This window comes from Streptomyces sp. NPDC059003, assembly GCF_042740445.1.
Lineage (GTDB): Bacteria > Actinomycetota > Actinomycetes > Streptomycetales > Streptomycetaceae > Streptomyces.
Genome location: NZ_JBHYJH010000029.1, coordinates 1 through 57,671, shown reverse-complemented (window position 1 = coordinate 57,671; position 57,671 = coordinate 1). Strand labels below are relative to the sequence as shown.

General features: G+C 72.7%; 40 protein-coding genes and 1 pseudogene (1 of these 41 running past the window's edge). 17 read left to right on the top strand and 24 right to left on the bottom strand.

Going from position 1 to position 57,671, the window contains the following annotated elements:
* A protein-coding gene (locus ACFWZ5_RS14010; protein ID WP_384796719.1) for an NACHT domain-containing protein crosses the window boundary here: on the top strand, positions 1-1,281 show its 3' portion. It extends 1,092 nt beyond the left edge of the window; only the last 1,281 of its 2,373 coding nucleotides appear in the window; its start codon lies off the left edge, out of view; the stop codon is at positions 1,279-1,281.
* Here ACFWZ5_RS14010 and ACFWZ5_RS14005 read toward each other — a convergent pair.
* Positions 1,278-1,466 carry a DUF397 domain-containing protein gene (locus ACFWZ5_RS14005; protein ID WP_384796716.1) on the bottom strand — a complete coding sequence of 63 codons (189 nt, stop codon included), beginning with the start codon at positions 1,464-1,466 and terminating at the stop codon, positions 1,278-1,280. The genes ACFWZ5_RS14010 and ACFWZ5_RS14005 overlap by 4 nt on opposite strands.
* Positions 1,467-1,486: 20 nt before the next feature.
* Positions 1,487-2,347 carry a helix-turn-helix domain-containing protein gene (locus ACFWZ5_RS14000; RefSeq protein WP_384796713.1) on the bottom strand — a complete coding sequence of 287 codons (861 nt, stop codon included), beginning with the start codon at positions 2,345-2,347 and terminating at the stop codon, positions 1,487-1,489.
* Between the two features lie 176 nt (positions 2,348-2,523).
* Here ACFWZ5_RS14000 and ACFWZ5_RS13995 point away from each other — a divergent pair, with 176 nt between their 5' ends.
* Positions 2,524-2,976: an ATP-binding protein gene (locus ACFWZ5_RS13995; protein ID WP_384796710.1), complete on the top strand. Its 453-nt coding sequence runs from the start codon at positions 2,524-2,526 to the stop codon at positions 2,974-2,976.
* On the opposite strand, the gene ACFWZ5_RS13990 is transcribed toward ACFWZ5_RS13995, so the two are convergent.
* The 3 genes from ACFWZ5_RS13990 to ACFWZ5_RS13980 all read right to left on the bottom strand — a co-directional run bounded on the left by ACFWZ5_RS13990 (position 2,973) and on the right by ACFWZ5_RS13980 (position 5,964).
* Entirely contained in the window at positions 2,973-4,106 is a 1,134-nt protein-coding gene (locus tag ACFWZ5_RS13990; RefSeq protein WP_384796707.1) for a hypothetical protein, read from the bottom strand. The two genes, ACFWZ5_RS13995 and ACFWZ5_RS13990, sit on opposite strands and share 4 nt — an antisense overlap.
* 2 nt (positions 4,107-4,108) lie before the next feature.
* Positions 4,109-5,182 carry a hypothetical protein gene (locus ACFWZ5_RS13985; RefSeq protein ID WP_384796704.1) on the bottom strand — a complete coding sequence of 358 codons (1,074 nt, stop codon included), beginning with the start codon at positions 5,180-5,182 and terminating at the stop codon, positions 4,109-4,111.
* Positions 5,183-5,277: 95 nt separating this feature from the next.
* On the bottom strand, positions 5,278-5,964 hold the full coding sequence (locus ACFWZ5_RS13980; RefSeq protein WP_384796701.1) for a TetR/AcrR family transcriptional regulator: 687 nt from the start codon (positions 5,962-5,964) through the stop codon (positions 5,278-5,280).
* A 124-nt stretch (positions 5,965-6,088) separates the two neighbouring features.
* Here ACFWZ5_RS13980 and ACFWZ5_RS13975 point away from each other — a divergent pair, with 124 nt between their 5' ends.
* Both ACFWZ5_RS13975 and ACFWZ5_RS13970 read left to right on the top strand, forming a co-directional pair.
* Entirely contained in the window at positions 6,089-7,774 is a 1,686-nt protein-coding gene (locus ACFWZ5_RS13975; protein WP_384796698.1) for an MFS transporter, read from the top strand.
* 105 nt (positions 7,775-7,879) lie between these two features.
* Positions 7,880-8,104, top strand: a complete 225-nt coding sequence (locus ACFWZ5_RS13970; RefSeq protein WP_384796695.1) for a hypothetical protein — start codon at positions 7,880-7,882, stop codon at positions 8,102-8,104.
* A 9-nt stretch (positions 8,105-8,113) separates the two neighbouring features.
* Here the strand turns inward: ACFWZ5_RS13970 and ACFWZ5_RS13965 are convergent, their stop codons facing one another.
* Positions 8,114-8,707 (bottom strand): RICIN domain-containing protein, encoded by a 594-nt coding sequence (locus ACFWZ5_RS13965; protein ID WP_384796692.1) that lies wholly within the window; start codon positions 8,705-8,707, stop codon positions 8,114-8,116.
* A gap of 245 nt (positions 8,708-8,952) precedes the next feature.
* Here ACFWZ5_RS13965 and ACFWZ5_RS13960 point away from each other — a divergent pair, with 245 nt between their 5' ends.
* Complete coding sequence (locus tag ACFWZ5_RS13960; protein ID WP_384796689.1) at positions 8,953-10,482, top strand: AAA family ATPase; 1,530 nt, start codon at positions 8,953-8,955, stop codon at positions 10,480-10,482.
* A 6-nt stretch (positions 10,483-10,488) separates the two neighbouring features.
* On the opposite strand, the gene ACFWZ5_RS13955 is transcribed toward ACFWZ5_RS13960, so the two are convergent.
* The 4 genes from ACFWZ5_RS13955 to ACFWZ5_RS13940 are packed head-to-tail and all read right to left on the bottom strand — an operon-like array spanning position 10,489 to position 13,696.
* The gene (locus ACFWZ5_RS13955; protein ID WP_384796686.1) at positions 10,489-12,261 is read right to left on the bottom strand and encodes a WD40 repeat domain-containing serine/threonine protein kinase; all 1,773 of its coding nucleotides are present in this window, start codon (positions 12,259-12,261) and stop codon (positions 10,489-10,491) included.
* A 54-nt stretch (positions 12,262-12,315) separates the two neighbouring features.
* Positions 12,316-12,831, bottom strand: coding sequence for a DUF5360 family protein (locus tag ACFWZ5_RS13950; RefSeq protein WP_384796683.1), 516 nt, complete (start codon positions 12,829-12,831; stop codon positions 12,316-12,318).
* Positions 12,831-13,157 (bottom strand): DMT family transporter, encoded by a 327-nt coding sequence (locus ACFWZ5_RS13945; protein ID WP_384796680.1) that lies wholly within the window; start codon positions 13,155-13,157, stop codon positions 12,831-12,833. Before ACFWZ5_RS13945 ends, ACFWZ5_RS13950 begins: the two co-directional genes overlap by 1 nt.
* A complete protein-coding gene (locus tag ACFWZ5_RS13940) occupies positions 13,157-13,696 on the bottom strand; it encodes a TetR/AcrR family transcriptional regulator (RefSeq protein ID WP_384796677.1) in 540 nt (179 codons plus the stop codon). Before ACFWZ5_RS13940 ends, ACFWZ5_RS13945 begins: the two co-directional genes overlap by 1 nt.
* A gap of 649 nt (positions 13,697-14,345) precedes the next feature.
* Here ACFWZ5_RS13940 and ACFWZ5_RS13935 point away from each other — a divergent pair.
* From ACFWZ5_RS13935 to ACFWZ5_RS13900, 8 genes are all read left to right on the top strand, one after another.
* Positions 14,346-15,566, top strand: coding sequence for an aminotransferase class I/II-fold pyridoxal phosphate-dependent enzyme (locus tag ACFWZ5_RS13935; RefSeq protein WP_384796674.1), 1,221 nt, complete (start codon positions 14,346-14,348; stop codon positions 15,564-15,566).
* Positions 15,567-16,068: 502 nt separating this feature from the next.
* Positions 16,069-16,995, top strand: coding sequence for a class I SAM-dependent methyltransferase (locus ACFWZ5_RS13930; RefSeq protein ID WP_384796671.1), 927 nt, complete (start codon positions 16,069-16,071; stop codon positions 16,993-16,995).
* Positions 16,992-19,631, top strand: coding sequence for an MMPL family transporter (locus tag ACFWZ5_RS13925; RefSeq protein ID WP_384796668.1), 2,640 nt, complete (start codon positions 16,992-16,994; stop codon positions 19,629-19,631). Before ACFWZ5_RS13930 ends, ACFWZ5_RS13925 begins: the two co-directional genes overlap by 4 nt.
* Positions 19,632-19,636: 5 nt before the next feature.
* Positions 19,637-20,365 carry a CPBP family intramembrane glutamic endopeptidase gene (locus tag ACFWZ5_RS13920; RefSeq protein WP_384796665.1) on the top strand — a complete coding sequence of 243 codons (729 nt, stop codon included), beginning with the start codon at positions 19,637-19,639 and terminating at the stop codon, positions 20,363-20,365.
* A 128-nt stretch (positions 20,366-20,493) separates the two neighbouring features.
* Positions 20,494-21,447: a carbohydrate kinase family protein gene (locus ACFWZ5_RS13915; RefSeq protein WP_384796662.1), complete on the top strand. Its 954-nt coding sequence runs from the start codon at positions 20,494-20,496 to the stop codon at positions 21,445-21,447.
* A gap of 73 nt (positions 21,448-21,520) precedes the next feature.
* Complete coding sequence (locus ACFWZ5_RS13910; protein ID WP_384796659.1) at positions 21,521-21,946, top strand: MerR family transcriptional regulator; 426 nt, start codon at positions 21,521-21,523, stop codon at positions 21,944-21,946.
* Positions 21,943-22,287, top strand: a complete 345-nt coding sequence (locus tag ACFWZ5_RS13905; RefSeq protein ID WP_384796656.1) for a thioredoxin family protein — start codon at positions 21,943-21,945, stop codon at positions 22,285-22,287. Before ACFWZ5_RS13910 ends, ACFWZ5_RS13905 begins: the two co-directional genes overlap by 4 nt.
* Positions 22,288-22,488: 201 nt before the next feature.
* Positions 22,489-24,744: a HelD family protein gene (locus ACFWZ5_RS13900; RefSeq protein WP_384890735.1), complete on the top strand. Its 2,256-nt coding sequence runs from the start codon at positions 22,489-22,491 to the stop codon at positions 24,742-24,744.
* 216 nt (positions 24,745-24,960) lie between these two features.
* Here ACFWZ5_RS13900 and glgB read toward each other — a convergent pair whose 3' ends face one another.
* The 6 genes from glgB to ACFWZ5_RS13870 form a co-directional block, all read right to left on the bottom strand.
* Positions 24,961-27,141 carry a 1,4-alpha-glucan branching enzyme gene (glgB, locus tag ACFWZ5_RS13895; RefSeq protein WP_384803541.1) on the bottom strand — a complete coding sequence of 727 codons (2,181 nt, stop codon included), beginning with the start codon at positions 27,139-27,141 and terminating at the stop codon, positions 24,961-24,963.
* A gap of 269 nt (positions 27,142-27,410) precedes the next feature.
* Positions 27,411-28,838: a maltokinase gene (locus tag ACFWZ5_RS13890; protein WP_384803535.1), complete on the bottom strand. Its 1,428-nt coding sequence runs from the start codon at positions 28,836-28,838 to the stop codon at positions 27,411-27,413.
* 144 nt (positions 28,839-28,982) lie between these two features.
* Complete coding sequence (gene treS, locus ACFWZ5_RS13885) at positions 28,983-30,716, bottom strand: maltose alpha-D-glucosyltransferase (RefSeq protein ID WP_384803532.1); 1,734 nt, start codon at positions 30,714-30,716, stop codon at positions 28,983-28,985.
* The gene (locus ACFWZ5_RS13880) at positions 30,713-32,782 is read right to left on the bottom strand and encodes a maltotransferase domain-containing protein (RefSeq protein WP_384803529.1); all 2,070 of its coding nucleotides are present in this window, start codon (positions 32,780-32,782) and stop codon (positions 30,713-30,715) included. The genes treS and ACFWZ5_RS13880 overlap by 4 nt, the downstream gene beginning before the upstream one ends.
* Positions 32,783-33,120: 338 nt before the next feature.
* A complete protein-coding gene (locus ACFWZ5_RS13875) occupies positions 33,121-34,296 on the bottom strand; it encodes a S8 family peptidase (RefSeq protein WP_384803525.1) in 1,176 nt (391 codons plus the stop codon).
* 318 nt (positions 34,297-34,614) lie between these two features.
* Entirely contained in the window at positions 34,615-35,823 is a 1,209-nt protein-coding gene (locus ACFWZ5_RS13870; protein ID WP_384798239.1) for a S8 family peptidase, read from the bottom strand.
* Positions 35,824-36,234: 411 nt separating this feature from the next.
* Here ACFWZ5_RS13870 and ACFWZ5_RS13865 point away from each other — a divergent pair, with 411 nt between their 5' ends.
* Together ACFWZ5_RS13865 and ACFWZ5_RS13860 are read left to right on the top strand one after the other, a co-directional pair.
* Complete coding sequence (locus ACFWZ5_RS13865) at positions 36,235-36,696, top strand: nuclear transport factor 2 family protein (protein ID WP_384798236.1); 462 nt, start codon at positions 36,235-36,237, stop codon at positions 36,694-36,696.
* A 285-nt stretch (positions 36,697-36,981) separates the two neighbouring features.
* Entirely contained in the window at positions 36,982-37,494 is a 513-nt protein-coding gene (locus ACFWZ5_RS13860) for a hemerythrin domain-containing protein (protein ID WP_384798233.1), read from the top strand.
* A gap of 6 nt (positions 37,495-37,500) precedes the next feature.
* Here the strand turns inward: ACFWZ5_RS13860 and ACFWZ5_RS13855 are convergent, their stop codons facing one another.
* Complete coding sequence (locus ACFWZ5_RS13855) at positions 37,501-39,936, bottom strand: PQQ-binding-like beta-propeller repeat protein (RefSeq protein WP_384798230.1); 2,436 nt, start codon at positions 39,934-39,936, stop codon at positions 37,501-37,503.
* A gap of 84 nt (positions 39,937-40,020) precedes the next feature.
* Complete coding sequence (locus ACFWZ5_RS13850; RefSeq protein WP_384890732.1) at positions 40,021-42,723, bottom strand: protein kinase; 2,703 nt, start codon at positions 42,721-42,723, stop codon at positions 40,021-40,023.
* Between the two features lie 213 nt (positions 42,724-42,936).
* Between ACFWZ5_RS13850 and glgP the strand changes: the two genes are divergently transcribed.
* Positions 42,937-45,570 (top strand): alpha-glucan family phosphorylase, encoded by a 2,634-nt coding sequence (gene glgP, locus ACFWZ5_RS13845; protein ID WP_384798224.1) that lies wholly within the window; start codon positions 42,937-42,939, stop codon positions 45,568-45,570.
* Between the two features lie 167 nt (positions 45,571-45,737).
* Here glgP and ACFWZ5_RS13840 read toward each other — a convergent pair whose 3' ends face one another.
* The 5 genes from ACFWZ5_RS13840 to ACFWZ5_RS13820 form a co-directional block, all read right to left on the bottom strand.
* Positions 45,738-47,381: a M4 family metallopeptidase gene (locus ACFWZ5_RS13840; protein WP_384798221.1), complete on the bottom strand. Its 1,644-nt coding sequence runs from the start codon at positions 47,379-47,381 to the stop codon at positions 45,738-45,740.
* A gap of 302 nt (positions 47,382-47,683) precedes the next feature.
* A complete protein-coding gene (locus ACFWZ5_RS13835) occupies positions 47,684-49,354 on the bottom strand; it encodes a M4 family metallopeptidase (protein WP_384798218.1) in 1,671 nt (556 codons plus the stop codon).
* A gap of 269 nt (positions 49,355-49,623) precedes the next feature.
* Positions 49,624-51,612 carry an SMI1/KNR4 family protein gene (locus tag ACFWZ5_RS13830; protein WP_384798215.1) on the bottom strand — a complete coding sequence of 663 codons (1,989 nt, stop codon included), beginning with the start codon at positions 51,610-51,612 and terminating at the stop codon, positions 49,624-49,626.
* A gap of 77 nt (positions 51,613-51,689) precedes the next feature.
* Positions 51,690-53,609, bottom strand: a complete 1,920-nt coding sequence (locus ACFWZ5_RS13825) for an ABC transporter ATP-binding protein (RefSeq protein ID WP_384798212.1) — start codon at positions 53,607-53,609, stop codon at positions 51,690-51,692.
* The gene (locus tag ACFWZ5_RS13820; RefSeq protein ID WP_384798209.1) at positions 53,606-55,495 is read right to left on the bottom strand and encodes an ABC transporter ATP-binding protein; all 1,890 of its coding nucleotides are present in this window, start codon (positions 55,493-55,495) and stop codon (positions 53,606-53,608) included. The genes ACFWZ5_RS13825 and ACFWZ5_RS13820 overlap by 4 nt, the downstream gene beginning before the upstream one ends.
* A gap of 197 nt (positions 55,496-55,692) precedes the next feature.
* Between ACFWZ5_RS13820 and ACFWZ5_RS13815 the strand changes: the two are divergent.
* A pseudogene (locus ACFWZ5_RS13815) lies at positions 55,693-55,902 on the top strand (response regulator transcription factor); the annotation flags it as partial.
* A gap of 79 nt (positions 55,903-55,981) precedes the next feature.
* On the opposite strand, the gene ACFWZ5_RS13810 reads toward ACFWZ5_RS13815, so the two are convergent.
* Entirely contained in the window at positions 55,982-57,370 is a 1,389-nt protein-coding gene (locus ACFWZ5_RS13810) for a carbohydrate-binding protein (protein ID WP_384798206.1), read from the bottom strand.
* Positions 57,371-57,671 lie beyond the last annotated feature (301 nt).

Sequence of the window (57,671 nt, the reverse complement as noted above, 5' to 3'; positions counted from 1 at the left end):
CTCGCGCGCTACGTTCCGGCGGCCACGCGGTCCGCCAACGCGGCGGTGCGGCAGGCGCGGAAGAGTCTCTCCGGTGGTCGGTCGGTGTGGGGGAGGGAGCGGGAGTACGAGGCGGATTCCGTGCGGCGGTGGCTGGGGCGGATGGCCGGGGCGGCGGAGCGCGGGGGCGTGACGCTCGGGCGGGTGGTCGGGGGGAGGGTGACCGGGGTCGTCTCGGTGGTGGCCGTCGCGTCGGCCGTCGTCGCCGCTCTGTGCGTCGTGCCCATGGTGCGCGGGCTCGTGCCCGAGGGTTGGTGGGTCCGGCATGGGGGCCTGTTTGAGCCGCTGTCGGTGGTGGGGCCGGTGGCACTGGGCGCGGCCTTCCTGTCATGGGCGTTGCTGTGCGAGGACTCTCCCCTCGGGTCGTCGGAGCGGGTGCGCCAGCCGCGCCCGCGGTGGCCGGAACAGCTGCGCAAGGTCCTGCGATGGGGCGTGCTGCTCACGGCGATCACGGGGCTCCTCGTGCTCGGCGCCGCGGCCCGGTTCAGCGACGCGTACGCGGCGGTGTCACCGGAGACCTGGTACGTGTTCGGGATCGTGGCGGCGCTGGGCGGGGGCTTGGCCTACGCCGTGGACGAGCCCTTCGACGTGTACACCAGCGGACGCGGCCTGTTCGGTTGCGTGGCGCTACCCGTGCCGATCTGGGCGGCGGCCTGGACCGCTGAGGAGACCGGTGCCGGGGTGTGGAACGTCGGCCTGGTCGTGCTCCTCGCCGTTGCCGTGGTGCTGTGGCGCCGTGGCGTCCTGACGGCATTCGCGCTGCTGGGCGGGCTCTTGGCGGCCGGAGTCGGCGCGTCGCGCGGCAGCCTCACGCCCGACGGCGGCTTCGAGCCGGGTGCCGCGACGGGGGGCGCCGTGTTCTACGCCCTGGCGTGCGCATTCCTGGGGCCGGGCTCGGGGCCCCGCATCCTGGACGCCATTGGCCGCCTGTGGTCGCGGACCCCGTGGCCGACCTGGCTGGTCTCGCCCGTCGTGCTGTTCTTCATGGGCCTGGGCGGCGAGGCCCAGTTCGGTTTCGCCGGGGTCGTCTTCATCGTCGTTGCGTGCGGGTGCGCGGTGCTTGGCCTTGGCCTCGCACGGGGGCTCACGCCCTTGGTCGGCGCCGCGCTGGGCCGCGTGCCCCCGCGCCCCGGCGCGTTCCTGGCCTGGGCCTACCACGCGGGTCTGCTCCGCGTGGTAGGCGGCGCGTATCAGTTCCGCCATCGGGAGCTGCAGGAATGGCTGGACCGGAATCCCGGCTAGCGCCGGGCGTGCGCGACGAACGCCTTCCAGGCGGGGAGGCCGAGGAGGAGGGCGGGGCCGTCCGGGTTCTTGGAGTCGCGTATGCCGACGCCTCCGGCGGGGTGCGGGGTGAGGTCGGCGACTTCTATGCAGTTCTGGCCGGTGCCGTCGCTGTACGACGACTTGAACCAGGAGCTCTCAGGCACGGGCGGATGAGTAGGCACGGTTACTGCTCTCCTTCTAACTGGCGCAGGAACTGCGGGGTGTCCTCCGGTGGCAGGGCCGATGCTGCCATGGCGTCGAATCGCCGGATGAAGCGGTCAACCTCGCGACGCTTGTCCGACGTGTGGGTCGCACCCCAGGCGCTGTCGATCTGGACGCGGGCCGGTAGGCGATCGCCGAGGTCGAGGATGGCGAAGTCGCTGGTGGAGCGGTAGCCGTTACGGAAGGGGAGAACCTGGATGGTGATGTGCTCCCAGGACGACAAGTCCGCCAGTTTCTCGTACTGTTCGCGCATCACGTCGGCTCCTCCGACCGGATAGCGCAGGGCGGCCTCCCCGAGGATGGCGCGGAGCTTGACCGGGTTCTCCCGGGTGAGTACCTCTTGGCGCCGCATCCGGACTTCCAGGCTAGTGCGGACGAACTCCGAGGTCGTCTCCTCGATGGGTTTGTGGAGTTCGAGCAGCGCCCGCGCGTAGCGCTCCGTCTGGAGCAGCCCGTACACAAGCGTCGGATGGTACGCCCGCATGCTGCGCGCTTCGGGCTCCAGGCCGACGAATCCGGGCAGCCCTGCTGGCATGAGCCCACGGAACTGCGTCAGCCAATCCTGGCGCCCCGACTCCCGGTTGAGGTCGACCAGCTTCTCGATGATGTCCTCATCGGTGACTTCGCATTTGGCCAGCAGCTTCCGCAGGTCTCCCACGTTACGGAAGTTCAAGTCCCCATTCTCGATCCGCAGCAACGATGCCTCGGAGATCCGCAACCCCTGCACCGCTTGCTTCCGCGTAAGTCCGTAGGTCTCCCTCAACTGCCTTAGTTGGAGGCCGAGTTCTAGCCTCTGCCCGGTGCGTCCGCGCTTGGCGGCCATGTGCATCACCTGTGGTTCCTTGTGCGCCTGAGCTGGTATCGCATGCGGAGTGTGACACCTCGCGTACAGTCCGCGCAGGCCTTTGTGCACATTCGGGCATAGTCCAATTCTCACCTTTCTGAAATTTCAACGGAGTTCGATTGAAGTCGAACGCCGGGGCCCGCAACCGTAGTCCCATGACAAACCCCACCGCCCCACCCCCACCCTCCCCAGCCCTCCCCACCCACGACTGGTCCACCAGCTACCCCATGACCCCGACCGCCGCCCGTCTCTCCCGCATGCACACGCGCCGCAGGCTGACCTCCTGGCAATGGCAGGGCGACATCGACGACGCCGTACTCGTCGTCTCCGAGCTCGTCACCAACGCCGCGCGCCACGGCAAGGTGGTGGGCCACCACCTCTGGCTGCGCCTCGCCCTCGCCGAGGACGGCGGGCTCATCGTCGACGTGTCGGACCCGGTCCGGGAGTTCCCGGGGTTCGGGGGCGCGGCGCGGAGCGCTTCAGGGGAGGGTGGGCGGGGATTGGTCGTCGTACGTCAACTTGCCTACGACGTGGGCTGGTTCCTGCACCAGGACCAGGGCAAGACCATCCGCGCCCGCCTGCCCCGCAGGGGCCCCCGCAGGGGCTAGCCGAACCGCAGAATGCGGGGCGCAAACGTGCCCTCGGGGCCGCCCGCGCGGCTGACCGACCACACCTGTTCCGTGCCCGGTACGGGCGCCAGGCGGAACGACGACGACTCGCTCTCGCCGGCCACCGCAGGTTCGTCGTACCCGGTGAACGACTCGCCGTTCCAGGCGAGGAAGTCCGGTCCGGGGATGAGGGGCGGGTTGCTGCCCGGTGGGCCCCACTTCAGGGAGCGGGCCATCGCTACCCAGCCGAGGCCGCCGGACGCGGACGGAGTCAGCGAGGTGACCGAGCCGAAGTTGGTGGACATGGACACCGTCCCCCACGACTCGCCGTTGAAGCGGACGAGGAGCGGGGGAATCGGCTTGCCGGGCGGGCCGCCGATGAAACCGCCCGTGCCGCCCGCCCACACCTCGGTGGGCGAGACCGCGAGGATGCTGCCCACGGCGGCCCGCGGGAAGCCGTACACGATCGTCTGCTGCCACTCCTTGCCGTTCCAGTGGGAGACGGCCGCGCCCGAGCCGGTGGCGCCCGCGGCCCAGACGTCGTCGGCCGCCAGGACGTGCAGGCCGTACACGGATCCCGGCGGCACCGGCACGTCCTGCCAGCCGCGCCCGTCCCGGCGCAGCAGCACTTGGGCGCCGTCGCGCGTGCCGATCAGCCAGGTCTCGCCGCCGCCCGTGACGACCTTGGTCAGTTCGACGCCGCGCGGCGGCCGGGTGTCCGACCAGGCCTTGCCGTCGAAGCGGAGCAGACGGGCGCCGCCCGCCGCGTCGCGGCCGACCGCCCAGACCGCCGTCGGCGAGGTCGCGGCGATGGAGAGGAGCTCGCCCTGCCAGCCGACCCCGGACAGGCGCTGGCGGTGCCACGCGGTGCCGTCCCAGCGCAGGACCAGCGGGAAGCCCGGCGCCTCGCGGCCGACGGCGTCGGCGCCCACCGCCCACGCCCGGTCGGGACCGAACGCCACCGCCTCGTTGAGCCCGGCCTGCGGGCGCACGTCCGCCGGGACCGGAACGTGCTGCCAGGCCGGGGCGTCCGTCGCCGCCGAGGCCGAGGACATCAGGCCCACGAGGGTCAGGGCGGCGGCGAGGGCCGCGGCGGAAAGTCTGCGTGCCAGGGGAAGTCGGCGTGCCATGGTCAGCCTCCCAGCCGCTCGCTCATCAGGTTCGGTTTCGAGCCGTAGATCTCGACCGTCCCGAAGGACAGCAGCGAGGATCCGGTCCTCGTCAGCGCACGCGGCTTCACGTCGATCGCGTTCGGGCGCTGCGGGCCGTACGAGAAGGTGGTGCGGGGGCCGTCCAGGCGCGCGTACTTCGACTGGAACGCGCGGTCGCTGCGCAGCGGCAGCCACAGCGCGCCGTCCGGGCCGCGCACCATGGACTCGGTGTAGGTGTCGCCCAGCGGCGGGTAACTGGTGCGCCAGGACTGCCCGTTGAAGGTCATCAGGTACGTGCGGGCCTTGCCGTCGGTGTACTGGCTGCCGCCGATCGTGGCCCGCCCGTTCCGTTCGAGCAGGATCGTGTGCACGTTGCTGTTCGACGGCAGCGGCACCTTCGCGTCCCGCCACGCCGTGCCGTCCCAGCGCAGGACGGTGGTCCCGGTGGTGGTGGACGCCCAGGCCCAGACGTCGGTGGCGGTACGCGCCTTGATCCCCATCAGGTACAGCACGCCGTCCGGCGTGGACTGCGCGGTCCAGCCGGAGCCGTCGTAGTGCAGCACCTTCAGGCCGGTGCTGTCCTCGCCGACCACCCACGCGGCACCGGGTACGGCGGTGAAGTCCTGGTACGTCCACAGGGTCTGCGGCAGTGGGACGGCGGTCCAGCCGGACGCCGACCGGCGCAGGATCTCGCCCTCCCCGGCGCGGTTGTGGAAGATCCACACCTCGTCGCCGACGAACTGCACCCTGCCGAGCCAGCCCTGCTCACCGGCCCCGGGGAAGCTCGTGTCCCGGCTCCACGCGGAGCCGTTCCACCGGTAGAGCATCGGCCGCAGTCCGTCGGTGACCTGCTCGTACCCGGTCGCCCACGCGTCGTCAGGACCGCGGGCGGCGAGGTCCTTCACGGTCACCGGCGGGGCCGCGGCGGGCACCGGCACGTCCGACCAGCTCGGCGCGGTGGCCGGTGTCACAACGGGCGACGCCACGGCGGTCGGCGACACCACCGCGACACACGCGATCACAAGGCAGACGACCACCGCACGCAGACCGTTCACGAGACCCCCACAGAACGCGAAGGCCGCACAAGGTATTGGCGTTCACCCGTCCGTGAACAGACGGCATCCGGCCGAACATGGCCCCCAGCGCGAGGTCAGTCCCGCGTCGACGCCACGTCGGCCACCAGCTCGGTCGCCTCCGTCATGGACATTCCGGCCGCGCTCAAGAACGTGACCGCCGCCGCGCGCCCCGCCTCCTCGCCCTCAAGGACGCCGTCGTTCACGGCCTCCATCAGGCTGAACACGATGCTTTCGAGGACGTACACGAGGGCTCGGGCCGACAGGGCCGTCGTGAAGTGGCCCTCGTCGATGGCCCGTTGGACCATCGCGGTGCCCGCCGCGTGCATGGGGGCGAGGCGTTCGCGGATGCCCTCCATGCTGACGGCCCGCTGGGCGAGGGAGAGCAGGAAGCGGTAGGGGGCGGTCACCCGCCAGACCCCGAGCATCGCGCCCGCGATGGCCCGCCGCGGGTCGTCGACGCCCTCGTACGCGGCGGCGTGCGCGGCCATCACCGACTCCACGGCCTCGTCCAGGAGCGCGGTGACCAGCGCGTCGCGGCTCGGGAAGTGGCCGTAGACCGTGCGGCGCACCACGCCGGCGGCGCGCGCGATCTGGTCCACGGACGCGTCCGGGTCCCGCGTCAGCTCGGCGAAGGCGACGTCGAGGATGCGGCGGCGGTTGGCGTCGGCGCGGCCGCCGGGGGCGGGTGCGGCCGTGGGGGCCCTCCGGCCGGTGGACGGCTTCGGCGGGTGCGTCGGCTGTGTCGGCTGCGTACGGGTCATGGAGGCATTCTGCCGCCCGCCCCATCACTTGCACACCACTGTGCAAATTGGCTGGCCGTCCGGTACATTGCACAGCGTCGTGCAATTGCACAGCAGTGTGCAAATACCCGAGGGGTGGACTCCGATGCCTTTGCTGATCAAGGAGCCGGTCGAGACGACGGATCGGCCGTACGCCCGCCGCTGGTGGGCGCTGCTCGTGCTCTGCCTGAGCCTGCTGATCGCCGTCATGGCGAACACGGCGCTCACGGTCGCGGCCCCCGACATGACCCGCGACCTCGACCTCAGCAGCTCCGACCTGCAGTGGGTCATCGACGCGTACACCGTCCCGTACGCCGCCCTGATGCTGCTGCTCGGCGCGATCGGGGACAAGTACAGCCGTCGCGGCGCCCTGGTCCTCGGGCTCGTCGTGCTCAGCGCGGGCGCGGGAGCGGGGGCCCTGTCCGACAGCGCGACCGCCGTCATCGTGGCGCGCGCGGTGATGGGTGTGGGCGCGGCCATGATCATGCCCGCGACGCTGTCCCTGCTCGCCGCGACCTTCCCGCGCGAGGAGCGGGCCAAGGCGATCACGCTGTGGGCGGCCACGTCCGGCGTCGCCATCGCCGCGGGCCCGCTGATCGCGGGCGCGCTCCTGGAGAACAACGGCTGGTCGTCGACGTTCCTCATCGACATCCCGGTGGCCGTCGTCGCCATCATCGGCGCCTTCGTCCTCGTACCGCCGTCGAAGGCCCCGGACGCCGGGCGCATCGACTACGTCGGCGGGCTGCTCTCCGTCGTGTGGATCGGGGCGCTCATCTACATGATCATCGAGGGGCCCGGGTTCGGCTGGGGCGCGAGCGCCGTCACGGCCGCCGTGATCGCCGCCGTCGGCCTCGTCCTCTTCGTCGTCTGGGAGCTGCGGCACCCGCGCCCCGTCCTGGACGTCCGCAAGTTCGCCGACCGCGGCTTCTCCGGCTCGAACCTGGCCGTGGCCATGTTCTTCGTCGCCGTCTTCGGCGCCTTCTACTTCCTCACCCAGCACCTCCAGTTCGTCCTCGGCTACAACCCGCTGGAAACCGGCATCCGCATGCTGCCGCTCGCGGGCGCCGTGTTCGTCGGCTCGGCCCTCACCGGCTTCCTCACGCCGAAGCTCGGCGCGAAGGTCATGGTCACGGCGGGCATGGTCGGCGGCACCACCGCCCTCGCCCTGCTCACGGCGACGGACGGCTCCTCCTCGTACGGGGACTTCGTTCCGTCGCTCGTTCTGCTCGGCCTGTCCCTCGGCTTCGCGGTCTCGCCCTGCACGGACGCGATCATGGGGGCGTTCCCCGAATCGGAGCTCGGCGTCGGCGGCGCGGTCAACGACACCTCGCTGGAACTCGGCGGCTCCCTCGGCATCGCCGTCCTCGGCTCGGTGCTCGCCACGTCGTACGCGGACGGGCTCGCGGAGGAGGCGGCGGGCAGCAAGCTCCCGGCGTCCGCCCTGGCGCAGGCGCAGGACTCGGTGGGCGCGGGCGGCGGCGTCGCCCAGGCCATCGGGGCGCAGGCCCGGGGGCTCGCCGAGCAGGCGGCGGGCGCCGAATCGCCCCGGAAGGCCGCGCAGCTGAAGGGCCAGGCCGCCGAACTCGCCCAGGGCGCCCAGGAGATGCGGCACGCCGTCGGCTCGTCGTTCTCCGACGCGGTCGCCCACACGAGCCTGGTCGGTGCGGTGATCCTCGGCGCGGGGACCGTCCTCGTCGCCCTGCTGCTGCCCCGCAAGGGGAAGGGCAGGACCGTCGAGGCGGCGCCCGAGGCCGTGCGGGACGCGGACCGGGAGCCGGTCGCCCACGGCTGACCCGCCCCCGGGGCGTCCGCGCGACGCCGGTCGGCTACTGTGGCCGACCGGCGTCTGACCAGCGCCGACGCTCGCCCGGTGACCCGGGGGGAAGGGGGACGGAGCATGGCCAAGCCGATGCGTGCCGCGATAGGCGACATGTGGATCACCTGTCACGTCTGCAAGAGCGACACGTTCCGCAACCGCGAGGTGAAGCTCAACAGCTCCGGCATGGAGCTGCTGAACCTGGCGTGGGCGAACGAGTCCGCGACCGGTCTGATCTGCTGGCGCTGCGGCTACGTCCACCTCTTCGTGAACCGCGAGCTGAAGCTGTACCGCGCCGACAAGTGAGGGCGGGCCTCACGGGGCGTACTTGAGGGTCCACTGCTGGTTCGGCAGGCCCTCGTTGTCGTAGATCACGACGGGCGTCTCGTTCACGCCGCCCCAGCCGCGGTCGGGCTCGAGGACACGGCCGAAGAGGTTCGAGATCGGCGCCGGGTCGGCCGAGTGCACCGGGTGCACGTACCAGAGCTGGTCCACGTTCGTGAAGCTGCGGTCGCAGTCCGACAGCCAGGTCGCCCAGCGGTTCGGGCCCTGCGCCCAGCCCGCGAGGCAGCGGCCGTCCCCGCGGGTCACCATGTGGTAGGCGCCGTTGCCGTCGGCGACCAGGTCCCAGAGCTGGTACGCCTCCGTGGTGCAGTTCCACACCCGCATGCGGTCGTCACCGCGCGGGAAGCCCATGCAGCGGCCCACGCCCTGGTTTCTGACCTGGAAGGGGCCGATCGCGCGGGTGCCGCGCGGGGCGGCGGCGTCGGCTGGTGCGCGGGACTCGGCCGACGCGCGGGACTTGGCCGGTGCGTGGGACTCGGCGGCGTCGACGCCTGGTGCGGCGACCGCGAGCGCGACGGCGGCCAGGGCGGTCGAGAGCACGGCGAGGCGGTGGTGCGGTGTCACGGGCATCCCCTGTTCGACGGTTCCCCCGAGGTCGCAGGAGCAGCGCCATGTTCCCGCGACGGGGTTCCCGCGAACGGGGGTTCGCCGGTCAAACGCCCCGATGGAGTGGCACGGGAGCCGCCCGGCGCCGTCCGCCCTCGCCCCGGTGCGCCGGTAATCGCGTTGACGCCGTCAATCCGCCCCCTCCACGCTGAAGGTCCAGAACTGCCGGACCAGCGGCAGGAGAACGGGGGAGTTGACGGCGCATGACCACACGCATCGTGTCCTCGTACGCGGGGGACGACGGGGACGGCGGCGGCGAGGAGGCGGAGCTCCAGCGCGTGAGCGATCTGTTCGCGCAGTTCATCGAGGCGGTGGCGGGGCGGCCGGGGAGCGACCGCGGGGGCGAGCGCGACCTCACCGCCCGCCTGCGCGCCCACCTCGGCATCGAGCCGGGCGAGGTCCCGGTGGTCAAGGCGGCGTACGCGCCCTACGACCACCCGAACGTGCACCTGGCCCTGGAGCGCTGGTTCACCGGCGCGCGGCGCTCGTACGAGCTCATCGGCATGACGGGCTCCGACCACCGCGGCCACTACACGCTCTCCGAGATCCTCGAATCCGCCGACCGCTACGACAAGTTCGTGATCGGCGCCGTCGACTACGCCCACCTGCCGGTCTCGGCGGACGCCGAACTCGCCTGCGTGTCCTTCGGGTTCTACCTGGGCGTGGAGCGCGACGCCGACGGCGGCGAGGAGCGCTATGTCGTCCTGCTCCGCGGCCCGAGCGACGAGTACGGCCACGAGAAGGTCCAGCTGGAAGTGCTCGCCGCGTCCCGTGACACCGCGAAGCGGCTGCTGGCCGGGGTGGACGCGCTGGTGCGCGAGCACAACATCTTCCGCGGGCAGGTGCTGTCCTTCGAGGGCTCGGCGTTCGGCGAGGGCCTCGGCCCGTTCCGCTTCCACCGCCGCCCGGACCTCACCCGCGACGGCATCGTCCTGCCGCCCGGCCTCCTCGACCGCGTCGAGCGGCAGGTCGTCGGCGTGGCCCGGCAGCGGGAACGGCTGCGCGCGGCCGGGCAGCACCTGCGCCGCGGCCTGCTCCTCTACGGCCCGCCCGGCACCGGCAAGACCCACACCATCCGCTACCTCCTCTCCGGCCTCGACGACTTCACGGTCGTCCTGCTCTCCGGTGTCACGATCGACGCCATCGGCCCGGCCTGCGCGCTCGCCCGGATGCTCCAGCCCGCCCTCGTCGTCCTGGAGGACTGCGACCTGATCGCGGAGGCGCGGGACTTCGGCGACGGCGAACAGCCGCTGCTCTTCCAGGTCCTGAACGAGATGGACGGCCTCGGCGACGACGCCGACGTCGCGTTCCTGCTCACCACCAACCGCGCCGACCTCCTTGAGCCAGCCCTGGTGCAGCGCCCGGGCCGCGTCGACCTGGCCGTCGAGATCCCCCTGCCCGACGCCGAGGGGCGCCGCCGCCTGCTCGCTCTGTACGGCGGTGGCCTGGGCCTCGACGCCCGGGTGACGGAGGAGGTCGTGGCCCGCACCGAGGGCACGACGGCGTCGTTCACGAAGGAGCTGGTCCGCCGCGCCGTCCTGATCGCGGCCGAGCGGGACGCGGACCGTACGGAGGCGGTGGACGTCCGGACGGCGGTGGACGAGCTGCTCTCGGACCGGGACGCGTTGACCCGGCGGCTGCTGGGGGTGCCGGGGGAGGGCCGCGTCCATGTCGACGACGACGTCGATGAGGACGAGGGCGTGGACGAGGACTGGGACGAGGGCGACGAGTGAGCGGGGTCAGAGGGACCAGAGGCGGATGGTCTTGTCCTGGCTTCCGCTGGCGAGGGCGGCGCCGTCCGGGCTGAACGCCACGGTGGTGACCGGGCCGGTGTGCCCGGTCAGAGAGCGCTGGAACTCGCCGGTGTCCACGTCCCACAGGCCGATCGACCGGTTGTGGTACGCCGTCGCGAGGAGGGCGCCATCGGGGCTGAACGCCATGGACAACGGCTTGTCGGCGTGGGCCTTCAACTGTCGGCGGACATCGCCGGTGCGCGTCTCCCAGAAGGTGATGACACCGTCGGCGTGACCGGTGGCCAGGATCCGCCCGTCCGGGCTGAACGCCAGCGTCGTGTGGTCGTGCTCCCTGGACAGCTTGCGGATCAGCTCGCCCGAAGGGACGTGCCACAGCCGGATGGACCTGCTGTTGCCGCCGACCGCCACGCTGTGGCCGCCCGGGCTGAACGCCACGGAGAGCACGTTGCCGCCGGAACAGCGCAGGGCGAAGCCGGGGGCGCTGCTGTGCACGTCCCAGAGCCGTACGACCCGCTCGTCCGCGCCGGTGGCGAGCATCCGGCCGTCCGGGCTGAACGCCACGCACGCGAGGGTCGAGAGCACGCCCGGCACCTTCAGCGTGCGGTGTGACATTCCGGTGTCCAGGTTCCAGAACTCGACCAGCCTGCTGCACGCGGTGACCAGCGTGCGCCCGTCCGGGCTGAACGCCACCGCGGCCGGCAGGGAGCTGTGCAGGCGGATCGGGACGCGCGGTTCGCCCGCGCGCAGGTCCCACAGGCGCACGTGCTTGTCGAGGCTCCCGCTGGCCAGGGTGCGGCCGTCCGGGCTGAACGCGACCGAGTGCACCGACTGGCGGTGCCCCGGCAGGATCTGGAACTGTTCGCGGGGGACGACCGGGTGGTAGGCGCCGGTTGTCAGGGGCGGGCCGATCGGCCGGGACGGTCCTGCGGGCCGGTGCGCCCCGGCTTCCGACAGCTCCTGCTCCAGCGCCGCCGCGTCCGGGCGGTCCCCCGGCTTCTTCGCGAGCAGCGCGAGGACCAGGTCCTCCAGGTGGAGCGGGAGGTCGGCCCGCAGCGCGCGCAGGCGCGGCGGGGGCTCCTCCACGTGCTGGCGCATCAGGCCGAAGATCGACGCGTCGGCGACGAACGGCGGGCGCCCGGTGAGCAGTTCGAACAGGACGCAGCCCAGGGAGTACAGGTCGGTGCGGGCGTCCACCTCCTCGGCGCGGCACTGCTCGGGCGACATGTAGAGGGGCGTGCCCACGACGCGGCCGGTCGTGGTGAGCGCGGACGTCGCGTCGGCGGTGCGGGCGAGGCCGAAGTCGCAGATCTTCAGCTGGTCCGCGGGCTGCACGAACAGGTTGCCCGGCTTCAGGTCCCGGTGGATCACCCCGCTGTCGTGCGCGGTGGCGAGCGCGTCGACGGTCTGGCGGGCGAGGGCAAGGACCCGCTCGACGGGGAGCCCGGCGGGGTGCTCGGCCATGAGGCGCGACAGGTCGCGGCCGCGCAGCAGCTCCATGACGATGAACAGGTACCCCTCGTGCCGGCCCGCGTCGTGCACCACCGTGATGCCCGGGTGCTGGAGCTTCGCGAGGATGGCCGCCTCCCGCTGGAAGCGCCGCTCCGCGCCCTCCCCGAACATCGTGGGCAGCACCTTGACGGCGACGTCCCGCCGCAGCAGCGAGGAGTCGCGGGCCAGCCACACCTCGCCCATGCCGCCCCGGCCGAGCAGCCGGTCGAGCCGGTACCGCTCCGCCAGCGTCACGCCGGACAGCTCCATCCGTACCCCCGCGCGTGCCCTTGCGCCGGTCGCGGCGCCCGTACGCCACGAAGGCTACTCAGAAAGGGAGTTGGGTACCTCCTGGCCGTACCGAAAGGGCACGACGCGCCGGACGAGGAGGACGACGGCCGGGACGGGGAAGAGCAGCAGCGTCAGGTTGGGCACCCACCACGTCATGGACCAGTCGCCGCGCAGCGCCCAGAAGACCACGGCCTGGAGCCCGGCCGTGCTGGTCAGCGTGAGCGAGACCAGCATCAGCGGGCACCAGGCGCCGAAGTGGCGGCTCGTGGGAGTGCGGGACAGGTACAGGGACGCGAGGCCGGTGGCGCTCGCCGCGATGTCCAGGGGCAGGAACGAGTAGTTCCAGTCGCTCATCACCGGGTCGTCGTAGTCCTTGTACGCGTACTCGGCGGGGATGAGGCCGAACAGCGCCGCGCTCCAGTACGCGACGAAGCCGAGGTCGGTGACCAGCATGGCGAGCTTGACGGCGGCGAGGCCGCGCGGCCTGACGTGCGGCTTGTCGGGCGTCGGGGCCCGCCGGTCGTGCGCCGCTGCCTGCTTCTCGGACATCAGTGCTCAAGGCCTCCGCCCAGGTACATCACGGCCACTCCGGCGACGATGAGCAGGGCGCCCGCGACGGTCGCGATCCGTACGTCCTCGTCGAAGAGCACTACGCCGCCCGCGAGCGCGCCGACGGTGCCGAGGCCCGACCACACGGCGTACACCGGGCCCACGTTGAGGCTCTTCAGGGCCTGGGCGAGCAGCACGAACGCGGCGGCGTAGCCGATGACCACGACGATGCTCGGGCCCAGTCTGGTCAGGCCGTGCGAGGCGCGCAGCGAGAGCGTGGCGGCGATCTCCGAGAGGATGGCGCCTGCCACCAGGGCGAATCCCATCAGGTCGACTCCCCGTGCTGGTCGATCAAGTCGCTGACGAGCAGCCGCAGTCGGCGGTGCTCGGCGCCCTTCGGGTCGGCGAGGCCGAGGAGGCGGGCGGTCCACCAGCCGTCGACGGCCATGCGGACGAGCGTGGCGACGCCGGGCGGCAGGCCGTCCCGTTCGAGGCGCTCGTGCCAGGAGCGGTACCGCGCCTGGAGGATGTCGAGGACCGCCGGGCCGTTCGCCGCCGCGAGGAGGGCGACCGGGACCGAGTCGGAGGGCGTGGCCTCGCCCTCGGGGGCATCGGCCGGGATCGAGGCGTCGAGCCAGGCGCGCGTGAATGCGCCGGGTGGCGCGTCCGGGCCCGGCAGGACCTCCTCGAAGCGGTCCACGAGGCGCTCCACGACGCCCTGGACCAGGGCCTGTTTGCTCGGGAAGTGGTACAGGAGGCCGCCTTTGCTCACGCCGGCCTCGGCGGCCACCGCGTCCAGACGGATGGCGTCGACGCCCTGCTTGACCAGGAGTCTCTCCGCCGCGTTGAGGAGCCGGTTGCGCACGCGTCACCCCGTCTTCCGGTTCGCATTCCGAATTTCTCGATCTTGCGGTGCAATTTCTCGATCTTGCGCTGCCGTCGCGGAACTGGTTGCTGCTTACTTGTATTTCCGACCGTCCGGACGGTCGAATGCAGGCTAGCATGCACGTGGACAGGGCGCGACCGGCATTCATGAGGGGCGCGCGGGGAAGCGGAAGCGTTAATTCTGGATTTCGGTGCGCCCGCTCGTTCCGGACATGTATTGACGCATTCCCAGCGGATTGCCTAAAGTCGCTGCCTGGCTGATTCGGTAGCGAATCCCGAGCCATACATGATCATCCATCGGGGGCTAAATGTTCATCAAGTCTGCGTATTAGCTCTGTGCGTTCGCTGGCCGGCGGGCCGCCCGTGCTCGCGCCCGAGGGCCTCGCGCTGCCCGCCGGGCACGGTCTCCGCCCAGGTCAATGGCGACCTTCTGGTGTCCTGGCCGCAGGTCAGTGACCTTTCTCCGGTTCGCTTCCATGCTCCGGACCCTCACTCAGGCAGTGCTTTCGCCTGCCCGTGCGTCGGTGAATCCGGCGGCAGGCAAAGTCCTGCGCACATCCCCGGACCAAGCCGGGAATGATCTCATTCAGCTGTTCCAGGGATGCGCCTGAACTCACAGAGGAATTTCCATGTTCAATGCATCGGAACCACCCGACCTCTTTTCCCGATGCGCGGGATATACCGCCGCGTCGGACCTGATGAAGACCGGCCTCTACCCGTACTTCCTGCCCCTGGGCGGCCAGGAAGGCGCCACCGTGCGCCGGAGCGGCCGCGAACTGATCATGTGCGGCTCCAACAACTACCTCGGCCTCACCTCCGACCCGCGCGTGCACGCCGCCGCCCGCGCGGCCCTCGACCGCTACGGCAGTTCGAGCACCGGATCGCGCTTCCTCAACGGCAACACCGACCTGCACGAGGAACTGGAGGCCGAACTCGCCGACTTCCTCGGCAAGCCCGCCGCGCTCGTCCTCTCCACCGGCTACCAGGCCAACCTCGGCGCCCTCGCCGGGCTGCTCACCCCGCGCGACTACGTGGTCGTCGACCGCGACGCCCACGCGTCCCTCGTCGACGGCTGCCGGCTCAGCGGCGCCAAGCTCCGCCGGTTCCCGCACAACGACGCGGAGGGGTTGCGGCGGGCGCTCGAACGGTTGCCGGACGACGCCGCCCGGCTGGTCGTCGTCGACGGCGTCTACTCCATGGAGGGCGACATCTGCGACCTGCCCGCCGTCGCCAAGGTCTGTGCCGCGTACGGGGCCCGGCTGCTCGTGGACGACGCCCACGGCCTCGGCGTCCTCGCGGGCGGCCGCGGCACCGCCGCCCACCACGGCCTCACCGACCAGGTCGACCTGATCACCGTCACCTTCAGCAAGTCCCTCGCGTCCCTCGGCGGCGCCGTCGCGGGCAGCGAGGAGGCCATCCACTACCTCAAGCACAAGGCGCGCAGCCTGATGTTCAGCGCGTCGATGACGCCCGCGAGCACGGCCGCGGCGCTGGCCGCGCTGCGGATCCTGCGGGCCGAGCCGGGGCTCGCCGCCGACGTCGCCGCCAAGGCGGACTACGTGCGGCGCGGGCTCGCCGGTGCCGGGGTCGGCACCGGCGGGAGCACCACGCCGATCATTCCCGTCCCGGTGCCGGACGCCGAGAGCACGTTGGCCGTCTGGGAGCGGCTGATACGGGGTGGTGTGTACGTCAATCCGGTGCTGCCGCCTGCGGCCAGCCCGCGGCTTCGTACGAGCTATATGGCGACCCATACGTGGGAGCAGCTCGACCGGGTGGTCGATGTCCTTGCCTCGCAGCCGGAGTTGCGGGGTGCGGGTGAGCGGGTGCCGTCCTCGGTGAGTGTGGGGTGAACCCGTCCGTCGGGGCGCGGGGGCTCGTGGCGCTCTCCGTGGGGGGTGGGGTCGGGGTGTCCGCCGTTGTCCCTGGTGGGGGCGGGGGTGCGGGTGCGGGTACGGGTGGGGTGCTGGCGGTGGGTCTGTGTCTGTGCCTGTGCGTGGCCGCGGGGGTGGTTGCGGGGCTTGCTCTTCGGCGGGGGTTGTTTCCGGTCGGGTGGGTTGCCTCGGGGGTGGCGGGGCTGGGTGGGGGGTGGGCCGTGGGTGTCGTGGGGGTGCCCGAGGCTCGGGCGGGGGTGGGGGTCTTCGCCTGTGCGGTGGGGGTGCTGTGGCTGGTGCGGGCCGTGGCTTTCCCTCCCCGCCCACCCGCCCCTTGAGCCTGCGGCCCCGCCGCCCCGCGTGCCGCGTTCGGATGGGGGCTGCGCCCCCTTTCCCCCGCCTTTTCGGCGCTCCGCGCCTCGTCCTCAAACGCCGGACGGGCTGGATTGCCTGGCCTCGTCCTCAAGCTCTAGGAGTCGTCATGTCTCGTCTCGGTCTTGCCGCTCGTGCTCTGCGTCTTGCTCTCAATCGGTCGCACGCCGATCCCACCGCCGACTACGACGCCGCCTCGTCGTCGTACGACACCTTCTTCAGTCCCGTCATGGGTGGGCACTCCACCGCCGCGCTCGACGAGGTGCCCATACGGCCCGGTGACCGGGTCGTCGAACTCGCCTGTGGTACCGGGCACTTGACCGCCGAGATCATTCGGCGGCTCGAAGGGCGCGGGTCCGTGCGTGCCGTCGACAAGTCCGGGGGCATGCTGGAGGTCGCCAAGGGCAAGGTCGCGTCGCTCGTCGAGTTGGCGCCCGCGCTGCACGTGGAGCTGTCCGAAGGGGACATGGACTCCTTCATCCGGGCGCAGCCCGCGGCCAGTGCCGATCTGGTCGTCGTCGGGTGGGCGATCTGCTACACCAAGCCGCCCAAGCTGCTCGCGGAGATCGAGCGGGTGCTCAGGCCCGGCGGCCGCGTCATGGTCATCGAGACCCGCGCGGACGCCCATCAGGCGCTCACACACGGCCTGGAGAAGGTGTTCGCGGACGATCCGTCACTGCTCACCAGCCTGATCCGCGTCGCGCTGCCGAAGAACGCGGCGGCGGTGGCCCGCTGGTTCGCGAAGGCCGGGCTCACCGTGACCGGGCAGCGGGACGGCGCGCAGACCATCCCGGCGCACACCCCGGCCGCCGTCCTGGAGTGGGTGCAGCGCTCGGGCGCCGCCGCGGGCTTCAAGACCGCCGTCGACAACGACCGCGAGCAGCTCGTGCTCGACCGGGTGGAGGCCGCGCTCGCCCAACTGCTCAAAGAGAAGGGTGCGTTGGAGATCCAGCACACGTTCGTCGTCGTCACGGGAGCCAAGCCAGGACCCGCCCGCCACGGCGCCCCGGCCGGCGAGGAGGCCGGCGTCGCATGACGAAGCCGACCCGGGCCGCCGGACCGCCCGCGCCGACACCGCCGCCGGGCCCCGGCACCCCGACGCCGCCCGCCGCGGCCCGCGGAGCCGTCCAGCGGGCGCTGCACCGGTTCGCCGAGCGGCTCGCCGCGCGGCCCAAGACCGTGATCCTGGCGTGGGCGGCGCTCATCGCCCTGTGCACGCCGTACGCCCTGGGCCTCGACGACGTCCTGACCGACCAGGGCGCCTCCAAGGTCGTACCGGGCACCAGCAGCGCCCGCGCCGACGAGCTGACCAAGAAGGCCTTCCCGCACCGCTCGGAGCGGGAGGTCACGGTCGTCGTCGAGGCGCCGGACGTGCGCGGCAGGGACGTACGGGCGCTGCTCGCCGGGCTCGACGCCCGGGTCGCGAAGCTGCGGGCGGACGGGGACGTGGAGCGCACCTCGTCCGCGTACACGGTGTACCGGGACGCGACCGCCGCGTTCCTCGGCGGGGTGCGGAAGGACGCGCGGGCCTCGGGGGACGGGGGCGCCTTCGTGGACCGGCAGGTCCGTGCGGGGCGCATCCCCGGTGCGCTCGCCGGGCCCGCCCGCGCGGCCGTCGCCGCGTCGGACGGCCGGGAAGTGGCCCGGATCGCAGGGGAGTTCGCGGCCCGCGCCGACTGGAAGCGGTTCCCGCTGCCGGTGCCCGACGGCGCCGTGGACCGGCTCGTCGCCGACGACGGCAAGGCGGCCCTCGCGTCGGTCAGCTACACCGACGCTGCCGGTGCCGACCCGGACGTCGAGGGCCTGCGCGAGATCGCCGAGGGGCTGCTCGCGGAGCACGATCCGGGCGGCGGCGCCCAGGTGCACGTCACCGGGGAGCTGGCGCTCATCCACGACACGTACGAGAAGTCCGAGGCCGACAACTCGCTGATGGAGACCGTGGCCTACGGGATCATCCTCGTCGTCCTGCTGTTCTTCTTCCGCGCGCTCGTGCCCGCGGTCCTCACGCTCGCCGTCATCGGCCTGTCCATGAACGTCAGCCAGGCCGCGCTGCACCTGCTCGGCGAGGAGGTGACGCTCACTCAGTTCACCGTCACCATCATGACGTTCGTGATGCTGGGCGCGGGCGTCGACTACAGCATGCTGCTCTCCTCGCGCTACCGGCAGGAACGTCTCGCCGGGCGCGGCCCCAGGGAAGCCGCCGTGCACGCCACCGTGCACGCGGGCGAGAGCATGCTGCTCGCCGCCGTCGCGGTGGCCCTCGCCTTCGGCGCGACCCTGCTGTCCCCGGTCGACTGGATCCCGCCGCTCGGCTACGGCGGACTCATCGGCATCCCCATCGTGCTCGCCGCCGCGCTCACCCTCACGCCCTGCCTGCTCGTGCTGCTCGGCGACCGGTTCTTCGCGCTCGGCAGGGCCCCGCTGTCCGACCTGGAACACACCGGCGCCATGGGCGGACACCTGCGCCGCACCGCCGAGTTCGCGCGCCGCCGCAAGGTCGCGATCGTCCTCGTGTTCCTCGCCGCGACCATCCCGTTCGCGCTGCTCGTCAGCGGCAACCGCTCGACGTCCGACCCGGTCGCCCTCAGCCCGGCCACCGACTCCCGCGACGGCTTCGAGACCGTCGCGGACCAGTGGGGCGACGCCGCCGTCATGCCGACGGTCGTCGTCGGCCGCGCCGCGCCCGGCGTCGTCCGCGACGGACAGCTGACGGACAGCGGGCGCGCCGCCGTCGGCCGGCTCAGCGAACGCCTCGCCGGTGTGCCCGGCGTCGCCTCCGTCGACTCCGCGACCCAGCCCTTCGGCACGCCCTGGTCCGACAGACAGCTGGCCGACGCGGGCCGCCCGGTCCTCGACGACTACGTGGCGCGCGACGGCACCCTCCGCTTCGTCGTCGCCCTCGCCGACGACCCGTACGCGAAGGGCGCGGCCGCCACGGTGCGGCGCGTCGAGCGGGTCGCCGACAGCGACGCGGGCCGCGCGGTCGCCGCCCTGGAGGTCGGCGGCACCACCCAGGTCGACCGGCAGTACGGCGCGGCCCTGCGCTCCAGCTTCTGGCAGATGGTCGTGCTCGTCAGCGTGGGCGTCCTCGTGATGCTGATGGTCACGCTGCGCTCGCTGCTCGTCCCGCTGCGCCTGATCGGCACGATCATGCTCAGCAACGTCTGGGCGGTCGGGCTCACCGTCCTGATCTTCCACCACTGGCGCGGCGAGGCGATCATCGACGACCTGCCGATCTTCCTCACCGTCCTGATGATGGGGCTCGGCATGGACTACGAGATCTTCCTCGTCACGCGCGTACGGGATCTGCTGCGCGCGGGCCTGACGCAGGAAGAGGCCACGATGAAGGCCGTCGTCGACACCGGCCGGGTCATCAACGCCGCGGGACTCGTCATGGCCGGAAGCCTCGGCACCATGGCCCTGTCGTCGACGCTGATGCTCCAGGAGTACGGCGCCGGGCTCGGCCTCGCCGTGTTCCTCGACGCCACCGTCATCCGCATGCTGTTCGTGCCCGCGACGCTGCTGCTCCTGCACAAGTACAACTGGTGGCTGCCCAGCTTCCGTCGGACGCGGCGACGGACGGACGGGGGCGGCGGGGACGGTGGGCCCGGCAAGGGCGGCACGTACGGCACGGGGCTCGATACGTCCCTCGACAAGGCCCGGGCGGGGTGAGCCCGATGACCCTCACCAAGTCCTCCCGTACTGACGCGCCCCGGCCCACCACCCTCGACCGCCTCCGCCTCCACCACGCCGCCTTCCCGGTGACCTCGGCCGCCGCGCTGTTCGCGGTGCTCGCGGCGGTGCGCGTCGCCGGAGCCTTCACCTTCCCGGTGATGGTGCTCTCGGTGGCGCTGAGCGCGGCCGTGCTCCTGGTCCTGCCGCGAGGGGAGTGGGCCGCCGCCGGGCTCCGCACCTTCGCGGCGGCGCCCGCCCTCCTCGGCACCGCGCTCGTGGCGGTCGTGTACGGGCAGACGTTCCTGGCGACGCGCGACGCGTTCGGGCGCGGCGACGACAACTGGACCACGTGGATGCCGAAGCTCTTCGAAGGCATGGTGCCGGGGGTGCCGTGGGCGGACGTGGTGGCCATGGTCCTCGCCCTCGGCGTGCTCGTGCCCCTGGTCGAGGAGGTCTGCTACCGGGGCGTCCTGTACCGGGCCGTCGAGGTGCGCTGGGGCACGTACCCGGCCGTCCTCGCCACGGCCGTCGGCTGGGCCGCCGTGCACGTCGGCGACTACGGCCTCCACCCGTACAACCCGAAGGTCCTCTGCGGCCTGCTCCCTTCGGTCTTCCTGATGGGCCTCGCGCTCGGCTTCTGCCGCGCCGTCACCGGGTCCGCGTTCGCCTGCGCGCTCGCGCAGGGCGTCTGCAACCTGCTGCTGCTCGGCGCGACCGTCCTCTGGCTGTGACCACACCGCGCCACCCGCCACGAGACATCACGAGACATCACGAGACATCCCGAGAAGCCAAGAGAAAGGGCTCAGCCGATGCCATCCCGACGAGACGCCCGCCCCGCGCGCCGCCGCGGAGGTGTGACATGACGGCCGCGTGGGACACCTGCGCGCGGGTCGCCGTCACCGGATCCATCGCGACGGACCAGCTGCTCACCTACCCGGGGCGGTTCGCGGACCAGCTGATCGCCGACCGGCTCGACCACGTCTCCCTGTCGTTCCTCGCGGACGACTTGGAGGTGCGGCCCGGCGGGGTCGCCGCCAACATCGCCTACGGCCTGGGGAAGCTGGGGCTCAGGCCGCTCCTCGTGGGCGCCGCGGGGCGGGACTTCGACGAGCACGCGGCGCGCCTGCGCGGGGCGGGCGTGGACCTGGGGGGCGTCCGCGTCAGCGAGACCCGGCACACCGCCCGGTTCATCTGCACCACCGACCGCGACCAGAACCAGATCGCCACCTTCTACGCCGGCGCGATGGCCGAGGCCCACACCATCGACATCGCGGCGCTCGCCACGGCCGCCGGCGGGTTCAGGATCGTCCACATCGGCGCCGACGACCCCCGGGCGATGCTCCGGCACACGGGGACCTGCCGCGCCCTCGCCATCCCCTTCGCCGCCGACCCCTCCCAGCAGCTGGCCGGGCTCGCCCCCGAGGAGTGCCGCCAACTCGTGGACGGGGCGAGCCTGCTGTTCACCAACGAGTACGAGGCGGGCCTGCTGCGCAAGCACAGCGGCTGGAGCGAGGGCGAGGTCCTGCGGCGCGTCGGGACCTGGATCACGACGCTCGGCGCGGACGGCGTGACCGTCGCGCGCCGCGGCAGCCCGCCGCTGCGCCTGCCCGCCGCGCCGGTGCCGCAGGTCACCGACCCGACGGGGGCGGGCGACGCGTTCCGCGCCGGGTTCCTCGCCGGGCACACCTGGGACTGGCCGCCGGAGCGGGCGGCACGCCTCGGCTGCGCCCTGGCCGCGCGCGCCCTGCAGACCGTGGGGACCCAGGAGTACGAGCCGCCACCGAACCACGCTCACTTTCCGGTGAGTACGTGAGGGAACAGCCGGTACTGACGCGGTGCGTACCGCCGCTGGCCTTGACGCCGACGTCAAGGGCTACCGTCGCGGTATGCGAATCGGCGAGCTCGCGCGGCGCGTGGGGACGACCACGCGCACGCTGCGCTACTACGAGTCGCGCGGCCTGCTGTCCGCGCGGCGCGACGGCAACGGACACCGCACGTACGGCGAGGCCGACGTCCGGCTCCTTGAGCAGATCAGGACCTTGCAGGACTTCGGGTTCGAGCTCGAGGAGACCCGGCCGTTCGTGGAGTGTCTGCGCTCCGGGCACCCGGAGGGCGACTCGTGCCCGGCGTCCGTCGCCGTCTACCGCCGCAAGCTCGGTGAACTCGACGCGCTCATCGGCGAGTTGAGCGCGGTGCGGGCGCAGGTCGGCGCGCAGCTCGCGCGGGCCGAGCGGGCGATGGCGGAGCTCGCCGCCGACGCGGAGGCTCCGGGTGGTCCGGAGCCGCGGTGCGAACTGAGGGGTACGGGATGAGCGTGGCGAAGGCCGACGGGGTCGGCGAAGTGACCGACGGGGACTTCGGTTTCGAGGTCCTCGGCGTGGACCGGCCGGTCCTCGTGCAGTTCACGGCGGAGTGGTGCGGTCCGTGCCGGCAGCTCACGCCGGTGCTCGGCGAGCTCGCCCGTGAGGAGGCGGAGCGCCTGAAGGTCGTGCAGCTGGACGTGGACCGGAATCCGGAGACGACGGTCGCGTACGGGGTGCTTTCCACGCCGACGCTGATGGTCTTCCGCGAAGGGGAGCCGGTGTGGCAGAGCGTCGGCGCGCGGGCGAAGCGGCGGCTGCGCACGGATCTGGAGGGGGCGGGTGTGCTCTGAGCCGAGACGCCGAGACGCCGAGGCGCCGAGGCGCCGAGACAAGGTGTGCGCTGAGCTGAGATAAAGAGAAAAGCCCCGGACGCATTGACGTCCGGGGCTTTTCTCTGCGTATAGTGGATTCTTTCGCACGCTCCTGCCCAATTGGGCACAACGGAACTGCGGGAATCTTTATACGAGCACTGTATCTGGCGAGGGGCTGAATTGTCAACCGAGGAATTGCGGGAAGAGCAGCAATTCGTCTCCGGGCTGTATGCGCGTCTCGACGCGCTGCGCGAGGAGGCCGAGACCGCCGTGCGGGCGTCGTTGCGGCAGGTGGGCAACGGGCTGCAGGCACGGCTCGAGCGCGACATCATGGTGGCCGAGCGGTCCGGTCTGCTCGCCGCCTTCGACGCGGGCGAGAACGGGCTTGTATTCGGGCGGCTCGCCTTCCGTGACGGCCGCGACCACCACATCGGACGCATCGGAATCCGCGCGTCCGACACCGAACGCACACCGCTGGTGATCGACTGGCGCGCGGAGGTCGCGCGGCCCTTCTATCTCGCCACCGGCCACACCCCGATGGGGCTGCGCAGACGCCGCCACATCACCACCGAGGGCCGCGCCGTCACGGCCCTGCACGACGAGATCCTCGACCTCTCCGACACCACCCGTACGGGGCACGAGAGCGCCGACGCCGACGAGGTGCTCCTCGCCGCGCTCGACTCCGCGCGCACCGGCCGCATGCACGACATCGTGCAGACCATCCAGGCCGAGCAGGACCGCATCATCCGCGCGCCGCACCACGGCGTCCTGGTCGTCGAAGGCGGCCCCGGCACCGGCAAGACCGTCGTCGCGCTGCACCGCGCCGCGTACCTCCTGTACGCGCACCGCGAGCTGCTCGCCAAGCGGGCCGTCCTGATCGTCGGGCCCAACCCGGCCTTCCTCGGCTACATCGGCGAGGTGCTTCCCGCGCTCGGCGAGACCGGCGTGCTGCTCGCCACCCTCGGCGAGCTGTTCCCCGGCGTCACCGCCACCGGCACCGACACGCCCGCCGCGGCCGAGGTCAAGGGCCGCGCCGAGATGGCCGACGTCCTCGCGCGGGCGCTCGCGGACCGGCAGCAGCTGCCCGAGCCCGGCGCGCCGGTCGTCATCGAGCACGACGACGGCGAGCTGGTGCTCGACTGGGAGATCGCGTACGAGGCGCGCGCCGCCGCCCGCGAGGCCGATCTGCCGCACAACCTCGCGCGGCCGACGTTCGCGTTCCACGTCATCGACGCGCTCACCCAGCAGCTCGCCGAGCGCATCGGCCACGACCCGTACGGCGGGCCCAACTTCCTCGGGCCCGACGACATCGCCCAGCTCGGCAAGGGCGTCGCCGCCAGTTCCGAGGTGCACGCCGCGATCGAGGAGCTGTGGCCCACGCTCACCCCGCAGCGGTTCGTCGACGACTACCTCGCCGAGCCCGTGCACCTGTCCGACGACGACGCCAAGGCCGTGCGGCGCGCGCCCGGCGCCCCCTGGACGCCCGCCGACGTGCCGCTCCTCGACGAGGCCGCCGAGCTCCTCGGCAAGGACGACAGCGCGGCCCTCGCCCGCGCCGAGGCGGAGCGGCAGCGGCAGGTCGCGTACGCGCAGGGGGTGCTCGACGTGTCGTACGCCTCGCGCACGTACGAGTTCGAGGACAAGGACGACGAGGACGCGGAGGTCCTCCTCGCGCACGACATCATCGACGCCGAGCGCATGGCCGAGCGGCACGAGGAGGCCGACCACCGCAGCGCCGCGGAGCGGGCCGCCGCCGACCGGACCTGGGCCTTCGGGCACATCATCGTCGACGAGGCCCAGGAGCTCTCCGCCATGGCCTGGCGGCTGTTGATGCGGCGGTCGCCCACGCGGTCCATGACCCTCGTCGGGGACCCCGCGCAGACCGCCGAGGCCGGCGGGGTCGGGTCCTGGGCCCAGATCCTCGCGCCGTACGTCGAGGACCGGTGGGAGTACGCGCGGCTCGGCGTCAACTACCGGACGCCGGCCGAGATCATGTCCCTCGCCGCCGAGGTGCCCCGCTCCGCGGGGCGGGTCGGCTTCGAGCCGCCGAGCTCCGTGCGGTCTACGGGGGTGCGGCCCTGGGCGCGGCGCGCCTCCGACCTCGCCGCCGCCGTCTCGGAGGCCGTCGCCGCCGAGACCGCGGGCGGGGAGGGGCGGGCCGCCGTGATCGCGCCGCGGGATCTGCACGGGGTGCTCGCGCCGGCCTTGCCCGGCGTGACCGCCGGGGCCGCGCCCGACCTCACCCGGCCGGTCGTTCTCCTCGACCCGCGTCAGGCCAAGGGCCTGGAGTTCGACGCGGTGTTCGTCGTGGAGCCGGTGCGTTTTGGCGCCAGCGACCTGTACGTGGCCCTGACTCGGGCGACCCAACGCCTCGGCATCCTCTACGCGGATGCCCTGCCCCACGCCCTACGCCAAGGCGTAACCACCCGGCCCTAGGTCCCGGTGGGGGCTCCTCACTGTCGGCTGCGCATGGGGTGGGCGGGCGGGGTAGATCCCGCCGCGGAGCGGCGGGCCGGGGGCGTATCTGGCCCGGGTGCGGGCCGGTGGGGGGTTTCCGCCGCTACCGCGGCGGGTTCTTCCCACCCGCCCGCCCGTTTCCACCCTCCCAGCGGGTGGACGCCCCTGGTGGGGGTTGCCCGCCGTCGGCGGCCGTCAGGTCTGGGGGCGGAGCCAGATCGTGGCCAAGGGGGGGAGGGTGAGGGTGAGGGACGTGGGGTGGGAGTGGGCGGGGGTGGGGGATGGTTTCAGGGGGTGGGGGGTGTGGACGTCGCTGCCGCCGTAGGGGGCCGCGTCCGTGTTGAGGATCTCCTGCCACGCCGTGAAGTCCGGCGGAACGCCGACGCGGTACTCGTGCCGGACGACCGGCGAGAAGTGGGACACCGAAAGCAGGGGCGACCCATCGCTCCCGTACCGCAGGAAGGCGAACACGTTGTCCTCGGCGGCATCCCCCTCCACCCAGGCGAACCCGCCAGGATCCGTGTCGCGCTGCCAGAGCGCGGGCTCCGCCCGGTAGCGGGAGTTGAGGTCACGGACCAGGTCACGCACACCGCGGTGGTCCGGCTCCGCCCCGTACGCAGGGTCCAGGAGCCACCAGTCGGGCCCGTGGCCCTCCGACCACTCCGCGCCCTGCGCGAACTCCTGCCCCATGAAGAGCAGCTGCTTGCCGGGGTGGGCCCACATGAAGCCCAGGTACGCGCGCAGGCCGGCGCGCTGCTGCCACCAGTCGCCCGGCATCTTCGACACCAGGGACCGCTTGCCGTGGACCACCTCGTCGTGGGAGATCGGCAGGACGTAGTTCTCGCTGTACGCGTACACCATCGAGAAGGTCATCTCGTTGTGGTGGTACTTGCGGTGGACGGGGTCCTTCACCATGTAGCCCAGCGAGTCGTGCATCCAGCCCATGTTCCACTTCAGGCCGAAGCCGAGGCCCCCGAAGCCGCCGGGGCCCGTGTGGTGCGTCGCGCGCGTCACGCCGTCCCATGCCGTGGACTCCTCGGCGATGGTGACGACGCCGGGGGAGCGGCGGTAGACGGTGGCGTTCATCTCCTGGAGGAAGGACACCGCGTCCAGGTTCTCGCGGCCGCCGCGCTCGTTCGGCGTCCACTGGCCGTCCTCGCGCGAGTAGTCCAGGTACAGCATGGAGGCCACGGCGTCGACCCGCAGGCCGTCGATGTGGAACTCCTCGCACCAGTAACTGGCGTTGGCGACGAGGAAGTTGCGCACCTCCTTGCGGCCGTAGTCGAATTCGAGGGTCCCCCAGTCGGGGTGCGCCGCCCGCGCCGGGTCCTCGTGCTCGTACAGCGGCCGCCCGTCGAACTCGGCGAGCGCCCAGTCGTCGCGCGGGAAGTGCGCGGGCACCCAGTCCATGAGCACGCCGATCCCGGCCTGGTGCAGCGCGTCGACCAGGTGCTTGAAGTCGTCGGGGGTGCCGAGCCGGGCCGTCGGTGCGTAGAAGCCGGTGACCTGGTAGCCCCAGGACCCGCCGAAGGGGTGCTCGGCGACCGGCATCAGCTCGACGTGCGTGAAGCCCAGGTCGGCGACGTACGCCGGGAGCTGCTCGGCCAGCTGACGGTACGTCACACCCGGGCGCCAGGACGGCAGGTGCACCTCGTACACCGAGAACGGCGCCTCGTGCACCGGTATCTCGCCCCGCTGGGCCAGCCATGGGGCGTCGTGCCAGACGTGGTGCGACTCGTACACGACCGACGAGTTGGCGGGCGGCGCCTCCGTGCGGCGCGCCAGCGGGTCCGCGCGGTACGTCATGCCGCCGTCCGGCCGTGTGATCTGGAACTTGTACAGCTCGCCCGCGCCCAGCGACGGCACGAACAGCTCCCACACGCCGCTGCCGCCGAGCGACCGCATCGGGAAGCCGGTGCCGTCCCAGTAGTTGAAGTCCCCGACGACCCGGACGCCGCGCGCGTTGGGCGCCCACACCGTGAACCGGGTGCCGGTCGCCCCCTGGTGCGTCATCGGCCGCGCCCCGAGCGCGTCCCACAGCCGCTCGTGCCGCCCCTCGCCGATCAGATGCAGGTCGAACTCGCCGAGCGCGGGCAGAAAGCCGTACGCGTCGCGGGTCTCCAGTTCCGACTCGGCGTACGTGATGTGCAGCCGGTAGTCGTCCGGCACGCCGCGCAGCGGCAGGACCGCCGAGAAGAACCCGTCGCCGTCGTCGGTGAGCTCGGCCCGCAGGCCCCCGGTGGCGACGGCCACGGAACGGGCGTACGGACGCAGCGCGCGGAACGCCGTCCCGCCGGGCACGGGATGGGCGCCAAGCACGGCGTGCGGGTCGTGATGCGTCCCGGAGAGCAGCCGCTCCCGGTCGGCCTGCGGCACGGGGGACGCCTCCGGCGCGGCGGACGGGGCCGGGGGCGCGGGCTGAGGGACGGCTTTGGCCTTGGTCTTGGCCGTCGCCGTCGCCGTCGTCTTGCGGGGGGACTTCGCCTTCGCCGCGGCCGTCTTCGCCGCCTTGGTGGCCTTGCCGCGCCGCTTCGGAAGCGGCGGCGTCGCGGTGGGTTCGGGCTCGGGCTCGTTCGCCGGGGTGGAGGAGGGGGGACGGCGGGTCACGGGGGCGGCCTCCTGTCGGAGAAGGTGCGGCGGCGGGGTCAGCGGGGGTCGTCGGTGCGGGGCGCCGCGGCCTCGGCGGCCAGCTGGTCGAGGGCCGCGAGCGGGACCGGGAGCCAGTCGGGGCGGTGCCGGGCCTCGTACACGGCCTCGTACACCGCCTTGTCCGTCTCGTGCGCGCGCAGCAGGACCGGTTCGGTCCGCGGATCGCGGCCGGAGACCTCGGCGTAACCGGTGCAGTACGCGGCGCGGCAGGCCTCCGACCAGTGCGGGGCCCAAGGACGGTGGGAGCGGGCGGCGTAGTCGAAGGAGCGCAGCATGCCCGCGACGTCGCGGGCCGCGGGCTGTGGCATGCGGCGCTCGGCGAGCGGCCGCGCCGGCTCGCCCTCGAAGTCGATGAGCGACCACGCGCCGGACGGGGCGCGCAGGCACTGGCCCAGGTGCAGATCGCCGTGGACCCGCTGGGCCGTCCACGCCGTGGCGTCCTCGGCGCCGAGGTCGGCGAGCGCCTCGTACGCGGTGCGCAGGCCCGGCGCGTACGGGCGCAGGGCGGGGACCGCCTGGGCCGCGGCCTCCAGGCGCTCGGTCATGCCCTGCGCGAGCTGTTCCACCTGCGCGCGCCCGAGCGTCACCGTGGGCAGCGCCGCCGCGAGCGCCGCGTGCACCTCGGCGGTCGCCCGGCCGAGCGCGTGGGCCTCGCCGCGGAAGTCCTCGCCCTTGGCCAGGGCCTGGAGGGCGAGCTCCCAGCCGTCGGCGGCGCCGCCCACGTACGGCTGGAGGACGCCGAGCACCAGCGGATCGGCGCCGACGTCGGCCGTCATCCACGCGGCGGGCGCGGGGACGCGGGCGCAGCCCTGCCGGGCGAGGGCGAGCGGCAGCTCCAGGTCGGGATTGACGCCGGGCACGACCCGCCGGAACAGCTTCAGGATGAACGTGTCGCCGTATACGAGCGAGGAGTTGGACTGCTCGGCGCCGAGCGTGCGGGGCGTGAGGCCGGGCGGGATGTCCGGCCGCTCGGCGTGGGCGAAGCGCAGGACGCCGAGCCGCCCGGGTATGCGCAGGCGCTCCAGGAGCAGCGCGGCGAGCCGGGGGTCGTACAGCGCCTCGTACGCGGTGCGGCCCGCGAGCGCGCCGCGCGTGACGTGCCCGATCAGTGCGGGCGCGAGCCGCGGCGGCAGCTCGGCGCGGGTGCCGATGAGCAACTGGTAGCAGTCGGCGGGCAGTTCGTGCTCGGCGACGGTGGCCGGGTCGGACACGAGGGGCTGGCGGACCTTGACCAGGAGGTGCAGCAGGCCCGTCTCGGCCCCGGGCGGCAGGAGCTCCGTCGCCGTCACGGGCTCGAAGCCCGTGACGGGGCGGCCCTTGCCCGCGAACCACCGCTGGCGCGGCAGCCAGCCGCGCAGCAGCGGATCGAGCGACGCGAGGAGCGCACGTGCGTCGGCACTGGGGCGGGTGGCGGCTTCCGACATGATGTCGCGTCCTTTCCGCGCCGCGGACAAGGGAGGTGTCGTGCCGGGTAGGGAGCGTGCCGTGTGCGGGTGCCCTGTGCGGGGTGAGTCACGCCGGCCGGCGGCCGGTGGATGCCGGTCGGCGCGGCCTCGTCAGGGGCGACCCTACGCCGGGTCCTCGCGCAGCCGGAACCAGTAGAAGCCGTGCCCCGCGAGCGTCAGGAGATACGGCAGTTCACCGATGGCCGGAAAGCGCACCCCGCCGATCAGCTCGACGGGATGGCGGCCGTTGAAGACCCGCAGATCGAGCTCGGTGGGCTGGGCGAACCTGGAGAAGTTGTGCACGCACAGGACCAGGTCGTCGCAGCCGTCGCCGTCCTGGCCGTCCCCGGTGGGCGGCGCCTCGCGCAGAAAGGCGAGAACCGCCGGGTTGGACGAGGGCAGTTCGGTGTACGAGCCGAGCCCGAACGCCGGGTTCTGCTTGCGGATCTCGATCATCCGGCGGGTCCAGTGCAGCAGCGACGACGGCGACGACATGGCCGCCTCGACGTTCGTGACCTGGTAGCCGTAGACCGGATCCATGATCGTGGGCAGATAGAGGCGGCCCGGGTCGCAGGAGGAGAAGCCCGCGTTGCGGTCGGGCGTCCACTGCATGGGCGTGCGCACGGCGTCGCGGTCGCCGAGCCAGATGTTGTCGCCCATGCCGATCTCGTCGCCGTAGTACAGGATCGGCGACCCCGGCAGGGACAGGAGCAGGGCCGTGAACAGCTCGATCTGGTTGCGGTCGTTGTCGAGCAGCGGGGCGAGTCGGCGCCGGATGCCGATGTTGGCGCGCATGCGCGGGTCCTTGGCGTACTCCGCGTACATGTAGTCGCGCTCCTCGTCGGTGACCATCTCCAGGGTCAGCTCGTCGTGGTTGCGCAGGAAGATGCCCCACTGGCAGCCCGAGGGGATCCTGGGGGTCTTGGCGAGGATCTCCGACACCGGGTAGCGGGACTCGCGGCGCACCGCCATGAAGATGCGCGGCATCACCGGGAAGTGGAACGCCATATGGCATTCGTCGCCGCCGTTCTCGAAGCCGCCGAAGTAGTCGACGACGTCCTCCGGCCACTGGTTGGCCTCGGCGAGCAGCACCGTGTCCGGGTAGTGGGCGTCGATCTCGGCGCGCACCCGCTTGAGCAGTGCGTGGGTGCGGGGGAGGTTCTCGCAGTTGGTGCCCTCCTCCGCGTACAGGTACGGCACCGCGTCGAGCCGGAAGCCGTCGATGCCGAGGTCGAGCCAGAACCTGAGGGCGGAGATGATCTCCTCTTGGACGGCCGGGTTCTCGAAGTTGAGGTCCGGCTGGTGGGAGAAGAAGCGGTGCCAGTAGTACTGCTTGCGGACCGGGTCGAAGGTCCAGTTGGAGGCCTCGGTGTCGACGAAGATGATGCGGGCGTCCTGGTACTGCTTGTCGTCGTCGGCCCAGACGTAGTAGTCGCCGTAGGGTCCTTCGGGGTCGGTGCGGGACGCCTGGAACCACGGGTGCTGATCGCTGGTGTGGTTCATCACGAAGTCGATGATCACGCGCATGCCGCGCTGGTGCGCGCAGTCCACGAACTCCACGAAGTCCGCGAGGTCGCCGAACTCGGGCAGGACCGCCGTGTAGTCCGACACGTCGTAACCGCCGTCGCGCAGCGGCGACATGAAGAAGGGCGGCAGCCACAGGCAGTCCACGCCGAGCCACTGCAGATAGTCCAGTTTGGCGGTGAGGCCCTTGAGGTCGCCGATGCCGTCGCCGTTGCTGTCCTGGAAGGAGCGGACCAGGACCTCGTAGAAGACGGCGCGCTTGAACCACTCGGGGTCGCGGTCCTTCGCGGGTGTGTCCTCGAAGGTGTCCTGGACGGGCTCGTTGACGATCATGGTGTGGGTGACCCTCCGATCAGCGGTGAGGACGGTCGCAGGACGAGCACGTGCGCGGGCGTGACGCCCGGGTCGAGGCGCACGTAGTTGGCCCTGCCCCAGTAGTAGGTCTCGCCGGTGAGCTCGTCGCGCACCGGCACGGACTCGTGCCAGTCGAGGCCGAGCTGTGGCATGTTCAACGAGACCGTGGCCTCCTGGGTGTGGTGGGGGTCGAGGTTGACGACCACCAGAACCGTGTTCGATCCGCTCGTGTCGCGCGCCGCGTGCGCGGTCCGCGCCGTCTTCGAGTACGCGATCACCGAGTCGTTGTCCGTGTCGTGGAAGTGCAGGTCACGCAGTTGCCCGAGCGCCGGATGGGCGCGCCGGAGCCGGTTGAGGCGGGTGATGAGGGGCGCGATGCTCCGGCCCTCGCGCTCCGCGGACGCCCAGTCGCGCGGGCGCAGTTGGTACTTCTCCGAGTGCAGGTACTCCTCGCTCCCGGGGCGCAGCGGAGTGTTCTCGCAGAGCTCGAAACCGCTGTAGACGCCCCAGGTCGGCGAGAGCGTCGCCGCGAGCACCGCCCGGACGCGGAAGGCGGGCCGCCCGCCCTCCTGGAGGTAGGCGTGCAGGATGTCCGGCGTGTTCACGAAGAAGTTGGGCCGCAGATAGTGCGCGGTCTCGGTGGACAACTCCCGGAGGTAGTCGGTGAGTTCCTCCTTTCCGTTGCGCCAGGTGAAGTACGTGTACGACTGGTGGAAGCCGATCGCCGCGAGGGTCCGCAGCATCGCGGGGCGCGTGAAGGCCTCCGCGAGGAACAGCACGTCCGGGTCGGTGGCGTGGATGTCGGCGAGGACGCGCTCCCAGAACGCGACGGGCTTGGTGTGCGGGTTGTCGACGCGGAAGACGCGCACGCCGTGCCCCATCCAGAAGCGGAGCAGGCGGATGGTCTCGGCGGTGATGCCCGGCGCGTCCCGGTCGAAGTGGAGCGGGTAGATGTCCTGGTACTTCTTCGGCGGGTTCTCCGCGTACGCGATGGTGCCGTCCGCCCGGTGCGCGAACCACTCCGGGTGCTTCTCCACCCACGGGTGGTCGGGCGAGCACTGGAGCGCGAAGTCCAGGGCCACTTCGAGGCCGAGGCCTGCCGCCTCGCGCACGAAGTCGTCGAAGTCGTCGAGCGTGCCCAGGTCCGGGTGCACGGCGTCGTGGCCGCCGGCCGGGGAGCCGATGCCCCAGGGCACGCCGACGTCGTGGGGGCCGGCCGACAGGGAGTTGTTGGGGCCCTTGCGGAAGGTGGTGCCGATGGGGTGGATCGGCGGCAGGTAGACGACGTCGAAGCCCATGTCGGCGATCGCGGGCAGCCGTTTCGCGGCCGTGCGGAACGTGCCGGACCTCGGCGGCTCGCCCGCGCGGACCACCGCGCCCTCCGACCGCGGGAAGAACTCGTACCAGGACCCGAAGAGCGCGCGCCTGCGGTCCACTCTCAGCGGGTACTCCGCGCTGGACGTGAGCAGGTCGCGCAGCGGGTGGCGGGCCAGGGCCGCGTCGACCTCCGGCGTGAGCGCGCCGGCCAGGCGGGCGGCGGGGGTGCGGGTGGTGTCGCGGAGCGCGGCCGCGGCGCCGAGCAGGGTGGCGCGCGCTCCCTCCGCTTCCGGTGCTCCGTCGGCGGCGCGCTCGTGGAGGCGGGCGCCCTCCTCCAGGACCAGGTCCGTGTCCATGCCCGCCGGTATCTTGATCCGCGCGTGGTGCCGCCAGGTCGTGAGCGGGTCGTCCCACGCCTCCACGGCGAACGTCCAGTCCCCGGCCGTGGTCGGCGCGACCTCGGCGCCCCACCGGTCCGTGCCCGGCGCCAGCTCCCGCATCGGGGTCCAGGGCCCCGCCCGTCCCTCCGGGTCGCGCAGGACGACGTTCGCGGCGACCGCGTCGTGCCCTTCGCGGAAGACGGTGGCGCTGACCTGGAACACCTCGCCGACCACGGCCTTCGCGGGCCTTCGGGCGCCGAGGACGACGGGCTGGACGTCGAGGACGGGTATGCGCCCCGTGAGGGGGCGCGGTCCCGGCTCCCTCGCGGGCTGGCTGGTCTCGGGCATGACCGCTCCTGTTCCGCGTACGCGTAGGCGGATTCGGGCTGTGGAGGGGTTCCGCGGGGTGCGCGTGCACGGTCGTACCGAGCGCCTGCACGCGCGTACCGGTGGAGCCTTCCCACGCTTCTCGGGTGGGCAATCCGGCGCTTTGTTAACTACTAGCGCGTAACGGCATGCACAAGACCGGTCACACGAAAACCGTGCGGCACGGCCCGTCCCGCCAGGTCGGCACGGCGAACCCCCGGCAGGAGGCTGGCGCTTCCTGCCGGGGGGCCGGTGGAACGGTGACTACGGACTGGTGACTACGGACTGGTGACTACGGGTCCGCGGCTACGGGTCCGCGGCTACGGGCTGACGACCTGGAGCAGCCGGTTGGGCGAGCCAGGGCCGATGTTGACGAGCCGGTTCTTCGCGGTCCGGTTCACCAGCATCCGCATCACCTCGGCCGGCGGCGCCGTCCGGCGCTGGTCCAGGTAGAGCGCGGCCGCCCCGGCGACGTGCGGCGCCGCCATCGACGTACCGGACAGCGTCCTGGACGCGTTGTCGTTCGCGATGCCCGCCGACACGATGTCCACGCCGGGCGCGAACAGGTCCACGCTCAGGCCGTAGTTGGAGAACGGGGCGCGCGCGTCGCCGCGGTTGGAGGCCGCGACCGTGAGTGCCTCCGCCACGCGCGCGGGTGAGGTCCCGCTCGCGGGCTTGTTCTCGTTCCCGGCGGCGACGGAGTACGTCACGCCGGACGCGATGGAGTTGCGCACCGCCTGGTCGAGCTGGGCGTTGGCGCCGCCGCCGAGGCTCATGTTGGCCACGGCGGGCTTGCGCGCGTTGCGGGTCACGAAGTCGATGCCCGCGATGACCCCGGACAGCGTGCCGCTGCCCTGGTTGTTGAGCACGCGCACGGCGACGACGTTGGCCTTCTTGGCGACGCCGTACCGCGCGCCCGCGATGGTTCCGGCCACGTGGGTGCCGTGCCCGTTGCCGTCGTCGGCGATGGGGTCGTTGTCCACGAAGTCGAAGCCGGAGCTGGCCCGCCCGCCGAAGTCGCGGTGGGTGGTGCGCACGCCGGTGTCGATGACGTACACGGTGACGCCCGCGCCCGCCGGTTCCGGATAGCTGTAGGACCGGTTGAGCGGCAGGCGCTTCTGGTCGATGCGGTCGAGGCCCCACGACGGCGGGTTCGGCTGGAGGCCGTCCGCGTGGACCGTGATGTCCTTGCTCACCGCGGTGACGGACGGGTCGGCGGCGAGCCGGCGCGCCTCGTCCGCGCTGGCCTTCACGGCGAAGCCGTTGAGCGCGGAGCGGTAGGTGCGGCTGATCTTCACGCCGTACTTCTCGGCGATGTCCTGCCCCTCGCCGGACGCGGCGCGCGTGTCCGACCTGAGCGTCACGATGTAGCCGCGGTCGGCCGAGTCAGAGCCGGACGCAGCCTGCGACGACGGGGCGACGGCGGCGAGACCGGCCGTCAGGACGACGGCTATGCCGGCCGCGGCCGCCCGCCGCGGGTGACGTGTGTATGGCATGTGCATGTGCTGGTTCCCTCCCCATTGGACGCGACCTTCCCTCCCCTGGGAGCGACCACGTGCCGGGTCGCGTGACGGCACGCGTCCCTCGGAGATTGACGTGACGGGGTGAACCACCACAAGCGCGTACGAGCCGGGAAACCTCGGCTTTACCGGCGCTTGGCCAGGCATGTCAGGTGCCTACACGTGCTACTCAAGCGAAAGCCTGGGTCCGTGCGGGCAAGGCCAAGGGACGGCTTGGGTAGCGGGTCCGGCAGCCGGACGACACGAACCCCCGGCAGGGGAGTGGAGACTCCTGCCGGGGGTCGTAGGCGGTGACTACTTCACTTGGAGCAGTCGGTTCGGCGAGCCCGATCCGATTCCGGACAGCTTGTTCTTCACGGCCTTGTCGGTGAGCGCCTTGCTCACCTTGTCGGGCTTGGCCGTGGGGTGGGTGCCGAGGTAGAGCGCGGCCGCACCCGCGACGTGCGGCGCCGCCATCGACGTACCGTCGAAGACCACCGAGCCGGTGTCGCTGAGGTGGGACGCCGACCTGATCGCGACGCCCGGCGCGAACAGGTCGAGGCGGCCGCCGTAGTTGGAGAACGACGGGCGCTTGTCGCGGCGGTCGGACGCGCCGACCGTGATGGCCTCCTTGACGCGGCCGGGCGACCAGTTGGTCGCGGGCTCGCCCGCGTTCCCGGCGGCGATCGAGTACGTGATGCCCTTCGCGATCGACTTGCGCACGGCCGCGTCCAGCTGGGCGTTGGCGGGACCCGCGAGGCTCATGTTGGCGACGGCGGGCTTGCGGGCGTGCCGGGTCACCCAGTCGATGCCCGCGATGACCTGGGCCAGCGTGCCCGAGCCCTCGTCGTCGAGCACGCGCACGGCCACGATCTTGGCCTTCTTGGCGACGCCGTACTTCGCGCCCGCGACGGTGCCGGCCACGTGCGTGCCGTGGCCGTTGCCGTCCTGGGCCTTTGCGTCGTTCTGGACGAAGTCCCAGCCGGACTTGGCCCGGCCGCCGAAGTCCTTGTGCGAGGTGCGGACGCCGGTGTCCAGGACGTACACCGTGGCGCCCGCGCCGCCGGACGCCGGCGGCGAGTACTTCTTGTTGAGCGGCAGGCTCTTCTGGTCGATCCGGTCCAGGCCCCACGGCGGGTTGGTCTGGGCCGCCCCCAGCGACGGCGCCGAGCGCGTGCCCAGGTCCCCGCGGACCCGCTCGTCCGCGACGACCTTGGCGACCGCCGGGTCGGCGGCGAGCTTGCGCGCCTGCTCCGCGGTGGCCCGCACGGCGTAGCCGTTGAGCACCGCGCTGTACGTGTGCTGTATTCGCGTGCCGTACCTGGTGGCGACGGTCTTGCCCGCGGCGGACGTGGACGCCGTGCCCTGCTCCAGCGTCACGATGTAGACGCCGCTGCGGCTCGCGCCCTCCCCGGAGCCCGAAGCGGCCAGTGCCGACGGTGTCACGGTGGCCAGCAGGCCCGCCGCGGCGACGGCCGTGACGGCCCCCACCCAGTGTCTGTTCCGTGCTCGTGGTGCACCCATGACTGTGTTCCCTCCCCTGGGACACGGCAGATACGGCGCCCTGTACGCGCCGCGCGGCCGCATCGCGTGCCTGGCAGAATCTCGTGCATGGGTGAAGAGCCACAAGGCGGTTTGAGTGGCGGAATCAGTCATATCGCTCCAACGAATGGCTGATTGAGGCTCAACCCAAGCTGAGACTTGGGAGCATGCTAGTAAATCCGAGGATTGACTTGGATTTCCCCCCTCCTTGATGATCTAGCCAGGGCCCCGGGCGGCAACCCGCCCCGCTCCTCACCGGCGTCCGGACACCGGAGGGGGCGGGCGGGTGCCGACCCACCCCGGGCCCGCCCTGCGCCCACCCCGGCGAGGGCGGCCGACGTCGTCGTCCGAAGACCGCCAGCGCGCCGCGCGCCCGCGCGTCAGCCTTGCCGCATGACCGCCGTTGCGAAGCCCCCGACCGCCCCGACCGTTCTGACCGTTCTTACGGAGATGTACGCCGCCGAGTCCCGCTACCTGGCCGCGGGCGGACCCGGCCGCGCCTCCTTCGCGCTCCTCGCGCCCTTCTTCGCGCCGGACGTCGTCCTGCACCAGGCGGACGCGCTGCCCTACGGCGGCATCTGGCGCGGGCACGAGGGCCTTGAGCGGTTCTTCCTCGCGATGAGCGACACGTGGGCCGAGTTCGCCATCGGGGCGCAGGAGTTCGTGGCCGACGGCGGGCACGGGGTGAGCGGCACGGCCGTGGTGCGCAGCGAGATCAGGGCCCGCGCGCGGGCCACCGGGCGGGACCTCGCGTTCCCCATCCTCCAGACGATCCGAGTGGAGGACGGCCGGATCGCCGAGGTCCACCCGTTCTACTGGGACACGGCGGCGATCGCCGAGGCCTGCCGCGCCTAGGGGCGGCAGGCCCCGCATTGACAGGGCGCGGGGCCGGTGCTTCTAATGGGCGGCGTGCCGCGTGGCTTGGGCTGAAGAGCAGTGGGCAGGCCTCCGACCGGGCGAGCACCTTCACCAAGGGACATGACCTTGCGTTCACACCGACCCGTGCGTCGCCCCGTCGTTCTGACGTAGCCGCGACGCGCGCCCTCGTTCTTTTTCTTTCTCTTTCTCCCGGCGGAGTCCGCGCTGCCCCTGTGCCGGTGCGCGTGCCGCCGTCCGTACCTGTCTGGAGTTCTCTTCCGCATGCCCACGAACACGCACGAGCCGCAGGCGCCCCGTGTGATCCGCACCCTCGCCGACAAGATCCTCGAGGTCCACGACTGGCTCCGCGAGCAGATCGGTCACCTCCGTGCCGAGGCCGACGCCCACTTCGACGCGCGCGCCGCCCACCGGGGTCCGGGCGAGCCGCCCGCGCCGGGGCTCGGCCTGCAGATCAGGCAGCGCTGCCTGGAGTTCTGCGACGCGCTCACGTTCCACCACGTCGGCGAGGACGACCACGTCTTCCCCGCCGTCGCCGTACACCACCCGCACCTGAAGGACGCCATCGCCCGGGTCGGCGCCGAGCACCGCGAACTCGCCCGCCTCAAGGAGCGCCTCGTCGCGCTGCTCGACGACCTCGCCACGGCCGATCCGGCGGCGTTCCGCGCCGAGTTCGACGCGCTGGCGCGGCAGCTCGCCGACCACCTGGACTACGAGGAGACCTGGCTGGTTCCGGTCCTCGCCGACGTGCCGTTCCCGCCCGCCGCCGCCCGCTAGCGGCGCTCAGGGCGTGTAGCCGGAGATGATCCCGCCGTCGGCCGTCTGGACGTACATCGCGCCGCCCGCGTACAGCGGCGGGCTCAGCTCGGGGAAGGCGTCGGTGCCGTCGGGGTTCCCGTCCGTCGGGAGGTCCTTGGTGCGGACGCTGTCGGCGTCGCCGGTCAGGGCCATGCCCTTGATGTCGTACGCGCCCACGGACAGCACGCGTCGGCCCGACAGGGCGACCGCCCTGACCTCCTGGGCCGCGGGCCGGTCCCACAGCTCCTTGCCGGTGGCCCAGTCGTAGCCGATCAGGCGCTGCATCGAGGAGAGGGTCCTGTCCGGGTTGGCGGTGGTGACGACCAGGACGCCCGCGTCGCCGACGACCGGCGGCAGCAGCGGGGTCCTGCCGCCCGCCAGGGTCCGCTTCGTCCGCAGGGACGCCGGGTCGAGCTCGCGCACGCCCGCCTCGGTGCTGCTCCAGCACACGACGGACGAGCGGTAGCCGATGAGGGTGTCGCAGTCCGTCCCGGCGGACTTGGCCCTGGGGGAGCCGTCATCGGCCGCGAGCGCGGTCACGCCGCCGCCCTCGAACGGCACGTACACCGTGTCGTTCCGCACGAGGAGCGGGACCAGCGGCTGCGGCTTGCGCATGCGCTTGCGCCACAGGCGGTGGCCGTCGCTCGCGCGGTGGGCGCTCAGGACGGCCGGGTCGCTGTCGTCCTGCGGGTCGATGTCCAGGTTCAGCTCGACGGTGTAGACCACGCCCTTCGCGTACGTCAGGTTGACGAGGCCCCTGTTCGCGGGCAGGCGGTGGCGCCACAGGACGCGGCCCGACGCGGCGTCGACGGCGGTGGTGCCGAGCGCCGACGGCACGAAGACGCGCTGGCCGTCGGAGTCCGGCGGGGTCTCCTGGCGGATGTTCTGCAGGTCCCCGTCGAGGCCCTCGGACGTCCACTTGTGCGCGCCGGTCGACGCGTCCAGGGCGGTGGCCGCGCCGGTGCCGTCCCGGCAGACCAGGGCCCGCTTCACCAGGACGCAGCCGCGGCCCAGGTCGTCGAGGCCGCGGGGCTTGGGCTTCGTCCACGGCTTCCAGCCGGCGGGCCTGCCGCCCGCGTCGGTGGCGGACGCGCCGAACTCGCCGTTGTGGGAGGCGTTGCCGTACCAGCTGGTGACGGCGGGCGTGGCGGGGCGCTTCGGGGAGGTGCCGCCCGCGCCGCCCGCGCCCCCTGAGTCTCCCGCGCCCCCGCCCCCGGAGGATCCCCCTGACGACCCCGCCGACGACCCGACCCCGCCGTCGGCCAGGTCAGGGCCGTCGTCGCCCCGCAGCCCCGGCAGATACACCGCGGCGAGGGCCACGGCCACGCCCGCGGCCGCCGCGGCGGTGATCCACGGCCAGGCGCGGCGCCGCCCGGCACCGGACGCCACGGGAGAGGTGAGCGCCGCGGGGGGCGTGCCCGGCGCCACCGGGCGCGGCAGGTCGTGGGCGGTCGGCGACGGCGGCACCACGAGCCGCGGCGCCCCCTCCGTCGAGGTCTCCGCGGCCGCGAACGAGGCCCGCTCCAGGTCCTGTCGGCGCCGGTCCACGGCTTCGCGGTGCTCGGCGAAGAGGGAGAGGACCGGGGCGGGCCAGGGCACGGGGGCGTCGCCCTCCGCGAGGCGCCGGGCGAGGGCGTCCGGCGTGGGGCGCTCGCCCGGCGCGACCCGCAGGCACTCGGCGATCGGCTCCCGGAGCTCCGCCGGTACGCGCGACAGGTCGGCGTCGCCCTGGACGATGCGGAAGATGACCGAGGCGACCTCCTCGTCGTCGAAGGGGCCGCGGCCCGTCGCCGCGAAGCACAGCACCGCACCGAGCGAGAACACGTCCGACCTCGGCACCACCGCGTGGCTGCCCTCCACCTGCTCGGGAGCGAGGAAGCCGGGCGTGCCGACGATGACGCCGGTGCTCGTCAGGGCCGTCGCGTCGAAGGCCTGCGCGATGCCGAAGTCGATGAGCTTCGGCCCGTCCGCGGTGAGCAGGACGTTGGCGGGCTTCAGGTCGCGGTGCAGGACCTCGGCCGCGTGCACCGCGCCGAGGGCCCGCGCGAGCCCCGCGCCGAGCGCCCGGACCGCGTCGACGGGCAGTGGACCGCACCGCGCGACGGTCTCGGCGAGCGAGGGGCCCGGCACGAACTCCGTGGCGAGCCACGGCACTTCGGCGTCCGCGTCCCCGCCGACGAGGGCCGCCGTGCCCGCGCCCGTCACGGCGCGCGCGGCCGCGATCTCGCGCCGGAAGCGCACCCGGAAGCCGTCGTCGAGGTCGAGCCCCTCGCGGACGGTCTTCACGGCGACCAGCGGCGCGCCCGGACGCGGCTCGCGGGCGAGGAACACCTCACCCATGCCGCCCGCGCCGATCCTGGAGAGCAGGCGGTAGGGGCCGACGTGCCGGGGCGGTCCGGGCAGGGGGTCGAGAAGCGGCAACGGTCCTCCAGGTCGGGCGGGCACGGGTCGGCGAGGGAAGGCGACGGGCGACGGGCAACAGGCAGGCGTGACAGGGGGGTGGCGTCAGGAGCCCGACGGGACCGGCACCGACACCACCGTCCCCTGGTCGTACACGATGTGCGCGACCCCGCCGAGCGCCAGGAGCACCGGCGGCTGCAGCACGTCGGCGACCACCATCCCGAGGTCCTGCGAGTCCGGCGCGGGCTCGGTGCGGTCGCCCGGCGCGCCCGGCACCCGCGTCGCCCGCTCGGTGCCGCCCGCCGTCAGGGGCAGCGACACGAGACGGGAGTTGTCCGCGTACAGCGCCCGGTCGCCGTCCACGAGGAGCGGTCCCGTCGAGACGAGGCGCTCGACGCTGCCGCCCTGGTGCGCACGCCCGGAAGCGGAGCCCTGCTTCGCCTTGCGGATCACCTTGCCGTTCGCCGGGTCGGCCACCAGGACCGCGCGCGTGTCGCGGGACTGCACGACGGCGGCCTTCGGGCCGACCGCGCTGACCTGCATGCCCGACGACTGCTCCTGCGTGGCCTCGATGCCGAAGCCGCCGGTCTCCTTGAGGGTGCGCGGGTCCAGGCGCGAGACGCGCAGCTGCGGCTCGCTGGTCGGCGAGTCTAGGTCCGACGCGGCGTCGACGGACGCGACGCACAGGACCGGCGCGACGGCCCGCTCCGCGGACGTGCCGGGAGTGGCGCCGCCCCGCGTCATGAGGGTGCGGCAGCCGTTGCCCGGCAGCTGGTCGTTGCGGGCCCGCTCCGCGCCGGTCCTGACGTCGAGGGCGACGGCGGCGCCGCGCGTCGTCGCGTACACGAGGCCGTTCCGTACGAGCTGCGCGGTGTACGCGCCGTCCTCGGCCTTCGACAGCTCCTCGGACACGATCGGGGTGCTCCAGCGCGGCTTGCCGCCCTTGAGCGAGAACGCCCGCACGGACACGCCGGGCTGCCCGTCGTCGTACAGCGGGTGCTGGTCGGTGGCGATCACCATGTCGTCGTGCAGGAGCGGCACGCCGGTGAACGCGCCGCGCTCGGGCTCTGCCTCCCACTTCACCTTGCCCGTACGGGAGTCGCGTGCCTGGAGGCGGCCCTTGTGCGCGATGACGGCCGTGCCGCCGCGCAGCTGCGGCTTGAGCTGGTCGCCGGGCATGAAGAACCCGCCGGACGGGCTGATGTACGCCTCGTCGCCCACCTCTCCGTCGTCGGCGCCGCGCCCGTCCGCCCTCCACAGGCGGTGCCCGTCGGCGGCGCTCAGCGCCTCGTACGTGCCGTTGGTGAGCAGGCACACGATCGCCTCGGTGTCGGCCGCGCAGTCCATGGGCGTGTGCCCGAACCGGCCGCGCCACGGCTTCCAGCCGTCCGGGCGCTGCGCCGCCACCTGCGGTACGGCGCCGCTGCGGTCGGCGCCGCCGCGCTCGTCCACTCCGGCGAGGGCCGTCAACTCGGCCTTGGACAACGGGCTCTCGGGCCCCTTCCCGCTGGAGCCGGGGCGCCGGGCCCCGCCGCCGCTCGCGCCCCCGCCGTCGTCACCCCCGCCGTCACCTCCGCGCAGGGCGAGCAGTCCGCCGACGACACCGCCGACGACGGCGACCGCCACGAGGGCGGCCAGTATGCGGCCGCGGTGGGCGCGGTGGGCGCGGCGGGCGCGGGGCGGGGCCGGGGCGGGCGTGGGGGCGGAGGTTGCCCCGAGCGTGGGGAGTGCGTGCACGTCGAGTGGGGGAGCCGCACCCCCGGCGTCCGGCGCCTCGTGGGGTGCCTCGGCCCTCGCTTCGGATGGGGCTTCGCCCCTTTCCCCCTCCATTGCCGCTTCGCGGCTCGTCCTCAAACGCCGGACGGGCTGATTTGTCTGCGGCAGCAGGGGGCCTCCCGCCGCGCACACCTGCGCCACATCCCGCTCGACGTCGCGGATCAGCTCCGCCACCGCGTCCGGCCAGGGGAAGCCCGCGTCGGCGGCCGGGGCGGCGAGCCGGTCCGCGAGGGTCTCCGGGGCGGGGCGCGCGGCCGGGTCCTGCGCCAGGCAGTCCGCCAGGACCTCGCGCAGCTCCTCGGGCACGGCGTCGAGGTCGGCCTCGGCGCGCGTGACCCGGTACAGGACCGCCGCCACCGGGCCGTCACCGAACGGGTCGCGGCCCGACGCGGCGTAGGCGAGGACCGACGCGAGACAGAACACGTCGGACGCGGCGACGACATGGCGGCCGCCCGCGATGTGCTCGGGGGACATGAAGCCGGGCGTGCCGACGAGCAGGCCGGTGGACGTCACCGTCGTGGCGCCCTGGCTGCGGGCGACGCCGAAGTCGATGAGCTTCGGCCCGTCCGCGCCCAGCAGGACGTTCGCGGGCTTCAGGTCGCGGTGCAGGGCGCCCGCCGCGTGCACGGCGGCGAGCGCGCGGGCCAGCGCCGTCCCGAGCGCGGCGACCGCGTCGGCGGGCAGCGGGCCGCCCGCCCGCACCGCCTCGGCGAGGGTGGGCCCGGCGACGTACTCCGTGGCGAGCCACGGCTGTTCGGCGTCCGCGTCGCCCGCGACCAGGCGCGCCACATGGGGGCTCGTGACGGCCGTCGCCACGGCGATCTCGCGCCGGAAGCGGGTGCGGAACGCGGGCTCGCCCGCGACGTCCCCGCGGATGGCCTTGACGGCGACCAGGTCCCCGGGGTCGTACGCCCCGGCCGTCCCGTGCGGTCCGGCGAGGAACACCTCGCCCATGCCGCCCGCGCCGAGCCGCGCCAGCGTCTCGTACGGACCGAGCCGGCGTGGTGACGAATCCCGCAACTGGCCGATCATCCGCCCCGTCCCCCTTTGTCCCACTGTGAACTTGTGTGTGGCACCCTGAACTTCGGCCACCCTAGGTCACCTGGGCGCGCCCCCGCGCGCAGGGTGCGGCAGGTTCACGTCAGGGACGGTACCGGCTCGTGCGCTTCCCGCGCGCCGTGGTTGGGCGGCCCCCGCGCCGCTACCGTCGTGGCGACACGTGCGTCTTCCGACAGAGGTGCCTCCGTGAAAGCCATCCGTCGATTCACCGTACGTCCCGTCCTCCCCGCCCCCCTCGCGCCGCTCGCCGAACTCGCCCGCAACCTGCGCTGGTCCTGGCACGCCGGTACCCGCGACCTGTTCCGTGACGTCGACCGGGACCGGTGGGAGGCCTCGGGCGGCGACCCCGTGCGGCTGCTCGGCTCGGTGCCGCCCGCGCGGCTCGCCGAGCTCGCCGCCGACGAGGGCTTCCTGCGCCGCCTCGGCCGGGCCGCCGACGACCTGCGCGCCTACGTCACCGGGGCGCGCTGGTACCAGGAGCGGCAGGGCGAGGACGCGGGCGGCGAACTCCCGCGCGCCCTCGCCTACTTCTCGCCCGAGTTCGGCATCACGGCCGCGCTCCCGCAGTACTCCGGCGGCCTCGGCATCCTCGCCGGGGACCATCTGAAGGCGGCCAGCGACCTCGGCGTACCGCTCATCGGCGTCGGACTGCTCTACCGGCACGGCTACTTCCGGCAGTCCCTCACCCGTGACGGCTGGCAGCAGGAGCACTACCCCGTGCTCGACCCGCACGAGTTGCCCCTGACCCAGCTCACCGAGGACGACGGCACCCCCGCGCAGGTGCGGCTCGCCCTGCCCGGCGGCCGGGACCTGCGCGCGCACGTCTGGCAGGCGCAGGTCGGCCGGGTCCCGCTGCTCATGCTCGACTCGGACGTCGAGGAGAACGGCCGCGGCGAGCGCGACGTCACCGACCGGCTCTACGGCGGCGGCAGCGAGCACCGGCTGCTCCAGGAGATGCTGCTCGGCATCGGCGGCATACGGGCCGTACGGATGTACTGCCGCCGCACCGGCCACCCGGAGCCCGAGGTCTTCCACACCAACGAGGGACACGCGGGCTTCCTCGGCCTCGAACGCATCCATGAACGCGTCCGCGCGGGCCTCGACTTCGACTCCGCCCTGGAGTCCGTGCGCGGCGGCACCGTCTTCACCACCCACACGCCCGTGCCCGCGGGCATCGACCGCTTCGACCGCGAGCTGGTCGCCCACCACTTCGGGCCCGACGCCGAACTGCCCGGCATCGACGTCGAGTTGATCCTGCGGCTCGGCATGGAGACCTACCCCGGCGGCGAGCCGAACCTGTTCAACATGGCCGTGATGGGCCTGCGCCTGGCCCGCTGCGCCAACGGCGTGTCCACCCTGCACGGCAAGGTCAGCCGCGAGATGTTCCAGGGCCTGTGGCCGGGCTTCGACCCCGACGAGGTGCCCCTCACCTCGGTCACCAACGGGGTGCACGCGCCGACGTGGGTGGCCCCGGAGGTGTTCCGGCTCGGGGCGCGCCAGATCGGCGAGCGGCGCACCGACCACGCCCTGTCCGTCGGCGGCTCCGAGCGCTGGGACGCCGTCGCCGACATCCAGGACGCCGACATCTGGCAGCTCCGGCGCGAGCTGCGCGGCCAGCTCGTCGACGAGGTGCGCCGCCGCCTGCACGTGTCGTGGCGGCAGCGCGGCGCCGCCACCGCCGAGCTCGGCTGGATCGACGAGGTCCTCGACCCGGACGTCCTCACCATCGGCTTCGCCCGCCGCGTCCCCTCGTACAAGCGGCTCACGCTGATGCTGCGCGACCAGGACCGGCTCATGGAGCTGCTCACGCACCCCGAACGGCCCGTGCAGATCGTCGTCGCGGGCAAGGCGCACCCGGCCGACGACGGCGGCAAGCGGCTCATCCAGGACCTGGTGCGCTTCACCGACGACCCGAGGGTGCGCCACCGGATCGTCTTCCTGCCGGACTACGGCATGGCGATGGCGCAGAAGCTGTACGCGGGCTGCGACGTGTGGCTCAACAATCCGCTGCGGCCCCTGGAGGCGTGCGGCACCTCCGGCATGAAGGCCGCCCTGAACGGCTGCCTCAACCTGTCGGTCCTCGACGGCTGGTGGGACGAGTGGTTCGAGCCGGACTTCGGCTGGGCCATCCCCACCGCCGACGGCGCCGCGACCGACGACCACCGCCGCGACGACCTGGAGGCCGCCGCCCTGTACGACCTCCTGGAGCGGCGCGTCGCCCCGCGCTTCTACGAGCACGGCCCCGGCGGCCTGCCCGACCGCTGGATCGAGATGGTCCGCAGGACCCTGACCCGGCTCGGCCCGAAGGTCCTCGCGGGGCGCATGGTGCGCGAGTACGTGGAGCGCCTGTACGTTCCGGCCGCGCGCGCCCACCGGCTGCTCGAGGGGGACTCCGCGACCGCGCTCGCCGCCTGGAAGTCCCGCGTCCGCGCCGCCTGGCCGGGCGTCGCCGTCGACCACGTCGAGACCACCGCGGCGTCCGCCACTGCTGAACTGGGTGCCACGCTCGCCCTGCGGGTCCGCGTCCAGCTCGGCGAGCTGACCCCGGACGACGTGGAGGTCCAGGCCGTCGCGGGCCGCGTGGACGCCGACGACCACCTCACGGACGCGACCCCGGTCCCACTGAAGCCCGCCTCCGCCCCCGACGCCGAGGGCAGACTCCTCTACGAGGGCCCCCTGACCCTGGACCGCCCGGGCCCGTTCGGCTACACGGTCCGAGTCCTCCCGACCCACCGCCTCCTGGCGGGCTCCGCGGACCTGGGCCTAGTAGCAGTACCGCCGGAGGCGACGGGGGAGGAGGCAGGGGTCCTGATGAGGTAGGGGGCGAGGAGGCGCCCCGAAGGGGCGCGGGGCTGTGTCTATTTGCGGCTCCGCCGCGTGGGCGCGCCCAGCCACAAACAGCCCGCAGATAGAGCACTACGTGGTACGGGCGGCACCCGGGGTGTGGTTCCCCCGGATGCCGCCCGGTTCAAGAGGGCAAAGCCCCGTTACTTGACGTTCACGCCGGTCCACGCGGCGGCCACAGCCTTCTGCTCCGCAGAGTCGGCCCCGTACAGATCGCCCGCGGCCTTGACGGTGTCCTTGCGCGCCTGCGCGTAGTCCGTCGTCGTCGTGAAGTACGTCGTCAGGGCCTTGAACCAGATCTTCGCGGCCTTGTCGCGCCCGATGCCGGTGACCTTGGAGCCGTCCTTGGTCGGGCTGTTGTACGTCACGCCGTCGATCGTCTTCTGTCCGCTGCCCTCGGACAGCAGGTAGAAGAAGTGGTTGGCGATGCCGGAGGAGTAGTGCACGTCGACGTTGCCGGCGTTGCTGCTCCAGTAGTCCAGGGACGAGCCGTCCTTGGAGGGCTTGTCCATGTAGCGCAGCGGCGTGCCGTCGCCGTTGATGTCGATCTTCTCGCCGACGAGGTAGTCGCCCTTGTCGGTGGCGTTCTTGGCGTTGAACTCCACCGCCGCGGCGAAGATGTCGCTGGTGGCCTCGTTCAGGCCGCCGGACTCGCCGCTGTACTCCATGTTGCCGGTGGCGGAGGTGACGCCGTGGGTCATCTCGTGCGCGGCCACGTCGATGGACGTGAGCGGCTTGGCGTTGCCCTCGCCGTCGCCGTACGTCATGCAGAAGCAGGAGTCCTGCCAGAACGCGTTGACGTAGGCGTTGCCGTAGTGCACGCGGGACGTGGCGCCCTTGCCGTCGCCCTTGATGCCGCTGCGGCCGTGCACGTTCTTGTAGTAGTCCCAGGTGAGCCCGGCGCCGTAGGCGGCGTCGACGGCGGCGGTCTGGGTGTTGGACGGCTTGCCCGTGCCCCAGACGTCGTCGGCGTCGGTGTACAGCTTGCCGCCGCTGGAGCCGTGGTTCAGGTCGTACGTCTTGTGGTTGCCGCGCCCCTTGTCGGTCAGCTGGTAGGTGCTGCCGCTCTTCACGGAGCCGACCGTGACCTTGCCGCTGTACTGGCTGTTGCCGGTGCCGTTCTCGACGGCCTGGTACTGGAAGAGCTTCGCGCCGGTGGCCGCGTCGGTGATGACGTGCAGCTCGCTCGGCGTGCCGTCCTTCTGCACGCCGGTGACGACCGTCTCGAACGCCAGGGTCGGCTTGCCCTTGGCCGCCCAGATGACCTTGCGGGGGGCGTTGGCGTCGGCCTTCTTGGTCTCGCCGGTCTTCGCCGCCGTGGACTCGGCGGACTTCGCGACCGACTTGGGGGCGAGTCTCGCGGTGGTGGAGGCCACCTTGATGGACGCCTTGGTGGCCTTGCTGACGCCCTTCACGGAGCCGTTCTTCGCGGTGTGGACGACCAGGTCGCCACCGAGGACCGGCAGGCCCTCGTAGGTGCGCTCGTAGCGGGTGTGGACGGTGCCGTCGCGGTCCTTGACGACGTCGCGGACGACCAGCTTCTCCTTGGCGCCGAGGCCGATCTCGTCGGCGGTGGCGGCGGCCTTGGCCTCGGCGCTCTTCAGGAGTCCGGTGCGGGCGGACGCGGAGATCTGGGCGGGCGACGCGGCGGGCGCGGAGGCCGCGGCCTTGTCGGTGTCGGTCTGTGCTGAGGCGCCGGTGGTGAGTCCGGCGGTGAGCAGCGCTCCCGCGGCGACCGCGGTGGCTATGGCCAGGGTGGAACGCTTCCTCGGCAGGTGGGGGGTCACGCAAGCTCCTTGGGTGGGGGAAGCCCGGGTGGCATGGGGGACCACCCGGGCAAGAAAGTGCTGTGCGGGTACTCGTGTGCCGTGCTGTGCCGTGCGGGGGAAGCGTGCCATTTGGGCCAGGTACATGTCAGGACCTTGATTGAATGTTGGCCAAATTGCGTTCGTTGGCCGAAGGTCAAGGTCCGTAATGCGAACAGAGCGTGAACTGCGGCGCCACTCCGGGGGGTTGGCGGTGCCGGGCTCTCCGGAGCGGCGCCCGTTCGGTGGCCGTCGGGGCCGGAATCAACCGGTCCGCACGTCGGTTATGGCCGAGAACCGACGTTGACAGCGGCCCAGGCGTTCGCGACCGCCGTGTACTCGGCGCTCGACGTGCCGTACAGCTCACCTGCGGCAGCAAGCGTTCCGGTACGCGCCGCGGCGTAGTTGGTGGTCGTGTTGAACTTCGTGGTGAGCGCCCTGAACCAGATCTTCGCGGCCTTGTCGATACCGATTCCGGTCACGGGCTTGTTGTCGTACGTCGGCGAGTTGTAGGAGACGCCGTTGATGACCTTGGCGCCGCTGCCCTCGCTCAGCAGGTAGAAGAAGTGGTTGGCGATGCCGGAGGAGTAGTGGACGTCGACGCTGCCGGCGCTGCTGCTCCAGTTGTCCAGGGACCTGCCGTCCTTGGAGGGCTTGTCCATGTAGCGCAGCGGCGTGCCGTTGCCCCGGATGTCGATCTTCTCGCCGACGAGGTAGTCGCCGACGTCGCTCGGGTTCTTGGCGTTGAACTCGACGGCGGCGGCGAAGATGTCGCTGGTCGCCTCGTTCAGACCGCCCGGCTCGCGGCTGTACTGCATGTTGCCGGTCGCGGACGTCACGCCGTGGGTCATCTCGTGGGCGGCGACGTCGATGGACGTGAGCGGCTTGGCGTTGTTCGTACCGTCGCCGTACGTCATGCAGAAGCAGGAGTCCTGCCAGAACGCGTTGACGTAGTTGTTGCCGTAGTGCACGCGGGACGTGGCGCCCCTGCCGTCGTTCTTGATGCCGTTGCGGCCGTGCACGGTCTTGTAGTAGTCCCAGGTCAGCGCCGCGCCGTAGTGGGCGTCCGCGCCCGCGGTCTCGGCGTTGGAGGCCTGGCCGTTGCCCCAGATGTCGTCCGGGCCCGAGAACAGCGTGCCGGTGCCGGACGTGCCGCGGTTGAGGTTGGTCGTCTTGTGGTTGCCGCGCGCGGTGTCGGTCAGCGTGTACTGCGAGCCCGACTGCTGCGTGGTGAGCTGGACCTGGCCGCTGTACTGCGTGTTGCCGGTGCCGTTGTGGACGCCCTGCCACTGGCGGAGCTTCTTGCCCGTGGCGGCGTCGGTCACGACGTGCAGCTCGTTCGGCGTGCCGTCCTGCTGCAGGCCGCCGACCACGGTCTCGTACGCGAGCGTGGCCTTGCCGTCGACCAGCCAGATCACCTTGCGCGGGGCCCGGTCCGCCTTGACCTTGGTGGCGCGCTCGGCCTTCGCGGCGCCCAGGGCCTGCTTCTCGGCCGTGGCGGCCTTGACCTCGGCGCCGGTGTCGACGCCCGCGAGGCGGGCCTTCGACGCGCGGTTGACGTCCTTGACCTTGCCCGCCTTGTCGGTGGCGACGACCAGGTCGCCGCCGAGGACGGGGAGCCCGGCGTAGGTGCGCTCGTAGCGGGTGTGCGTGGTGCCGTCACGGTCCTTGACGACGTCGCGGACGACCAGCTTCTCCTTGGCGCCGAGGCCGAGCTCCGCGGCCGTCGCGGCCTTGCCCGCGTCCGCGTCGCGGAGCAGCTCCGCGCGCTGCGACGGGGTCAGCTTCTGCGGCAGCGCCCCGGCGTTCGCCTTGGTGGGGGAGGCGCCCGGGTCGGCCGATGCCGTGGTGGCCTGGACGGTGACGCCGAGCAGGGCGGCGGCGGAGACGAACGCGCCGATCGCGGTGGCGCGCCGACGGACGGATCGTCTGCGGGATGTGGGGGATGTGCTCACACGGACTCCTTCTGCGGGCCGCGGCGTGCGCGGCCGGGGGCGACCGGGCGGCGGGTGACCGTCCGGGGCAGAGCAGGGCAGTACGTGGTGCGGGAGCCGCGGGCGCGTGACCGTGGGACGGGTGCGCGGGCCGTGCGACTGGTGAGGGGAAGAGTGCCATTCGAGACAGGTACATGTCATTCACCTGGCGTACTTTGGCTGGAAAACGTCCGGTGCGCGTGTTCGGGCGTCCGGTATGCGGGCGCAAAGGGCCGACGTCACAGGGGAGTTCAGCCGTCAGGGGTGCCAGGTCTGTCAACGTGGAAGGTGAGAACGGTGAATGTCTCGCCAGGCTCTGGCCGACGGGCCCAGGAGCGGGTGGTGAAGGTGTGCAACCGGGCGCGGTCGAGGGCGAAGCGGGGGAGCGTGACGCCGAATTCGTCGGCGATCGCCGTCAAGGCCGCTGCCTCACCGGGCAGTCGGTGATGCCGCCCGCCGCCGCGGAGCTCGGGGAACAGGCGGTGCGGGTCCAGCGCCTCCGGTATCTCCCCGGAGTGCTCGCACGACTCGCCCTGGATCGTGTACGCGTACCGCTCCTCGCCGTGCTCCGCGACGGAGAGGTGGAACAGGGCGCCCCGGTCGAACCGGTCGGACGAGCCCCAGACCACTACGGCACGCCCGTGCCGGGACGCGGCGACCGCCGGGGACGTGAACCGCTCCGCGTCGAACCCGCGCGGCTCACCGTCGTACGCGAAGCTCCAGCCGTCCCCGGCACGCCCCACGGCGACCAGCGGCTCGTCGTCGAACGTGGACACCAAGTACGCGTAGTAGGCCGGGGACGACGGGTCCGCGTCGGGCGGGCGCGACTTCCGGTCCTCTCTGTCCGCCCACCAGGCCCGGCGGGCGTCCCACAGCCTCATCGGCTCACGCAGCGCCCCGTCCTCCTCGGCGCCGATGAGACCGGGCAGCGCGGCGGGCTCCACGCCCTCGACGAGGACGAAGCGGTAGCTCTCGCGCCGGTTCTCAGGCCGCTCGGCGAGCCACGCCAGGCCGCCGGGGTCCTCGTCGACCGCCGCGCTCGTGGCGCCGGTCGCCGCCTCGCCCCTGGGCGTGGCGAGCAGCGCCCGGCCGCGCGTCTGCGTGAGCAGCGGCCCGAGAAGCGGGTCGGCGGTGAGGCCGACCGGCGCGAGGTGGTCGGGGCCCAGCGGCCGCCACTGCGGCAGCGCGGCGAGCAGAGTCCGCCAGGCCGCGTCCGTGTCGCCCCAGCGCGCCTGCTCCCGGGCCGTGGCCACGGCGTCGCCGAAGAGTCCCGGCGCCGTGCAGACGTACGTGCCCGCCCGTAATCGCTCAAGGAGGTCCCGCTCAAGCGCGAGCACCTCGGCGGCGCCGCCGCGCACATGGGACTCGTACGCGCCGTTGCCCCAGTGCCGGTCGATGCGCTCGGCGAGCACCGCGGGCAGCAGGTCCGGCGCGTACACCGGGTCAGCGGCGAGGCCGCCGAAGTACGTGCTGTACCGGTCGCCGAGGAACCACTTGAGCTGGTCCCGCAGGGCCCCGGCGCGGGGCCTGCCGAAGTCCAGTGCCTCCGCGAGCGCCGCGTCGGCCCGCTCGAAGTCCCCGCGCAGCGCGTCCACGCGGGCCCCCTCGACCCGCGCGTCCAGCGCCTCGGTGGTGGCGTTCACGAACGCGGGGCCCTCGTCCCTGCCCGCCGCCAGGTGGTGGAACTGCCGGTACATGGCCTGCATGAACTCCCGGAAGCTCCCGTGCCGTTCGGGTGGCTCGGCCCGCCACGGCGCCCAGGTGTACACCGCCCACTCGCCGTGCTCGTCCACGTCCTCCGGGTCGAGGGCCACGGACGTGGCGTCGGACTCCACGTCGAGGCCGAGCCCCCGGGACCAGACCGTGGCCCCCCGGATCTCCTCCGGCGGCGCGTCCTCGTCCAGATGCTCAAGGAACATCGCGCTGAGGCCGCGCTCGTCCTGCTGCCACCGCGCGTCCTCCGTGCCCGCGAGCAGCATCACGAACCCGCCCGCGTGCCGCCAGCCGTCGCTGACCTCCAGGAAGGTCCGGTACGACGGCGGCAGCCTGCGCCCCATCCGCTCCTCAAGGGCCGTTATCCGCGCGGGCGTCGCGGGTGCGAAGCCCAGCCAGCGGGCGCGCAGCGCCTCCTCGTCGCCGTCGCACTCCAGGTCGTCCGGATCGCACGCGTCCGCCCACTCCCCGCTCCACCGCGTGAGGAACGGCCGCCAGTCGAAGTCCGTGCCAGACATCTCAGCCATACGTGCGATCGTCGCACCCGGCACTGACAATCCCAGGTCGTCGCAGGTCGGTGCAGGTCGGCGCGGGCGCCGGGGCCTCAGCCCGCCAGGCTGTCCCGCCACGCCCGGTGCAGGTCCGCGAACGGGCCCGTGCCCGCGATGAGTTCGGCCGGAGTGCCGTCCTCCACGATGCGGCCGTGCTCCATCACCAGGACCCGGTCGGCGATCTCCACCGTGGAGAGCCGGTGGGCGATCACCACCGCCGTGCGGCCGCGCAGGACCGTGTCCATGGCGCGCTGCACGGCCCGCTCGCCCGGGATGTCCAGGGAGCTGGTGGCCTCGTCCAGGATCAGCACCGCCGGGTCCGCGAGCAGGGCCCGGGCGAACGCGACCAGCTGGCGCTGACCGGCCGAGATGCGCCCGCCCCGCTTGCGTACGTCCGTGTCGTACCCGTCGGGCAGGGACGCGATGAAGTCATGGGCGCCGATGGCCTTCGCGGCGCGCTCGATGTCCTCGCGCGTGGCGTCCGGGCGGCCGATCGCGATGTTCTCCGCGACCGTGCCGGAGAACAGGAACGCCTCCTGCGTGACCATCACGACGCCGCGTCTGAGCTCGGCGGTCTCCAGCTCGCGCAGGTCGACGCCGTCGAGCAGGACCCGGCCCGCGCTGGGGTCGTACAGCCGCGCGAGCAGCTTGGCGAGCGTCGACTTGCCCGCGCCCGTCGAGCCGACGACGGCCACCGTCTGCCCGGCGGGCAGCGTCAGGTCGAAGCGCGGCAGGACCTCGCCGCCCGTCCGGTACGCGAACCGCACGCCGTCGAACTCGACGGCGCGGCCCGGGTATTCGGAGGCCAGCGCGGGCAGCGGCCGCGCGGCCTCCGGGGCGGGCTCCGGCACGGACGGGGTCTGTGCGAGCAGCCCGGCGATCTTCTCCAGGGACGCCGCCGCCGACTGGTACGAGTTGAGGAACATCCCGAGCCGGTCGATCGGGTCGTACAGGCGCCGCAGATACAGCACGGCGGCGGCGAGCACGCCCAGTTCGAGGCCGCCGTCGGCGACGCGGTGCGCGCCCCACAGGACGATCCCGGCGACGGCGGTGTTCGCGACGAGCCGGGAGCCCACCACATAGCGGGCCATTTCAAGCAGCGCGTCCCCGTTGGTGCGCTCGTGCCGGCGGTTCAGCTCGGCGAACTGCTCGTCGTTGGCCCGCTCCCGCCGGAACGCCCGCACCGGCCGGATGCCGTTCATCGTCTCCGTGAACTTCACGATCACGGCGGCGATGGCGGTCGAGCGGGCCCGGTACACCTTGCCCGCGCGGCGCTGGTAGAGCCGGATCAGCAGATACAGCGGTACGAAGGACGCCACCGCGACGCCGCCGAGCCCGACGTCGAGCCAGAGCAGCATCGCCGCGATGTAGACGAACGACACGACGACGGTGAGCAGCTCCTGCAACCCCTCCTCAAGGAGTTCGCGCAGCGACTCCACGTCCGTCGTGGACCGCGAGATGAGCCGTCCCGACGTGTACCGCTCGTGGAAGTCCACGCTGAGCGCCTGCGCGTGCCGGAAGATCCGCCCGCGCAGGTCGAGCAGCACGTCCTGGTTGACGCGCGCCGACGCCACGATGAAGGCGTACTGGAACGCGCCGGCCGCCGCCGCGCACAGCGCGTACCCGACGCCGACGGCGATCAGCGGGCCGTAGTCGTCCCGGCGCACCGCGGGCACGGCCCGGTCGATGGCGTACGCGACGAGCAGCGGGCCCGCCTGGATGACGGCCTGCTGGACCAGGAGCAGCACGGCGGCGAGCGTGACGCGTGCGCGCCGGGGTGCGAGCAGGGACCGCAGGAGGCGCCCGGTCGCGCCCGGGGGCGCGGGCAGGGTGTCCTGGTCGAAGTCGTCGGGGGCGGGCGTATCGGACCCGGCTGTCTGCCCCGTCTGCCCCGTCTGCGCCGTCTCCGCTGTCTCTGCCGTCTCTGCCGTCTCTGCCGTCTTCTGCGTGTCCGCCGTGTTCGCGGTGCTCACCGTTCCGTCCCCCCAGACATCAGCCAGGCGTACTCCGCGTTGTCCCGCAGCAGTTCTTGATGGGTGCCGACGGCCGTGATCCGGCCCTCGGAGAGCAGGGCGACGCGGTCCGCGAGCAGCACCGTCGACGGGCGGTGCGCCACCACCAGGGCCGTGGTGTCCTTCAGGACCCGCCGCAGCGCCGCCTCGACGAGCGCCTCCGTGTGCACGTCGAGCGCGGAGAGCGGGTCGTCGAGGATGAGGAAGCGCGGCCGCCCCGCGACGGCGCGGGCGAGCGCGAGCCGCTGCCGCTGGCCGCCGGACAGGCTCAGGCCCTGCTCGCCCACCTGGGTCGCGGCCCCCTGCGGCAGCCGCTGCACGAAGTCGGCCTGCGCCACCGCGAGGGCGCGGTCCAGCTCCCGCTCCCCGGCGTCCGCGTCGGCCCCCATGAGTACGTTCTCGCCGACCGACGCGGAGAACAGCGTCGGCTCCTCGAACGCCACGGACACCAGCTCGCGCACCCGCTCCCTCGGCAGCGCCGCGATGTCCTGGCCGTCGAGCGTGATGCGGCCGCCGCTGACGTCGTGCAGACGGGGTACGAGGGCGGTGAGCGTGGTCTTGCCGCTGCCCGTCGCACCGACGAGCGCCATGGTCTCGCCGGGGCGGATGTGCAGGTCGACGCCGTCCAGGGTCGGCGGTGAGCCGTCGGGGGCGTCGGGATAGCGGAAGGAGACCCTCTCGAAACGAATCCCCCCGGAGCCCCCGGAGCCCCCGGAGCCACCAGGGCCCGCGGAGCCACCAGGGCCCCCGGAGCCGCCGGAGCCGTCGGCGTCCGCCTCACCCCGGGCCCCGGGCACCGACCCCCCGCTCGACACGCCCTCGCCCTCGCCTTCGCCCTCGTCGGACTCCCGCTCCGCGTCCAGGACTTCGAAGTACCGCTCGGTCGCCGTCGCCGCCTCCTGGCTCATCGCGAGCAGGAACCCGATCGACTCCACCGGCCAGCGCAGCGCGAGCGCGGTGGACAGGAACGCCACAAGCGTGCCCGCCGACAGGTCGCCGTCCGCCACCTGCACCGACCCGAGGACGAGCGCGGCGCCGATCGCCAGCTCCGGCAGCGCCATGATCACGCCGTAGATGGCGGCGAGCAGCCGCGCCTTGGCCAGCTCCGTGCCGCGCAGCGTCCGCGACAGCTCGCGGAACGCCCGCGCCTGGCTGCGGTGGCGCCCGAAGCCCTTGATGATCCGGATGCCGAGCACGCTCTCCTCGACGACCGTCGTCAGATCGCCGACCTGGTCCTGCGCGCGCCGCGCCACCGCCGCGTACCGCCCCTCGAAGTACGCGAGGAACACCACCATCGGCAGCACCGGGGCGAGCAGCACGAGGCCGAGCGTCCAGTCCTGCGCGAGCATGATGATCATGCCGACGAGGATCGTCGCGCCGTTCACCACCAGGAACGTCAGCGGGAACGCCAGGAACATGCGCAGCAGCATCAGGTCGGTCGTGCCGCGCGAGAGCAGCTGGCCCGACGCCCACCGGTCGTGGAACTCCACGGGCACGCGCTGGAGATGGCGGAACAGGTCGGCCCGCATCGAGGCCTCCACGCCCGCGAGGGGCCGCGCCACCAGCCAGCGCCGGAAGCCGAAGAGCAGCGCCTCCGCGATGCCGAGCGCCAGCAGGAGCAGCGCGCCGAGCCACACCCCCGCCGTGTCCCCGTCGGCCACCGGGCCGTCCACCATCCACTTCAGGACGAGCGGGAACAGCAATCCCGTACAGGACGCGACGACCGCGACAAAAGCCGCGCTGAACAGGCGGGTTCGGATGGGACGCACATACGGCCACAGCCGGGTGAGCGTCCGCGCGGCCGAGCGGCCGCCGGGTTCCTTGGCGGGTGCAGGTGTCGTGGACATCAGGGGTGAGCCTACGTTTCACCACTGACACAGCCCACTGAGTTTCGACCCAGGTGCGGTCGTCCGCTGGACCTAGGGCGCGCCGGGAAGGGGTGGGGAACCCAGGGTCGACCTCACGGGAGGGGGTGCGGGCATGAGCCCCGCCGCCATCCCGCACGGCGTCACCCCGCACGCCGCCGGGCGGCCGCTCACGCGTACGTGCCCCCGGCAACGAGCCGCTGAGCTCCCGCGAACGGGAAGTGCTCACGCTCGTCGCCAGGGGCACGTCCAACCGTGACATCGCCAAGGAGCTGTTCAGCAGCGAGGCCACGATCAAGACCCATCTCACCCATGTGTACGGCAAGTTGGGCGTCAAGGACCGGGCCGCGGCCGTGGCGGAGGGCTACCGCCGGGGCATTGTGGGCTGACCCTCCGCCACGGTCGGGCTGGATCCGGTCCTCAGGAGCCGCGCACCCCCCGGGGCGCGACCCGCTCAGCCCTGGGTCCTCACACGCGCTCCCACAGCGCGGGTGTGTTCGGGGGCTCCCAGCCCGGTTGTGCCTGGTGCGGCTGCAGGCAGCGGTAGGTCGCGCCGTCGTACGTGACCGAGTCACCGGTCGCGTAGACGGTGCCCGCCGCCCAGGTGCCGCTGGGGTCACCGGGGTCCGGGTCCTGACCGCCCGTGGTGCGCAGCGTCAGCTGGTACTGCTGGAGCAGCGGGTTGATCGGCTGGTGGAACGTCGTCCCGCCGGAGCTGCAGTTGCCGGAACCGCCCGAGGTGACGCCCTGCGCCTGGCTGCCCGAGATGTACGAGCCGCCGGAGTCGCCGGGCTCGGCGCACACCGTGGTGCGGGTGACGCCGTTGATGGTGCCCTCGGGGTACGTGACGCTGGTGTTGTGCTGCGAGATGGTCCCGCAGTGCCAGCCGGTGGTCGATCCGGAGCGGCAGATCGAGCCACCGACCGGCGACTGCGTCGAGCCCGTGACACCCACCTGCTGTCCGCCCTGGCCCTTGACGTACGGGGTGGCCGTCCACTGCGAGTTGGTGGCGACCCACGCCATGTCACGGCCTGGGAAGATCGAAGCGCGGAAGGTGCCCTGGGCCACTCGGTTGTAGCCCTGGGTCGCGGTGCCCGCACGACCGCAGTGGCCCGCGGTGGCGAAGCCCTGCGTCGTGCCTTGTGTGATGGAGAACCCGACGGAGCAGCGTCCGCCCATGTAGTACGCGTCGCCGCCGACGATGTCGTACAGCGCCCGCGGCCGGTCCTTGGTCTTCTCCACGCGTACGAGGGAGGAGTCCACGCCCGCCGCGGCGACGAACTTGTGGGCGGCGGAGGCCTTGACGGCGTTCACGACGACCGCGTTCGTCCGTACGTCGACGTACCAGACCGGCGCGTCCAGGGTCCTGGCCGACTTCGCGGCCCGGTCGAGCCGGGCCTTGGCGGCGTCGAGCTGCGCGACGGAGTGCCGCACGACCTGCGCCCGCGCACCCTCGGCCTTGATCCTCTCGATGTCCCTGGCGTCGGTGGTCGCGACCGTGAGCGTGCCCGAGGTGGCGCCGTGCACCCAGGCGCCCGCGAAGTCCTTGCCGAGGGCATTCTGCAGGGTGCCGGCGGTGGCCCCTGCCTGCGCCTCGTTGACCAGGCGGGCCTTGGCCTGTGCGGGGGTCAGGCCAAGGTCGCGCTGCATCGCCTTCAGGACCTCGGGCGAGGTCTTGCCGACGGCGGCGGTGTCCGCGGAGGTGGCGGGGGGCGACGGGTTCGTCTGGGCGGAGGCCGAGCCGGGGAGTCCGGCCAGTACGAGCGCACCGGCGGCGGCGAGTGCGGCGCCCGCCGCCGTGAGGCCGCGGCGGTTCCTACAGTGCGGGACGCGCGGGGAGGCATGTCTGAGCTGCATGGGGGTCTCCTCGATGTCAATCGGGGAGGGAGGGATCCGGGAAGCGGGGAAGCGGGATCCTTCTCTCTCCGGTCGACCACACCGTAGAAGCGTCAACAGCCACCTAGAAGATGCCAGTTACCCCCCTGCCACAACGTTATGACCCACCCACCCTTCCCTGTGGCCGCACCCCACCCTCCCCCAGGGGCTCCGCCCCCGGACCCCCTTCTCTCCGGCGCTGCGCGCCTCGCCCTCAAACGCCGGGCGGGCTGATTCCCCCACCCGCCCGCCCTTTCCCAGGGGCTCCGCCCCCGGACCCCCT

Coding starts and splice junctions, on each gene's coding strand:
- ACFWZ5_RS13930 (WP_384796671.1), top strand. CDS start 16,069: ATGTCTCGTCTCGGTCTTGCCGCTCGTGCTCTGCGTCTTGCTCTCAAT.
- ACFWZ5_RS13935 (WP_384796674.1), top strand. CDS start 14,346: ATGTTCAATGCATCGGAACCACCCGACCTCTTTTCCCGATGCGCGGGA.
- treS (WP_384803532.1), bottom strand. CDS start 30,716: ATGATCGTCAACGAGCCCGTCCAGGACACCTTCGAGGACACACCCGCG.
- ACFWZ5_RS13955 (WP_384796686.1), bottom strand. CDS start 12,261: ATGGAGCTGTCCGGCGTGACGCTGGCGGAGCGGTACCGGCTCGACCGG.
- ACFWZ5_RS13905 (WP_384796656.1), top strand. CDS start 21,943: ATGAGCGTGGCGAAGGCCGACGGGGTCGGCGAAGTGACCGACGGGGAC.
- ACFWZ5_RS13970 (WP_384796695.1), top strand. CDS start 7,880: ATGGCCAAGCCGATGCGTGCCGCGATAGGCGACATGTGGATCACCTGT.
- ACFWZ5_RS13920 (WP_384796665.1), top strand. CDS start 19,637: ATGACCCTCACCAAGTCCTCCCGTACTGACGCGCCCCGGCCCACCACC.
- ACFWZ5_RS13865 (WP_384798236.1), top strand. CDS start 36,235: ATGACCGCCGTTGCGAAGCCCCCGACCGCCCCGACCGTTCTGACCGTT.
- ACFWZ5_RS13875 (WP_384803525.1), bottom strand. CDS start 34,296: ATGCCATACACACGTCACCCGCGGCGGGCGGCCGCGGCCGGCATAGCC.
- ACFWZ5_RS13860 (WP_384798233.1), top strand. CDS start 36,982: ATGCCCACGAACACGCACGAGCCGCAGGCGCCCCGTGTGATCCGCACC.
- ACFWZ5_RS13910 (WP_384796659.1), top strand. CDS start 21,521: ATGCGAATCGGCGAGCTCGCGCGGCGCGTGGGGACGACCACGCGCACG.
- ACFWZ5_RS13980 (WP_384796701.1), bottom strand. CDS start 5,964: ATGACCCGTACGCAGCCGACACAGCCGACGCACCCGCCGAAGCCGTCC.
- ACFWZ5_RS13830 (WP_384798215.1), bottom strand. CDS start 51,612: ATGGCTGAGATGTCTGGCACGGACTTCGACTGGCGGCCGTTCCTCACG.
- ACFWZ5_RS13995 (WP_384796710.1), top strand. CDS start 2,524: ATGACAAACCCCACCGCCCCACCCCCACCCTCCCCAGCCCTCCCCACC.
- ACFWZ5_RS13820 (WP_384798209.1), bottom strand. CDS start 55,495: ATGTCCACGACACCTGCACCCGCCAAGGAACCCGGCGGCCGCTCGGCC.
- ACFWZ5_RS13975 (WP_384796698.1), top strand. CDS start 6,089: ATGCCTTTGCTGATCAAGGAGCCGGTCGAGACGACGGATCGGCCGTAC.
- ACFWZ5_RS13850 (WP_384890732.1), bottom strand. CDS start 42,723: ATGATCGGCCAGTTGCGGGATTCGTCACCACGCCGGCTCGGTCCGTAC.
- ACFWZ5_RS13945 (WP_384796680.1), bottom strand. CDS start 13,157: ATGGGATTCGCCCTGGTGGCAGGCGCCATCCTCTCGGAGATCGCCGCC.
- ACFWZ5_RS13810 (WP_384798206.1), bottom strand. CDS start 57,370: ATGCAGCTCAGACATGCCTCCCCGCGCGTCCCGCACTGTAGGAACCGC.
- ACFWZ5_RS13950 (WP_384796683.1), bottom strand. CDS start 12,831: ATGTCCGAGAAGCAGGCAGCGGCGCACGACCGGCGGGCCCCGACGCCC.
- ACFWZ5_RS13915 (WP_384796662.1), top strand. CDS start 20,494: ATGACGGCCGCGTGGGACACCTGCGCGCGGGTCGCCGTCACCGGATCC.
- ACFWZ5_RS13990 (WP_384796707.1), bottom strand. CDS start 4,106: ATGGCACGCCGACTTCCCCTGGCACGCAGACTTTCCGCCGCGGCCCTC.
- ACFWZ5_RS13925 (WP_384796668.1), top strand. CDS start 16,992: ATGACGAAGCCGACCCGGGCCGCCGGACCGCCCGCGCCGACACCGCCG.
- ACFWZ5_RS14000 (WP_384796713.1), bottom strand. CDS start 2,347: ATGGCCGCCAAGCGCGGACGCACCGGGCAGAGGCTAGAACTCGGCCTC.
- ACFWZ5_RS13880 (WP_384803529.1), bottom strand. CDS start 32,782: ATGCCCGAGACCAGCCAGCCCGCGAGGGAGCCGGGACCGCGCCCCCTC.
- ACFWZ5_RS13960 (WP_384796689.1), top strand. CDS start 8,953: ATGACCACACGCATCGTGTCCTCGTACGCGGGGGACGACGGGGACGGC.
- ACFWZ5_RS13890 (WP_384803535.1), bottom strand. CDS start 28,838: ATGTCGGAAGCCGCCACCCGCCCCAGTGCCGACGCACGTGCGCTCCTC.
- ACFWZ5_RS13870 (WP_384798239.1), bottom strand. CDS start 35,823: ATGGGTGCACCACGAGCACGGAACAGACACTGGGTGGGGGCCGTCACG.